This is a genomic window from Chitinophagales bacterium (genome assembly GCA_040877935.1).
In the GTDB taxonomy this organism is placed as follows: domain Bacteria; phylum Bacteroidota; class Bacteroidia; order Chitinophagales; family CAIOSU01; genus JBBDNB01.
Map to the genome: position 1 here is coordinate 1 of JBBDNB010000001.1, position 57,671 is coordinate 57,671.

At 38.3% G+C, this 57,671-nt stretch carries 49 protein-coding genes (1 of these 49 running past the window's edge); 25 read left to right on the forward strand and 24 right to left on the reverse strand.

The features are described 5' to 3' along the window. Positions 1 to 111 precede the first annotated feature (111 nt). Entirely contained in the window at positions 112 to 366 is a 255-nt protein-coding gene (locus WD048_00005) for a DUF433 domain-containing protein (GenBank protein MEX0810561.1), read from the forward strand. 37 nt (positions 367 to 403) lie between these two features. Here the strand turns inward: WD048_00005 and WD048_00010 are convergent, their stop codons facing one another. Continuing rightward, positions 404 to 790, reverse strand: coding sequence for a type II toxin-antitoxin system VapC family toxin (locus WD048_00010; protein ID MEX0810562.1), 387 nt, complete (start codon positions 788 to 790; stop codon positions 404 to 406). 7 nt (positions 791 to 797) lie between these two features. Then, on the reverse strand, positions 798 to 1,037 hold the full coding sequence (locus tag WD048_00015) for a hypothetical protein (protein MEX0810563.1): 240 nt from the start codon (positions 1,035 to 1,037) through the stop codon (positions 798 to 800). Between the two features lie 142 nt (positions 1,038 to 1,179). Between WD048_00015 and WD048_00020 the strand changes: the two genes are divergently transcribed. From WD048_00020 to WD048_00040, 5 genes are read left to right on the forward strand one after another with little or no spacing between them, the layout of a single operon-like run. Next, on the forward strand, positions 1,180 to 2,340 hold the full coding sequence (locus WD048_00020) for a cysteine desulfurase family protein (protein MEX0810564.1): 1,161 nt from the start codon (positions 1,180 to 1,182) through the stop codon (positions 2,338 to 2,340). Positions 2,341 to 2,342: 2 nt separating this feature from the next. Further along, on the forward strand, positions 2,343 to 3,221 hold the full coding sequence (locus tag WD048_00025; GenBank protein ID MEX0810565.1) for a DUF4007 family protein: 879 nt from the start codon (positions 2,343 to 2,345) through the stop codon (positions 3,219 to 3,221). After that, positions 3,205 to 6,453 (forward strand): hypothetical protein, encoded by a 3,249-nt coding sequence (locus WD048_00030; GenBank protein ID MEX0810566.1) that lies wholly within the window; start codon positions 3,205 to 3,207, stop codon positions 6,451 to 6,453. The genes WD048_00025 and WD048_00030 overlap by 17 nt, the downstream gene beginning before the upstream one ends. Further along, on the forward strand, positions 6,446 to 7,558 hold the full coding sequence (locus WD048_00035) for a phosphoadenosine phosphosulfate reductase family protein (protein MEX0810567.1): 1,113 nt from the start codon (positions 6,446 to 6,448) through the stop codon (positions 7,556 to 7,558). Before WD048_00030 ends, WD048_00035 begins: the two co-directional genes overlap by 8 nt. A gap of 17 nt (positions 7,559 to 7,575) precedes the next feature. Beyond that, complete coding sequence (locus tag WD048_00040) at positions 7,576 to 9,552, forward strand: hypothetical protein (protein MEX0810568.1); 1,977 nt, start codon at positions 7,576 to 7,578, stop codon at positions 9,550 to 9,552. 39 nt (positions 9,553 to 9,591) lie between these two features. Here WD048_00040 and WD048_00045 read toward each other — a convergent pair whose 3' ends face one another. The 3 genes from WD048_00045 to WD048_00055 form a co-directional block, all read right to left on the reverse strand. Beyond that, positions 9,592 to 12,474, reverse strand: a complete 2,883-nt coding sequence (locus WD048_00045; protein ID MEX0810569.1) for a tetratricopeptide repeat protein — start codon at positions 12,472 to 12,474, stop codon at positions 9,592 to 9,594. 110 nt (positions 12,475 to 12,584) lie between these two features. Further along, positions 12,585 to 15,041 (reverse strand): hypothetical protein, encoded by a 2,457-nt coding sequence (locus WD048_00050; GenBank protein ID MEX0810570.1) that lies wholly within the window; start codon positions 15,039 to 15,041, stop codon positions 12,585 to 12,587. A gap of 502 nt (positions 15,042 to 15,543) precedes the next feature. Then, the gene (locus WD048_00055; GenBank protein MEX0810571.1) at positions 15,544 to 16,347 is read right to left on the reverse strand and encodes a KilA-N domain-containing protein; all 804 of its coding nucleotides are present in this window, start codon (positions 16,345 to 16,347) and stop codon (positions 15,544 to 15,546) included. 80 nt (positions 16,348 to 16,427) lie between these two features. Here WD048_00055 and WD048_00060 point away from each other — a divergent pair, with 80 nt between their 5' ends. From WD048_00060 to WD048_00070, 3 genes are all read left to right on the forward strand, one after another. Further along, entirely contained in the window at positions 16,428 to 16,859 is a 432-nt protein-coding gene (locus WD048_00060; protein ID MEX0810572.1) for a hypothetical protein, read from the forward strand. A gap of 2 nt (positions 16,860 to 16,861) precedes the next feature. After that, positions 16,862 to 17,197, forward strand: coding sequence for a type II toxin-antitoxin system PemK/MazF family toxin (locus WD048_00065; GenBank protein MEX0810573.1), 336 nt, complete (start codon positions 16,862 to 16,864; stop codon positions 17,195 to 17,197). 138 nt (positions 17,198 to 17,335) lie between these two features. Continuing rightward, entirely contained in the window at positions 17,336 to 17,491 is a 156-nt protein-coding gene (locus tag WD048_00070) for an AAA family ATPase (GenBank protein MEX0810574.1), read from the forward strand. Positions 17,492 to 17,524: 33 nt separating this feature from the next. Here WD048_00070 and WD048_00075 read toward each other — a convergent pair whose 3' ends face one another. Continuing rightward, positions 17,525 to 18,952, reverse strand: a complete 1,428-nt coding sequence (locus tag WD048_00075) for a DASS family sodium-coupled anion symporter (protein MEX0810575.1) — start codon at positions 18,950 to 18,952, stop codon at positions 17,525 to 17,527. A gap of 219 nt (positions 18,953 to 19,171) precedes the next feature. Here WD048_00075 and WD048_00080 point away from each other — a divergent pair, with 219 nt between their 5' ends. The 8 genes from WD048_00080 (at position 19,172) to WD048_00115 (ending at position 28,393) form a co-directional block, all read left to right on the forward strand. Beyond that, the gene (locus WD048_00080) at positions 19,172 to 21,166 is read left to right on the forward strand and encodes a hypothetical protein (GenBank protein ID MEX0810576.1); all 1,995 of its coding nucleotides are present in this window, start codon (positions 19,172 to 19,174) and stop codon (positions 21,164 to 21,166) included. Between the two features lie 4 nt (positions 21,167 to 21,170). Continuing rightward, positions 21,171 to 21,989 carry a DUF2490 domain-containing protein gene (locus WD048_00085; GenBank protein ID MEX0810577.1) on the forward strand — a complete coding sequence of 273 codons (819 nt, stop codon included), beginning with the start codon at positions 21,171 to 21,173 and terminating at the stop codon, positions 21,987 to 21,989. A gap of 59 nt (positions 21,990 to 22,048) precedes the next feature. Continuing rightward, on the forward strand, positions 22,049 to 22,942 hold the full coding sequence (locus tag WD048_00090; protein ID MEX0810578.1) for a hypothetical protein: 894 nt from the start codon (positions 22,049 to 22,051) through the stop codon (positions 22,940 to 22,942). Positions 22,943 to 23,164: 222 nt separating this feature from the next. After that, the gene (locus WD048_00095; protein ID MEX0810579.1) at positions 23,165 to 25,165 is read left to right on the forward strand and encodes a cation:proton antiporter; all 2,001 of its coding nucleotides are present in this window, start codon (positions 23,165 to 23,167) and stop codon (positions 25,163 to 25,165) included. A gap of 176 nt (positions 25,166 to 25,341) precedes the next feature. Beyond that, entirely contained in the window at positions 25,342 to 25,704 is a 363-nt protein-coding gene (locus WD048_00100) for a diacylglycerol kinase family protein (protein ID MEX0810580.1), read from the forward strand. A gap of 20 nt (positions 25,705 to 25,724) precedes the next feature. Then, the gene (locus WD048_00105) at positions 25,725 to 26,453 is read left to right on the forward strand and encodes a hypothetical protein (protein ID MEX0810581.1); all 729 of its coding nucleotides are present in this window, start codon (positions 25,725 to 25,727) and stop codon (positions 26,451 to 26,453) included. A 24-nt stretch (positions 26,454 to 26,477) separates the two neighbouring features. Next, on the forward strand, positions 26,478 to 27,287 hold the full coding sequence (locus WD048_00110) for an alpha/beta hydrolase (protein ID MEX0810582.1): 810 nt from the start codon (positions 26,478 to 26,480) through the stop codon (positions 27,285 to 27,287). Then, a complete protein-coding gene (locus tag WD048_00115; GenBank protein ID MEX0810583.1) occupies positions 27,284 to 28,393 on the forward strand; it encodes a glycosyltransferase in 1,110 nt (369 codons plus the stop codon). Before WD048_00110 ends, WD048_00115 begins: the two co-directional genes overlap by 4 nt. Here WD048_00115 and WD048_00120 read toward each other — a convergent pair whose 3' ends face one another. Then, a complete protein-coding gene (locus tag WD048_00120; GenBank protein ID MEX0810584.1) occupies positions 28,394 to 29,176 on the reverse strand; it encodes a DUF547 domain-containing protein in 783 nt (260 codons plus the stop codon). Positions 29,177 to 29,186: 10 nt separating this feature from the next. Continuing rightward, positions 29,187 to 30,068, reverse strand: a complete 882-nt coding sequence (locus WD048_00125) for a DUF1295 domain-containing protein (GenBank protein MEX0810585.1) — start codon at positions 30,066 to 30,068, stop codon at positions 29,187 to 29,189. 69 nt (positions 30,069 to 30,137) lie between these two features. Between WD048_00125 and WD048_00130 the strand changes: the two genes are divergently transcribed. Beyond that, entirely contained in the window at positions 30,138 to 31,235 is a 1,098-nt protein-coding gene (locus WD048_00130; protein ID MEX0810586.1) for a Nif3-like dinuclear metal center hexameric protein, read from the forward strand. Next, complete coding sequence (locus tag WD048_00135) at positions 31,235 to 31,975, forward strand: C4-type zinc ribbon domain-containing protein (protein ID MEX0810587.1); 741 nt, start codon at positions 31,235 to 31,237, stop codon at positions 31,973 to 31,975. The genes WD048_00130 and WD048_00135 overlap by 1 nt, the downstream gene beginning before the upstream one ends. A 56-nt stretch (positions 31,976 to 32,031) precedes the next feature. Here the strand turns inward: WD048_00135 and WD048_00140 are convergent, their stop codons facing one another. From WD048_00140 to WD048_00155, 4 genes are all read right to left on the reverse strand, one after another. Continuing rightward, complete coding sequence (locus WD048_00140; protein ID MEX0810588.1) at positions 32,032 to 32,772, reverse strand: shikimate dehydrogenase; 741 nt, start codon at positions 32,770 to 32,772, stop codon at positions 32,032 to 32,034. Positions 32,773 to 32,819: 47 nt separating this feature from the next. Continuing rightward, positions 32,820 to 33,974 carry an ATP-binding protein gene (locus tag WD048_00145; protein MEX0810589.1) on the reverse strand — a complete coding sequence of 385 codons (1,155 nt, stop codon included), beginning with the start codon at positions 33,972 to 33,974 and terminating at the stop codon, positions 32,820 to 32,822. Positions 33,975 to 34,078: 104 nt separating this feature from the next. Beyond that, the gene (locus tag WD048_00150) at positions 34,079 to 35,047 is read right to left on the reverse strand and encodes a DUF368 domain-containing protein (protein MEX0810590.1); all 969 of its coding nucleotides are present in this window, start codon (positions 35,045 to 35,047) and stop codon (positions 34,079 to 34,081) included. An 89-nt stretch (positions 35,048 to 35,136) separates the two neighbouring features. After that, positions 35,137 to 36,552 (reverse strand): tetratricopeptide repeat protein, encoded by a 1,416-nt coding sequence (locus WD048_00155; protein MEX0810591.1) that lies wholly within the window; start codon positions 36,550 to 36,552, stop codon positions 35,137 to 35,139. A 105-nt stretch (positions 36,553 to 36,657) separates the two neighbouring features. Between WD048_00155 and WD048_00160 the strand changes: the two genes are divergently transcribed. The 3 genes from WD048_00160 to WD048_00170 all read left to right on the forward strand — a co-directional run bounded on the left by WD048_00160 (position 36,658) and on the right by WD048_00170 (position 41,831). Then, entirely contained in the window at positions 36,658 to 39,672 is a 3,015-nt protein-coding gene (locus tag WD048_00160; protein ID MEX0810592.1) for a M1 family metallopeptidase, read from the forward strand. 12 nt (positions 39,673 to 39,684) lie between these two features. Beyond that, positions 39,685 to 41,241, forward strand: coding sequence for an aldehyde dehydrogenase family protein (locus WD048_00165; protein MEX0810593.1), 1,557 nt, complete (start codon positions 39,685 to 39,687; stop codon positions 41,239 to 41,241). 167 nt (positions 41,242 to 41,408) lie between these two features. Beyond that, on the forward strand, positions 41,409 to 41,831 hold the full coding sequence (locus WD048_00170) for a hypothetical protein (GenBank protein MEX0810594.1): 423 nt from the start codon (positions 41,409 to 41,411) through the stop codon (positions 41,829 to 41,831). 14 nt (positions 41,832 to 41,845) lie between these two features. Here the strand turns inward: WD048_00170 and WD048_00175 are convergent, their stop codons facing one another. The 7 genes from WD048_00175 to WD048_00205 all read right to left on the reverse strand — a co-directional run bounded on the left by WD048_00175 (position 41,846) and on the right by WD048_00205 (position 49,079). Next, a complete protein-coding gene (locus WD048_00175) occupies positions 41,846 to 42,466 on the reverse strand; it encodes a hypothetical protein (GenBank protein MEX0810595.1) in 621 nt (206 codons plus the stop codon). Between the two features lie 73 nt (positions 42,467 to 42,539). After that, positions 42,540 to 44,435, reverse strand: a complete 1,896-nt coding sequence (locus WD048_00180; protein MEX0810596.1) for a CocE/NonD family hydrolase — start codon at positions 44,433 to 44,435, stop codon at positions 42,540 to 42,542. Positions 44,436 to 44,534: 99 nt separating this feature from the next. After that, positions 44,535 to 44,888, reverse strand: coding sequence for a HepT-like ribonuclease domain-containing protein (locus WD048_00185; GenBank protein ID MEX0810597.1), 354 nt, complete (start codon positions 44,886 to 44,888; stop codon positions 44,535 to 44,537). Further along, positions 44,878 to 45,180: a nucleotidyltransferase domain-containing protein gene (locus WD048_00190; protein ID MEX0810598.1), complete on the reverse strand. Its 303-nt coding sequence runs from the start codon at positions 45,178 to 45,180 to the stop codon at positions 44,878 to 44,880. The genes WD048_00185 and WD048_00190 overlap by 11 nt, the downstream gene beginning before the upstream one ends. A 71-nt stretch (positions 45,181 to 45,251) precedes the next feature. After that, entirely contained in the window at positions 45,252 to 46,274 is a 1,023-nt protein-coding gene (locus tag WD048_00195) for a zinc-binding dehydrogenase (GenBank protein MEX0810599.1), read from the reverse strand. Further along, positions 46,271 to 48,727, reverse strand: coding sequence for a protein-disulfide reductase DsbD domain-containing protein (locus WD048_00200; protein ID MEX0810600.1), 2,457 nt, complete (start codon positions 48,725 to 48,727; stop codon positions 46,271 to 46,273). The genes WD048_00195 and WD048_00200 overlap by 4 nt, the downstream gene beginning before the upstream one ends. Before the next feature lie 151 nt (positions 48,728 to 48,878). Then, positions 48,879 to 49,079 (reverse strand): hypothetical protein, encoded by a 201-nt coding sequence (locus WD048_00205; GenBank protein ID MEX0810601.1) that lies wholly within the window; start codon positions 49,077 to 49,079, stop codon positions 48,879 to 48,881. A 69-nt stretch (positions 49,080 to 49,148) separates the two neighbouring features. Between WD048_00205 and WD048_00210 the strand changes: the two genes are divergently transcribed. Then, complete coding sequence (locus tag WD048_00210) at positions 49,149 to 51,320, forward strand: tetratricopeptide repeat protein (GenBank protein ID MEX0810602.1); 2,172 nt, start codon at positions 49,149 to 49,151, stop codon at positions 51,318 to 51,320. A gap of 17 nt (positions 51,321 to 51,337) precedes the next feature. On the opposite strand, the gene WD048_00215 is transcribed toward WD048_00210, so the two are convergent. Further along, positions 51,338 to 52,480, reverse strand: coding sequence for a beta-ketoacyl-ACP synthase III (locus WD048_00215; GenBank protein ID MEX0810603.1), 1,143 nt, complete (start codon positions 52,478 to 52,480; stop codon positions 51,338 to 51,340). A gap of 268 nt (positions 52,481 to 52,748) precedes the next feature. Between WD048_00215 and WD048_00220 the strand changes: the two genes are divergently transcribed. Further along, positions 52,749 to 54,434 (forward strand): FAD-dependent monooxygenase, encoded by a 1,686-nt coding sequence (locus WD048_00220; GenBank protein MEX0810604.1) that lies wholly within the window; start codon positions 52,749 to 52,751, stop codon positions 54,432 to 54,434. Further along, entirely contained in the window at positions 54,431 to 55,276 is an 846-nt protein-coding gene (locus WD048_00225) for a DUF1702 family protein (protein MEX0810605.1), read from the forward strand. The genes WD048_00220 and WD048_00225 overlap by 4 nt, the downstream gene beginning before the upstream one ends. Positions 55,277 to 55,297: 21 nt before the next feature. Here the strand turns inward: WD048_00225 and WD048_00230 are convergent, their stop codons facing one another. The 4 genes from WD048_00230 to WD048_00245 form a co-directional block, all read right to left on the reverse strand. Beyond that, the gene (locus WD048_00230; protein MEX0810606.1) at positions 55,298 to 56,212 is read right to left on the reverse strand and encodes a hypothetical protein; all 915 of its coding nucleotides are present in this window, start codon (positions 56,210 to 56,212) and stop codon (positions 55,298 to 55,300) included. Between the two features lie 82 nt (positions 56,213 to 56,294). Next, the gene (locus WD048_00235; GenBank protein MEX0810607.1) at positions 56,295 to 56,456 is read right to left on the reverse strand and encodes a hypothetical protein; all 162 of its coding nucleotides are present in this window, start codon (positions 56,454 to 56,456) and stop codon (positions 56,295 to 56,297) included. Positions 56,457 to 56,458: 2 nt separating this feature from the next. After that, entirely contained in the window at positions 56,459 to 56,641 is a 183-nt protein-coding gene (locus tag WD048_00240) for a hypothetical protein (protein MEX0810608.1), read from the reverse strand. Between the two features lie 664 nt (positions 56,642 to 57,305). Beyond that, a protein-coding gene (locus tag WD048_00245) for an IS1595 family transposase (protein MEX0810609.1) crosses the window boundary here: on the reverse strand, positions 57,306 to 57,671 show its final stretch. 666 nt of this gene lie beyond the right edge of the window; the window shows 366 of its 1,032 coding nt (coding positions 667–1,032); its start codon lies beyond the right edge, outside the window; it ends in the stop codon at positions 57,306 to 57,308.

Below are 57,671 nucleotides of genomic sequence, written 5' to 3' on the forward strand. Positions count from 1 at the left end.
AACCACCATTACAGAAATAGTTTTAATGCGGCATTTTATAGTTAAAATGGTATAATGATTCATTGAACCAAAATTTTAGTATTTTGGGTTTAACAAGCACAATTAACAGTTATGGATAAGAAACTATTGTCGAGAATTACATTTGATGTCAATCAATGTGGTGGTAAGCCCTGTATCAGGGGGATGCGAATTCGTGTAGCCGATGTGTTGAGCTTGTTGGCCAACGGGTTGACTGCTGAACAAGTCATTCAGGAAATGCCCGATTTGACACCCGAAGATATTCAAGCATCATTACAGTATGCTGCATCAACAGAAAAATTAACCCTGAACGAATACCAACAAAAGCAGAGCAAGGTTGCATTATAAGGAATTAGCAAAGATATTGCAGCAAAAAATGCTGAATTCAATATTTCAGAAGCTTTAGGTCTTTAATAAAGCGAAAATCTTTTTGATTCTTTGTGAGCAGTGCTAAATCATACTCAATAGCTGTAGCGGCAATCAACATATCGGCAATTTGCACTCCATGACTTAATCTGTATTTTTCAAAAAGTTGCACTGATCTTTCTGAAACTGCATGGTTGATTAAAATAATATCAAAATTATTCAGGAATTTTTGAAGTGCTTTAAAATCAGCTTTGTTTTCACAACCTACCATTAATTCAAGTTGAGTAACTACACTCACAGAAAGTGTATGATCAACTTCAAATGTTTTGATTTTAGATTTCGCCTTTTCGATGCCCCGGCTAAAATCAATTAAAACATCTGTATCAATTAGCAGCGTATCGGTCATCTATGGTTTATTTGCCTGTCCATTGTGATTTTCTGACATTCCTGACCCACTTTACACTGTCATTCATTTCTTTTCGGTCTTTCCATCGGCCAAAGAATGCATTTTCTGAAATTCTTTCTCCTGGATCTGCGGAAGGTGTTTTTTTACTGGCATAACGCTCATAAAGGAAGTTTATAAAATCCCTTGCCTGATTCCTGGCCCTGGGCGGCAATTGCTCAAATTTTTCAAAAAGGAGAGAAATACTCATGATATGTACTTTGCTGACTAATGTAAATAAAATAACAGATTTATTGTAGTAAAATTCCAATCCCGGATTCAAATTCACTGTGCGATTCTTTGCATAGAAGAAAGCAGAAGTATTGCTTTAATTTGTACTTTTATCAATGGCTATGCAATATCCCATCTACTTAGACAATAATGCTACAACTAAAATCGATCCTCGGGTTTTGGAGGAAATGATGCCCTTTTTAAAAGATGATTATGGAAATGCTTCGAGTAATCATGAGTTTGGTGTAAATGCCAATAAAGCTGTTAAAAGAGCAAGAAATCAAATTGCAGATTTAATCCATTGCGACTCACATGAAATCATTTTTACTTCTGGAGCTACAGAAGCCATTAATCTCGCTATAAAAGGAGTGCTTGAAAAACACACAGAAAAAGGCAAGCATATTGTTACCGTTTCAACTGAACATCCTGCTGTAATAGATTGCTGTAAATATCTTGAAAGCAAAGGTTTTGAGGTGACTTATTTACCGGTGAATAATGATGGACTTTTAGACCTTGATTTAGTAAAGGAAAATATTAGGGCTGATACTATTTTAGTTGCAGTGATGTTGGTCAATAATGAAACAGGTGTGATTCAACCCATAAAAGAGATAGCAGAATTAGCTCATGAAAAGGGAGCTTTTTTTATGACTGATGCCACTCAGGTTTTAGGAAAAATGCATGTTGATGTTAATGAAATGGGCATTGATTTGATGGCTTTCTCGGGACATAAATTTTATGGGCCAAAAGGAGTGGGTGCTTTGTATGTGCGCAATAAACGACCTAGTCCGACAATATTAGAAGCTTTGATTCATGGCGGAGGACATGAAAGAGGAATGCGTAGTGGCACAATGAATGTACCGGGGATTGTTGGATTGGGAAAAGCTGCTGAAATTGCAAAAACTGAAATGAAAGCAGATGAAGAAAGGATAGGCGCCTTAAGAACCCAATTGGAAAATGTGCTTTTAGAATTGGATGATACTTTTGTGAATGGAAATAGAGCACAGCGGCTCTACAATGTGAGCAATATTTGTTTTAAAGGGGTGGATGCTGAAGATTTAATTCTACAGACAAGAATGAAAATGGCTGTTTCAACTGGTTCTGCTTGTTCCTCTGCCGCTATTGAACCTTCCCATGTTTTGATTTCGATGGGGTTGTCCAATGAATTGGCATATTCCTCAATTCGCTTTAGTTTAGGGAAGTTTAATACAATAAATGAATTAACAGAGGTGGAAAAAATTGTAAAGGAAGTAGTAAACAATATTCGTAAGTTACATGAAATTTGATCATGGATAAATTACATTTTTCAGGACACGATTCATTTATCTGTAAGCAATTCTGGCTTAAGAAAGGTTATGACTTTATATCGGAAAACAAGAGCTTTTCAGATGATACGGCAGTTATAGATTTGGGCGTAGGAAAAAACATGGTTGGCTCTATAAGATATTGGTTAAAGTCTTTTGGAATTGCAGATGAAAATGACAGCTTACAACATGTATCAGACTATTTATTTGCTGAAAATGGAAAAGACCCTTTTATAGAAGATATTGGGACCATTTGGTTATTGCATTATCATTTGGTTGCACAGGGTAAAGCTTCAATCTATAGTTTAGTTTTCAATCAGTTTAGAAAAGAACGCTTCGACTTTACGAAGTCTCACTTGCATAATTTCATTAAAAGGGCATGTCTTGAAACAGAATCCAATTACAATGAGAATACTGTAAATACTGATATAAATGTTTTTCTGAAAAACTATACCAAGCCCAAGACAGGAAAAATAAGTGTAGAGGATGATTTTATTGGATTGTTACAGGATTTGGATTTATTGAAGCAATATAAGCTTACGAATGTTGAGGCTAAAGAATTCAGCAATTGGTATAAGATTGACAATGAGAAAAGGGAAGACTTGCCTTTTCAAATTGTTTTATACGCCATCTTAAATAAACTAAAAGACCAGGAAAATTCTATCTCATTTAAAGAAATGCAAATTGGCTTTAATGCTCCAGGTTTGGTCTTTGCGCTAAATGCTGAAGGGCTTTTCAATAAAATTAAAGCAATAACAGAGTACTATCCTGAAATAATTTTTTCTGAAACTGCGGGCAACCAAGTGCTACAGTTCAAGAGCAAACCTGAAAAATTCGAGGTGTTAAATGACTATTACCAATAATCAAAAAGATTACTCTCGCTCGGTAAATATTATTCGGGACAAGGATAAAAACCTGAATTATATTCCCACGCCCAACGCAAAGGTGGTTTTCAATCAGTTGGCTAAGGATTATCATCTTGGAGTGCGTTCATTCAATATTGTTGGTGCTTATGGCACGGGTAAGTCTGCATTTGTATGGGCACTAAAAAAGAACCTGAACAAGGAACACAACTATTTTTCTGATTTAGAAAAAAGTCAGTTTAAGAATATCAAAGGATTTGAATTCTTTCAGGTTATTGGTGAGTTTGATTCATTAATGGATGCGTTTGCCAATGCTTTCGGATTCAAAGCTAAAGATGATGTTAAGGCACAAGATATCATTCATGAAATTGACAATTTTTATGAAAAGCTTAAAATTGAGAAAAAAGGACTTGTAATAGTTGTAGATGAGTTCGGTAAATTTTTAGAATTTGCTGCTAAAAACAAACCCGATATCGAGCTATACTTTATTCAGCAATTGGCAGAATATGTAAACAATACTGAAAGGGATATTTTGCTGCTCACTACCCTACACCAAGATTTCAATGCGTATGCACTTGAGCTGACAAAAGCACAAAGACATGAATGGGACAAAGTGAAAGGCAGGTTAAAAGAACTTACTTTTAACGAACCCGTTGAACAGTTGCTCTATTTAGCAGCCGAACAACTTTCCAATAAAGAACTTACGCAAAAATCAAGCACTCATTTTCCCGAATTATTCAAAGCAATTAAAGAGGCAAAAGTCTTTCCGCTGAGAGATTACTTTAATGAAGATTTTGCTCAAAAGCTTTTGCCTTTTGATATTTTGTCTGCTTCCGTTTTAACATTGGCATTGCAGCGCTACGGCCAAAATGAAAGATCGCTTTTCTCCTTTATTGAGTCAAATGATCATTTGGGCATTCAGGATTTTGATGGAAAAGAAACCTATTATAATATCAGCAATGTGTACGATTATTTATTGCACAATTATCATTCACTGCTAAGCACTAAATTCAATCCGCATTACACACAATGGGCGGCAATTCGTGCATCTATAGAAAGATCGGAATCACTAATGGAATCTGATTTTAATGAGGCAGCAAAATTGCTTAAAACAATTGGACTGCTCAATATCTTTGGAAGCGAGGCTGCTGTAATCGATAAAGATTTTCTTTCTAAATACGCCCGGTTTAGTTTAGGTATAAAATCTGCTGAAAAACTCATTGATCAGCTTGAAAAGCTCAAGCTCATTCGGTTTACCAAACACTTACGTAAGTACAATATTTTTGAAGGTACCGACTTGGATATAGACCTTGCTATTGATGCAGCCGGAAATTTGGTTGAGCAAATTTCCGATGTTGTTTATCATTTAAAAGAGCATTTTGAATTTCCTTATATCCCTGCCAAAGCTGTTTATTACCAGAAAGGCACACCGCGATTTTTTGAATTTGTATTAAGCGAGGCCCCGATTAATGAAGTTCCTGAAGGAGAAATCGATGGTTTTATCAATTTGATTTTCTCTGAAAACCTTTCATCTGATGAACTTAAAAAACATGCTCAAGAAAGCAATGAGGCTATACTTTTTGGCTGGTATAAAAACACATCTGAGATTAGGAATTTGATTTATGAGATTGAAAAAATCAAAAAAGTACGAGAGCAAAACTTAGATGATAAAATAGCCAAACGTGAATTGGATTCCATCATTCAGCACCAGGCCAGATTGCTCAACCACTATGTTATGGGTAGCCTGCACAACGCTTCTGCTCCTGTGGATTGGTACTTTCAGGGAAAGAAAATCAAGCTCAAAGACAAAAAATCCTTTAACAGGCAGCTTTCTGAAATATGCGACAAGGTATATAGCCATACGCCTGTTTTTAAAAATGAATTACTGAATAAAACCAATGTTTCAGGAGCTATATCTACTGCTCGGAAAAGCCTTATCGAAAACCTGATCAATAACTGGCAGGAAATAGATTTAAGCTTTCCATCGGATAAGTTTCCTCCTGAAAAAACCATTTATCTCAGCTTGCTGAAAGCAACTGAAATACATAAAAAAACCAAAGAAGGTTTTGTGCTACAAAAGCCAAGTGAGGAATCTTTTAAAGCACTGTGGGCTGCAAGCATTGAATTTTTGGATTCTGCAAAATCCAATAAAAGAAATCTAAAAGATTTAAGTGATGTCCTGTCCAAACGACCTTTCAAACTGAAAAAAGGATTTATAGATTTTTGGTTGCCCATTTTCCTTTTTATCAAAAGGGATGATTATGCACTATTTGGCGAAAGCGGTTACATTCCTGAGCTCAGTGCAGATTCACTGAACTTGATTGTTAGAAAGCCTAAAGATTACACCATTAAGTCATTCGATGTAGATGGTCCCAAGCTCAATCTTTTCAACAAATACCGAACTCTGCTTGAGCAAAACACAAAGCAGAAAGTTTCAAACAAAAGCTTTATTGAAACCATACGCCCGTTCTTTATCTTTTATAAAGACTTGCCCGATTATGCAAAAAACACCATGCGGCTTTCAAAAGAAACAATCGCTTTGAGATCGGCTATTGTTCAGTCCAAAGAGCCTGAAAAAACCTTTTTTGAAGACTTCCCCTCTGCACTTGGTTATTCTATGGTTCAGCTTCAAAAAAATGAAAAGCAACTTGAAGTATATGTCAAAGAATTGCAAAACCATATTCGTGAATTAAGAAGTTGCTATGATGAACTGATCAATCGTTTTGAAGCTTTTATTCAGGAAAATATTCTTTCTGAAAACCTGGCATTTCCAGGTTATAAAGAAAGATTACAAAACAGGTTTAAGCAAATCAAACCACACTTATTATTGCCGCAGCAAAAAGTGTTCTATCAAAGATTAAACTCTGCTTTAGACGATCGTAAATTATGGTTGAGTTCTATGGGGCAGGCCATAGTAGGGAAATCTTTAGACCATATCAGCGATGATGATGAACAAAAATTATACGAAGGTTTTAATGATATAGTTATTGCGCTTGACAATCTTTCAGAGATCAGCAGTGCAGATATTGACGCTGAAAAAGAAGATGTTTTTAAGATTGAGATTACTGATTTTGTAAAAGGATTGCGTAAAAATCTCGTTCGGGTACCAAAAGGAAAAACCAAAAACACTGCGGCCTTAGAAAACAAAATTAAAAGCAGCTTAGACAAGGATCGTCAGGTAAATATTCATATATTAGTAAAACTATTAAAAGAACAATTGCAAAATGACTAAAGTACGACACGTTCTCGGAATATCAGGAGGTAAGGACAGCGCTGCACTTGCCATTTACCTGAACCAGAAATATCCTGAATTGGATATTGAATATTATTTCTGTGATACGGGAAAAGAGCTGGAAGAAACCTATAATTTGATTAAAAATCTTGAAAGCTATCTCGGCAAAAAAGTCATTAAGCTGGAAGCAGCAAAAGACAGCCATGAAGATCCTTTTGACCATTACTACAAGATATTTGGCGGTTATCTACCCTCTTCAAATGCGCGTTGGTGCACAAAAAAACTAAAATTAGATCCTTTTGAAAAATATGTAGGCGATGATCCTGTAATATCCTATGTAGGAATTAGAGGGGATGAAAACAGGGAAGGCTACATCTCCAAAAAATCCAATATCCAATCCATTTTTCCTTTTCGGAAAAATATTTGGAGCGAAGATGTAGTTCGCAAAGTCTTGAAAAACGAGCAGATAGATCAGTTGACACAACGCTATGAGAAATATGCAGATGCCAATAAACTAAACCGTATTTACGAAATCGTAAAAGAGCCTGTTTCGCCTGATTTTGATCAAAAGCAAAAGCTCAATGCATTGCTCGACCTGGGCATTCAAACTTTCAACCAGGTGGTTTATGATTATTTGAAAGAAACAGAGTATCCGCTTGCAGATACACCTGATTTCCCATTGATTGACAATGAGGATATTTTAGTGCGCGATGATATTTTCCGCACCTTGAGGGAAAGTGGAGTGGGCGTACCAAAATATTATGAGAAGGTCACTTTTGAGGTGAATGGAGAAAAAGGCGAATACGCGCGCAGCCGCTCCGGCTGCTTTTTCTGTTTTTTCCAGCAAAAAATAGAATGGGTCTGGCTCTATGAGCAACACCCCGAGCGTTTTAAACTGGCCATGGAATATGAAAAAGAAGGCTATACCTGGATGCAAGATGAAAGATTGGAAGAATTGATAAAACCAGAGCGCATTCACAAGATTAAAGAAGATGCTTTGGCTCGTTCTAAAAAAGCAAAAGACAAAAAGGAAAACAATTCTCCTTATTTAATGGACAAATTAGCTGAGGCTGAAGGCGAAGGCTGTGCAGCTTGTTTTATATAAATATATAATGATATAAAATGCAATACGAAAGTCTAAACTCTTTAAATGAAGATAGTTCACAAATAATTGTTGTGAACCGTATAAAAAGAATTATTGAAAAATACTCTGATGTCTGGAGAGTCTTTCATGAGCCAATTCAGAACTCAATAGATGCTATTCAAAAACGCAATGACATTAGGGAAGGAGCGATTCAAGTTACAGTGAAATTAAAATCCAATATAGTTACAGTGCAAGACGAAGGAAGTGGTTTTCCTCAAAACTTCCAGTTATTACTTCCTGATGGAACTGACAAGATAGATCAATCTGATACAATGGGATATCAGGGTGTGGGGTTGAAAAGTGTGATTTATTCTTCAAACAGATTTCATCTAAAATCTAAGTTAAGTGACGGAAGCATGTGGGACGTGGAAATTTCCAATGCGGCTAAGTACCTTGAAACTGAAGGTGCTGATGATGCCCCCATATCTATTGGAAACGGAGGTTTAGATGAACAAGGTACTTTAATTGAAATTGAATTTGATAATAACCTTGTAATATCTGCATTAGAGGAAATTTTAGACATTATTCTATACTCGGAGAGTAACTTTAGGTGGAAATGGCCTGAGGTGCAACAACAAAATTTTCATTTAAAAGATAAGAGTAAAGCAGATATGCTCTTGTACCTACTTAGGTACTATTTTACTACCCATACATATATTGGTTCAGTGCATAAATTGATGAACACAAGGCTCAGAAGTAATGAAGACGTATATGCTAAGAAAATTAATATTGAAATCAAACTTGACTTTGAAGAACTTGAGACTAGCGATGTTAATGATGAGTTTTTAAAAGAGGTTATTTCCGAACTATCTGAGGAAGAAAGAGTACTTAAATTAGAACTGAAGAATAAATTTATAGACTTTAACAATATCATTGATTCTGTGCGTTCAGAGAATCCTAGAGTTGTCCCTTTCAATATTCATGAATTTGATATCCCACCGGGAGGTAGAGTTGGAAATCCTGTATTAAAGAGTCAGGTGTATTTGAAAACATTTACACCAGACTATTCAAAAAATGAAGATGATTATGAAGCTAGATATAAAGAGTTTTTAACCCTTATAAACCCAGGCTCAATTGATCGTTACGATCGTAACAAGCGCAGGTTTAAAAACTTTTTACCAAATATCATGGGTATTTATATTTTAATTGGCAGAATGGATTACTATGAGCAATTCTTGGGTAATAATTACGGTATTAAGCTAATCGCTGCTAATGGAATTCCAACACAACATGAATTGACCGCACGTAGTTCGAATCAATCATTTTATTTCAATCCTATAACATTCATATTAAATGTTGATGGAAAACTCAATGAAGGTAAGACTGAGCTCATAAACACAGGGCTTCGCAGAAAATCTGTAGAGTTTTTTAGAGAAGCTTTTGAATGCACACTTAATCGTTTGACTAAAGAGTTTGTAAATAAAACCCCAAATACTAGCAAAATTGAGGACTCCAACTTTGTCCAACAAGATGATATTGATATACCGGGTGTTGATATAAAAAAAATTCCTACTGATGAAAATACACTCATCGCTTTATTTTATCAGTTATTGAAGGTAAGAGAACAAGAACTGCCGACATATGGATTGTTAAGCCAGGGTGTTTTTGATGGAAAGTTTGTTTATGAAGATGGTAATGTGAGATCTGAAAATGATCTTTTATCACTTGAATTCAAGGTAAATTGTTCTAATCTAGTAGATGATTTTGACAACCCTAACAACCCTAAAGTTCTTATTAACTGTGATTTACTTATTACATGGAATGACAGGTTAACAACAACACAACAACAAGATTGGAGGATTGTAAATAGAACCTCTGTACAAACGAATGATCTTGTCCAATCAAGATGTCCTGATTGGATTACTACTCTTATCAGAGACAAAGACCATAATTATAAACCAATAATCATAGTTAAAGACTGGGTAGATGAATTGAACCAAGCAAACTCTGATTAACTATCTTCATCATTACACAATATTACTTGAGTATCGCAGTTACTCCTCAAAACTATCCCAAGCTGCCTGTAACAAGACTTCTGCTGATGCGTTTTTGTCAAATTTAGTATGCCTCATCCAAGCGGCAAGCCAATAAAAAATGAAAGTCTGACTCTTTAGATCGGGACCTCCATTGAGAATGAGCACTCCTTGTAATAAGTATTTCATAACTCTATCCTTTTCGGTAGCATGGGGAAGACTATACACCACACCACCAATAAGGTGGGCAACATTCAAAAAAGCAGAGAAGTAAGAGAGTTTTAAGTTTGGATCAATCTTATTCCTAAAGCCCTCTGCCCAATCAAATAATAAATAAGCATGGTCAGTAAAGCTTATCAACTTCATTATCAAAATTGCCTTTCCTGATAAATCAAAAGGGATTTGATCTAAGGGATTTGGGTTATTTGGATGGCGGCTCAAGAATTCATTCACCTGATAACTTAAGCTGTGCAATACCAAGGAAAAAGCTTCTTCATTCAATAAATCATGCTGAGCAAGCTCAGGCCTTTCCAGCACAAATCGACCAAGTTCAGAAAAGGAATTACCTAAATATTCCAGTTGCCCTGTCCTTTTAAACCCTTCAATCGCCTTAAAATAATACTCTAAGCCGCTCATATCCCCCTTCTGGATTAAGCAATTTGCTAACTGATGATAACAGCTGTACAAGTTGGTATCATCATTTATCTTTTTCTGATTCTCAATCGCCAGAGTATAATATGTTATGGCATCTTGAAAATTACCATTATCAGCAAAAGCATGAGCAATCTCCGAATCTAAAAGAGCAAGATTGCCCAAGCTACTCACGCTAACAATTTCCTGATCCATTTCTTTATTTCCTCGTTCATTCTCGTACTTTTGGAGCAATAAAGATTTTGCCTCCTTAAAAAATTTTATCGCAGCTTCTATTTCACCCTTATCCCGTGCCACTCTACCTTTCATCCAGTGACAGTCCCTTATAGCACTTGTCTCATTTGAGCTCTTGGCTAATTGACATAGTTCTTCACATGTATTTTCAAATGCCTCAAGATCATATTGCCTGAGTTGCAGTTGGGCGAGATAAACATATTGCGTGCTTGCTGAACTTATCTCACCCAGTTCAATATTTGCCCTAATTCCTTCTTTCGCTATTTTTATTCCATGCCTAAAGTACCCCCGAATAAAGCAGAATTTACCTAAAGCTCCTGCTATACCCGCCACCACTCTGAAATAATCCTCTTTAAATTCTTCCTCTTTCCTTTCCTCTACTAATTCAATCATCTTCGTTGCAATCCAAAATGCTCTCAGAATGTTGGGGAACTCTGACTCCATTCGGATTACACCGAGTTCCGTAGGGCCTTTTAGTGCAGATTCAATATAATGATGAGCAATCACATTAGCTTCAATCATTATATTGATTAACTGTTCTCGCTGTAGCTTGACTCCTTTATCTTCAGTTTCCACGCTAGCCTTGTCAAATAAGAACTTTTCAACCGGATTGGCTATAAATAAGCGTTCAAAATCCGTGGCATCTGTCTTTCTCCGTGCAAAAAAGAATTGCTCCAGTACCGCCACATCTTCATATAAAGAGTCACGGCTTTCTTCCAAATATCGCAGTTTAACTCCTCCGGGGTAGAATTTAGCAATATGCAAAAGACCACGCTGATCTGAGGTTAGACTTTCGTAAGCCAAACTGAGACATATGGAAAGAGCTGTTTTCTTATTGTGTTTTTGACGCATTGGTTGCTTGAGCGAATCATTCCTCTGAAGTTGCTTCATGACTCGTTTTGCAGATTTGTAGAAGCGCAAAAGTCCTGAAATGATTTTTAGACTTAGCGGGTGTCCCCCTGAGAATTTAACAAACCACTCAATCTCGCCCGCTGTTAAAGCTATTTCCTCCGGTGACAACTCCTGTAGGATCAATTGGCTTGCTTCTGGCTCAATTCCCTCCAGTTTCAAGACGGTTTTCTCAACATCCATTAGTGATATATCTACCTGAGTAGTAATCAGCAGTTGAACCTTTTCAGTTTGATTCATTAAAGCGGAAATAAAGTCCTCGGCTTTATCCCGATAGCTAATTAGGAGTTTCTCAAAACTATCCAAGGCGATGGTGATATGCAAATCTCTTAAGGCATTAACCAATGAATCGGTCACCACTTGACCCGTAAGCTCAGTAATAGCATTGGACATTTGAAGTATTAGGTCGTCCAACGTTTCTAAGGATTCAATATCAATCCATACCAGCGGAACATGATATTTTACATTATCAAGTGTCTGAAGTAATAATTGAGTTTTCCCTATACCTCCAATACCTTCAATCACCACCACACGTTCAAATTCCATGATGTGCGTGAGTTCAATTAGTGCTTGTTCACGACCAACAAAAAAAGGATGTGGTTTTGGAGGTAAGAAAGAAGCTCTGTAGCTATCTTTTTCCTGACGTAGGCGTTGCCTCAGAATTTCAATTAACTGATTCTTTCTTTTGTGAAGCTCTTCAATGGACACCGTCCCTCCATCAATTTCTCCATGGATTCCTTTGTAAATTCTGATGAGGTTATGATGATGATGGTTCCTGCATTCCGCATAGGGAGTTATGTGAGCATTTTCCAGCGGATATCCCTTCCCTGTAATAGTGCACTCTCCATTGCTTTCGGTGTGCAGATATTCCTGAATATAAGAAGGAATTGCAGGACGCGGCTCATTGGACTGTGCCCAAGGTTCTTTTAGATAATTATTAAATTCATCCAGCTCATTCTCCTTAAAATAATTGATTCCATCCTTTACAATCGTATTTAACTTTTTCCCGTCAACTTTTGGAGAATTGCGTACATAAGCCATTAACAGAGCTTTGGTGATGCCCAGGTGGATAGCGGCTTGAGTAACATTGAGAAGAGTAGTTGATGACATTTTTAATCACTTACAAATTTTATCAGCTGTTTCGTTATAAAATTCAAACCTCCATTGGTATAATTTTCAGTATGTTTTTTTACCTCTTAACTTACAGACCAACCATTAAATCAATCTCCTAAACTACTCATCAACTGTTCCATCCCAAAATTCAAGATAAACTCGGAGTAATAATTATCAAACACATCCTGAAGATAATCATCAAGACTTACAGGTTTATCCTCTTGTCCTTGTACCGCTTGCAAAACCCGGTAGCCGCGTTTACGGGTGATTGTATATAGAAACAAGGTGTGAAAGTAAACTGAAGTGATGTATTTTTTATGGGCAGTATTTATTTGCTCCTCATTAATGTTTTTGATTTTGCTTTTGTAATTTTTAAGCACTCTACTATCCATGTTGATGAATATTTTTTCAAGCTTTTCTCCACTCATCTGGGGATACATCACATTTGGAAAGTCAAATTCGATTCCTTGTTCTGAAAGTTTTTCCCAGGTAGTACCACCTTTATCTTCTTCATTTTCTTGCTCATATACTAAAACATAATCTGGAAGGCCAATATTCGGTACTTTGTCATCTTCGTCTTTTTTAGACTTCTGTTTTGGTTTTTCAGGATCTGCAATTTTAACCCAAAAAGTTTCTTCAAACTCTTCACCTGTACCGTCTAATGTGACTTTGAGCTGAATCATTTCACCAACCTTTCTTTCTTTTTTAGGCCCCATAGTGACTTTAATAATTCCATCTAGTGGACTGCTTACATCAACATTTAGAATGTCTTCTGGATCCTTGGGTTTTCCAGGACTATCACCACCTTCACTTTCATTAGAACTGAAATTTAATAATCCAATTTTGAATTTACCTGGTTCTTCCACCCGGTCAAAATATTGGTTTTCTACATCTGTCTCAAACTTTAGTGTTTTTTCTCCTCCCTTTGGCAATGCAGCAACAGGTGTCTTGCCATCATTTTTAGCTTTTAATTTGAGATAGCTTGGAAATCGCTCAGGCTGAAATGGCTCTTCTTTATTCCTTTTCTTGGATTCTTTTTTGTCTTGTTTCTTTTTTTTGCTTTGATCAGAAAAGTCAAGTTTAAATGTATCATCCAACAACTTAAAAAGCTCACTATCTTTTGGTATTTCTTTTGAGAAGTCTTTCAACAATTCTTTGGTATCACCTCCATCAACTGAAATAGAATTTTTTCGTTTTTTTTCAATTTCTGCCAATCGACTTTTACTCAACTTATCAGATAGAAATTTTCTGAGAATTTGTGTTTCTTCGCCATGTTTTAACCTGTCTCGAGAAGCCATAAAAAGCTCTTTACGAAACCCATAATTCATGTTAGTACAATCCACATGTATTAAAACATGGTTTTTTAAAAGATTCATTTTTAATGAGCGAGAAATAAACTCATAAGTATAATGACCATGGACCTGCCCATTCAAAGAAAACAGTACTGACATGTTATTTTTAAAAAAACGTTTTTGAATATTTTCTCTTGTTTTTTTAACGCTATTATCCTTTGTACGGGCTTTAAAAACATAACAAGTTACTTTTGTTTTTCCTATACGCTCATGACTATAGTTTTCAGAAAATGATTCTTCTACATAATCATTTTCAGTTTGTTCAAGCCTTCTTTTTAATCCAAAAAGGTCTAATTCCAAGACTTTATTATTAGGGTACCTTTCTTTTTTGTCAACTGTCAAAATTGGTAAAGCTGGCTGAAACATGAACTCATTGATGCTTTGGTTTAAGTCTTGTGCAAATCCAGAGTATCCAGAAGGGAATTGATAAGAATAAAGCTTTACAATGGTTCCAGTTTTAAAGCTTCGATTGTGCAATTTCAAATCAAGTTCATCTATTGGGAAAGAAGGTATTACTTCATCAATTACTAAATATTCATACCACGTATTCTTTTTGGTTTCTTGTTCTTCGAGTGAAAATGGATGTTCTCTCACTAAGGTAAACCCAAATTCACCATTGGAATTCCACTTTTTTGAAGCAACTAATTGATATCCTTTTTTACCACAAAAAACTATAGCACCACTACCTCCCATATTGTATTTACCCTGTACAAAATGGATTTCATTTTTATTCCCTCTTAATAAAGACAGGAATGTATCTTCAAAATCTTCAGGGTTTTGACCTTCACCATTATCATAAATTATTACAGATGATTCCCTTGGCGGGCCATCAGCTACTATTTGTATTTCTTCTGCTTGCTTTCTTCTTTGTGAGGCAATATCCCAGTATTCTGAACTTTCAAAAAAATTATTGACTGCTTCGTCCATACTTTTTGGAGCAGTAGGACTTTTAGGATCAATTCCTTTTTCATAACACTTACGCATTAATGTTGCGTCAATACTGTTAGTGATTTTTTCAATTAACGAAGCAATTGGTGATGCTTGCTGATTTTCAATAACCCCAAAATTATTTTCATTCCCTCCTAATGGTCTCCAATTTTCTGGATTATTAAATATTGTGGGATATTTTTCTAAAACTATATCCAATTCAGGCTCTGTACCTGCAGAATATAGTTCATTGAAAAGCAGCTCTAATTCCTTTTTAGTATTCAAATTGATTCGGTTTTAAATGTGCAAGGTAAAAAGCTCTGTATCATATTCTATCTTCTGACCACGCTACTTTATTCAGCATTTATAAAAATTAGTCAAAATGATAAAAAACATTCTGCTATAATAGAGAATATGAAACACTAATAAAAGAATTTCCCATTTTAAGCGCAAAAATATATCTTGAGAAAAATTGAGTGAATGGTTTTACGCGCTTTAATAAACCATAAATATTCCTCTCAACCCATGACCAAACCAAAAAAAAATCAACCCTGAACGAATACCACCAAAAGCGGAGCAAGCTTGCAATAAAGGAAGTAGCAAAGATGTTGAAGCATCCAAGCTCGTATGAAGAAGTGAAATCACAGATTCAACAGCGCCTGAAAGGGTAGGGAAGGAAAAGGGCTTTTTGTTCTTTCCGTAATTGATAAGCTAAGCCAAATGTATCTTCTTTAGGCTTTCCAATCCATTCGCAAGGCATTTCCGTTTGGCCTACAAAAGGTCACTATCATTTCAATTTTCTGGTTTTGTTTTTGTGATTCAGTAAGGACTTCAATTGGGTAATGGCCATTTGGTTTAGCTGCTCTAGGCGTTCGGGCTGTTCTATTCCCTGATGGATCAACAAAGCATTAGTGCTTTCCATATTGGATAATACGACCAATTGTTCGAGAGACGCATAGTCTCTAATATTCCCTTTTTCATCAGGGTTTTCTTCACGCCATTGTTTAGCTGTTTTGCCAAACAAAGCCATATTCAAGACATCTGCTTCATTGGCATAGATGAAAGAAACTTGTTGTTTTGAGAGTTTTTCAGGTATCAGTTTCTCCTGAATAGCATCTGTGTGGATGTGATAATTAACTTTGGCCAGTGTGCGCTGGAAATTCCATTCAAGTTGCTTTGTACCTGTTTCTTGTTTTTTAAGGCGCTGAAATTCTACAACCAAATACAATTTGAATTCGGCACTTATCCAAGAAGCAAACTCATACGCTATATCACGATGAGCATAAGTTCCTCCATATCTACCTGCCTTTGATACAATGCCGACTGACTTGGTTGAATCAATCCAGCGCTTAGGTGTCATACTAAAGCTGTTTGATCCTGCCATATTTTTAAACCCATCGAATTCGATGGAATTAAAATCAGGATTATTTAATTGTTCCCAGAGCCCAAGAAATTCGATTGTGCTTCGGTTACGCATCCAATTTTGAAGAATATAGTCGCTTCTTTCTTTATCCCTGTGTCTGGCAATATCAGTGAGAGAGATGTAATCATCATCTTTAATTCCACTGACATTCACAGATAAACCTTTCACTTGTATTTGCCTGTTTTTTGCCTAAATTCCATGCAGTAGCTTAAGAAACTTTACTGTCATTAAAAACGTATCTTTGTAATATGGTACATCAATTGAATTATTCCAGGGATATTCTTGAAACATTTGGAGTACTTTCTTCTTTTAATTTGGCAGAAGCCTTTTGGGAAAATTACGAAAGCTTTGCTGTTCAAAAGATCAAAAATGCCAACCTCAAATTAAGAGGGGCATTATTCTATATCAAAGGTCTTTCACATAAGCAGGCTGAAAAAGAATTGCAAACACTATCGCAAATCATGCCTGTAATAGAAAAAGTAAGAAATATGCTCGAACCTGTTAAGGGTAAAGAGTTTAAGAATTTCAAAGATGCAAGCGAGGAGTTTTTTGAAACCGTAGATGTGCTTTACGAAAGTCTTATTGAAATTGCAGATGTGCACAGTTCCTATAAAAGTAGCATTCCGGTACTAAAAGCAGATTGGGACAGCGATGCTGATGCGCATTGGGATAATTATTGACCATGAAATACAATCAAGGCGATATTGTGCTTATTCCTTATCCATTCACTGATCTTTCCAAGACAAAACAACGCCCGGTTGTCATTATTTCCAAAAATTCGATCAACAAAGAGCATTTTATTGTAGCTAAAATTACTTCCGTTATCAGAAACGATCGGTTTAGTTATCAAATAAAGCAGGATTTTATTGATAGACCCTTAAGAAAGAAAAGTGAAGTAAGAACCAATGAATTGTTCACCGTTCATAAATCTTTAATCCTTAAGAAATTCGCTTCTTTTGATAAAACATCTTTCTTAAAATTATCAGAGTGCATTAAGGAAAACATTTCTGTAGTTTAGCCTCAAATATTCGCAGTGCCTATGCTTTAAATCAAATTACTTTCAGCTTAAAAATAAGCTCAATAGTTTTCATGATGCGATTTGATTCCAAAACAAGGTATTTATTTTAAATAAGCAATTTAGAATAAATAGGTAGATATGTTTAGAAACAAACTTAAGGATTTGATCCAATGGAAGGATAAAAAGCACAGAAAGCCTTTGATACTAAACGGAGCAAGGCAAGTGGGCAAGTCTTGGCTGGTGAAAGAATTTGGAGCAGCACATTTTGAAAATATTGCAATACTTAACCTATAAACCTGAGTTCGGAAATTATTTATTGCTCAGCTCTTAAATATAAAACCAAGCCCAGGCCATTACAAAGGCAAAAGCTACAATTGGTGCTACAATAATTAGGAAAATCCCGCCCGGATAATAATCTTTTTGTTCGATCAATCCCGTTGCGTAGGAAATGGCATTGGAAGGCGTGGAAACCGGCAACAAAAGCGCACTGGAGCAGCAAATGGCCACAATTACCGGAGTAGCAATTCCAAAACTGGCGGGCAAAGCCACACTCAATGGCACTAAAATAGAAGAGGCTGCTGTATTGCTCATCACGTTGGAGGTCAGTACGCCAATAAGGCTAAATATCACCACGATAATAGCAATGGGCAATGGCCAGCCCAAAACAAATCCCATAATGATTTCTGCCAATCCCACATCTACAATGGCAATGCCCATTGCCAATCCTCCTGCAACCAACATTAAGGTGTCCCAAGGCAATGTGCGCACACTTTCTGCACTTACTACCTGGGTGAGGGTCAGCAGCACAATCGGTACTGCGGAAGTTGCGGCAATTGGCACTCCGTGCAAGGGTTCGCTAAGCCAGAGTAAAACCGTAACAACAAGCGTAATCAATACCGCCATGCGCTTTTTGGGATTTACATCATTTTCGATTTTTGTCAAACTGCTCGTATCAATTTCAATATCCGAAAGCTTAAAGCGCTTGGTCAGAAATTTCCAAAACAGAAAAACCAATAAAATTGCAGTAGGAAAACCCACGGCCATCCACTCAATGAATGTAATATTGATGCCGATTTCCTGCAAAGCCCCAATGGCAATGGCATTTGGTGTACTCCCAATAATAGTCCCTACACCGCCCACAGATGCTGCTGCGGGAATGCCCGTGAGCAGGGCAATGGAATAGGGAGAGGATTTTCCAAGATTTTTCACCAATGGCACAATGGACGAAATCATCATGGCAGTAGTGGCCGTATTGCTCATCACCATGCTGGCAAATGCCGTGGTGTACATCAGTCCCAGCAATAATTTTTCAGGATTTCCGCCAAATCGCTTTACCGTAAATCGAAACAATTCCCTGTCCAAACCCACCAAGCTCATTCCTTTTGCAAGAAAAAACCCACCGAGCAGCAACCAAATTACGCTACTGGTCCAGGTGCCGATGTATTTATCTACAGGACTGCTTTCTGTCAATAAAAAATCTGTACCAAAGCCAAAGGCGAGCATGGCAATGAGGAAAATACCAACGGCAAAAGGCGGAATAGATTCGGTAATCCATAGCCCTATCGCCAAAATGGTGAGGAAAAAAACATAATCCACCGCATCGCCATAGCCAAGCGAGCGGAAAAAATAGGCGATGATTAACGCAATGATAAAATTACCCGTGAAAGTAGAGGTGTTGAAAACCAAATCTAATTTCAGTCGCTTGTAAATTTTGATTGCGGCATTGCGCGAATCATTTATAAATGGATATTGCATGTTTTAAGATTAAGTGGCCATAAATTTACCCATAGCTATGTTTTTAACAATCTTTGGCTATCATAAAATTAAAGTGCTAGTTTTTTTTCATTTTTTTGTCGGCTAAAGATAGGCCAACTCTGAATTTGTAAAAGTTTTTTTGAAAAATTAAACACTTGCTTATTCTTTTCTTCCGATATAATTTTAACATTGGAATTACTTTAGCAAATAAATTTTCACTTGGTATTACTCAAAAACCATATCATTTTATTGAGCATTGCTTTTTTGGCACTATTCCAAATTCAAGATGCCAATGCGCAGAATACTGAACGCTTCCAAGGAAAGTACACGCTACAAAGTGGAATTGAAGGACAGGTGGATTTTCAATTTTTTATTGCAGACGATGATACCGTAAAGCAAGGTGATTTTCAATTTCAAAGCAATCCGCAATTGCAGGAAAATGACAGCCTAAGGGAAAGCAAGCGTATTTCTGGCCAATATAGCAAGGGAATGAAAAATGGCCAATGGACTTACAGCTCTAAACTTTTAAAGACAGATGCCCAATCAACTTTTGATGGATATAATGTGGTTTACAAAACCAATGGCAGGGAATATTTTGTAAGTGGGCAATTTAAAGATGGGAAAGCGGAGGGCAAATGGCAATTTCTGCTTCAGAAAATAATAGACTCCCAGCCAGCGGATACTTTGTTTTTTGCCCAAACGAATTTTAAGGCAGGAGCCATTTCTGGCAATTTCAATGCTTTTAATGACTCAATGCGCATTATCGGTCAAATAGACGACAAAGGCCTGGTGGACGGAACATGGGTATTTTCACACAGCAATGATTTAGCAGAACACAGGGTTTACGAGCATGGGGTTTTCACAAAGCATTATTTTATATTGGACAAAGACACCCTGCCCATGGAGCATGTGGGGCTAGATACTTCCTTGGGAAATTCCAATGAAAAATGGGAAGAACTTCAGGTGAGCGCCACGTATTTTCAAATTATATACCACACCAATTTTGGAGTAAAAAATTCAGACAGTAAAGTATTGGAATCTGAAAAAGCGCTGACTTATATAGAAAATGCCAATGGGTTTTTGAAAGATGCGCTGTTTGCATTTTCAGATCATGGGGATTTGAAAATATGGGAAATGCTTTCGGGTAGCGAAGCGCTTCAAAATGCAAGGCTAAAAATCAGGAAATTTCCATTTAGCGCAAAAGAAAAAAGCACGCTGAAAGACTTGGCACATCTACTAGAAAGCACCAGGGATATGCTTGATAGCTATTTTGAAGATGCACAAATAGATGTGAGTAAAAACTCCTATGAGGAAATAGCTTTTTATTTTGAAATCATGCGGATATACGCTGCGCAAATTGATAAAATCCATCCTTTTGTAAAGCAAATTTCACGACCCGAATTTGAGTACATCAATCGCGATGAAATTTTAAGCGAATTAGCTCCAGAAATAAAATACCCAGATGAAGTGAGCTATTTGTTCAAGAACAAGAGCAACTCAAAAAACCATGATTTTCCAGAGGACTTAAAAAAGGAAAACAACGCACCTAATGCCTTGGTCGGCCATTTAAAATTCATAAGAAAGGATCTGGTAGAAATTGATAAGGAAACAGCCAAGATTTTAGGCAAATACAAAAAGGAAAGTTTGCTTTCTGAAAAGGAACAATACTTGGTAGAAAAGAAAGACAGCCTTTTGGATTTGTATGGAAAAACAGAAACGGATGAAAGTTTCAATATTTATCACAAATTAATTGCTGGCAAAGTGAAAGCATATGTTCAAAAAGAATTTGAGACCTATGCCAGCTTAGAATTGGAACAGAAAATCGACACCATTTCAGATATTACCGATTGTTTTAGCCAAATGATATCAAGCTATTTCTCGATAGAGCAATTTCCCTCTAAACTAGAGGCCCTGGATGAAGCCTATACCCGTGTAGTATGGAATCCATACACATATACGGATATGGAAGAGCGGATGAAGGAAAGGCTGTACAAAGCTTTTGAGAATGATCTGTTTCCCTATTTTTTGGAAGAACTTTCAGCTTCGATCAATTGTGCGAAAATCAACGAAAAAATAGAGTTTTTTGATTTGTTGCATGACAGAATGCTGGAGCTGAGGGAGCAAGACACAAAAACCATAGAAAGACAGCTAAGAAGAACAGGTTCGATAGAAGAAATAATGCAGATTTTATCCATTAAAAACAGGAAGGATTAAAAGTATGCCCAAATATAAATTCACATATACGGCATTGCTTTTGATATTATTGGGCTTTTGCCAAGAAATAAATGCGCAAAGGCCTGATAGGTCGCAAACCCAAAAGGCCAGTACTGCACTTTGGCTGGGTTCTTATGCCAATTTTAGATTGTCTAAAAAACTCTTTTGGGCAGGTGAATTGCACTACAGAAGGCAAGAGCACAACAATATTCCTTTTTTGGGTAGGGATGGCCAAATTTACAATAGGCACGGTATAAAATATTTATTCAATTCAAACCTAAGTACTACAGTAGGTGGTGTGCTGCGCTTGAATTTTACACCAGAACCGGGAAATGAAAATCTAAGGACCTTAGTATTAGAACCGAGAATTTGGTATGAGTTTGTTTTTGCCATGCCTGCCATTAATCGTTTTAGGATTTATCACCGGATTAGGATAGAGCACCGCTGGAACAGGTCTAACAAGATTGGGGCGGATTTTACATTTAGAAATAGGTTTCGCTATAAGTTTTATATGAAAATCCCCATCAACAATCCTAAGTTGATACCAGGAACATTTTATTTCAGCCCAGATGTCGAGTTGATTATGCAGAGCGGAAAAACCGTTGTTGATAGTCCGCTTGAGGATTTACGCTTGTTCCCTCATGTTGGCTATATTGCCAGCCCAAAACTGGCCTATTCCCTTGGGATAATGTACACAACTGGTCAAACCCTTGATGCCGGCTATGAATATAGGGCAAGATGGATAATTAGAGCAAATGTCTATATTTCCTTGGATTTTAGAAAGTTCAAGGAAAAAATACCGGAGATCAATATTATGGACTAAGCTATTTCGATGCTATTTTAGCTTTCTAATTGCACAATACTTTTAATCACTAATAATATATGTCTCTCAATAATTACAGATTTTCCTCAGCAATAATTTTTATAGGCTTGTTGCTGCTATTGCTCGCCCTGTTTTTTTGGGCATTTTTTAATGGAAAGAAACACAAAAAAGAGTTGAAGGAATTGAAATCCGATGTCAGCGCCATTGAATCGGAGAAAGATATTCTGGCCAAAATAATTGCCATTGATGGGAAATTGATATTGGAAGAAAACTATGAGTCCGCCCAGAAAGAATACCAAGATTTGTTAGCAGATGTATCAAGCAATGAATTATCTCAAAAATTGGAAAGCAGAATAGAAAAATCCAAAAAGAATATTTCCATTGCCAAGGAAATGGATGCCAATTCCGAGAATACGATTCCACAATCGGTGCTGCGTGTAAAAAATGAGCGGATCAACTCCCTGGAAGCAGACTTGGAAAAACTCAAAAACCAATACAATAGCAAAACGGATTCTTTTAAATCTGCACTTTCAAGCGCAAAAGCATCACTCAAGCAAAAGGAAAAAGCACTGAACCGCAAGGAAAAAATTCAGGTTTTGACCTTTCAAAGCATCAAGGGAACTACCGTTAACTATTTGGGCGAGGTAAGCAATGGAAAAGCCAATGGTGGCGGTGTGGGAATATGGACCACGGGAAGCATCTATCGCGGAGATTGGGAAGACAATTTAAGGCATGGACAAGGTACCTTTGAATGGGCCGATGGTGAGAAATACGAAGGCGAGTACAAAAAGGGAAAACGGGATGGCGAAGGCACTTATCACTGGCCCAGCGGTGAGCGCTACGAAGGTGCTTGGGAAGACGACCGTAGAAATGGCTTTGGAAAACTCTTTGACAAAAACGGGAACATCCGCTACGAAGGCCAATGGAAAGACGATAAGCCGGTGGATAAATAGTGCTAATGCAGATAGCCCAAAACATGAAATTTGTAGATCGTACTCTACATATTTTATGGTAATTTGTAGAATACATTCTACTTTTTTAATAAAAATAGCATCTTCCGTTAAGCTTAAATGGCTTGTATATATACCCATATTATGGATTGGAGTCATGTTGTGAATGCACCTCAATAAAATACTCTGAACATTCAAAGCCCAAGTTTTGTATTTTAGCAAAATATGGAAATACCTATACTCAAAGAAATTGTAATTATACTGTCGCTGTCAGTATTGCTGATATTAATATTTCAGCGTCTTAAACTACCTTCTATTTTGGGGCTTTTATTGGCTGGAATGGTAGCCGGTCCATATGGTCTGAGCCTTGTAAAAGCATCACATGAAGTAGAAATGCTTTCTGAAATTGGCGTGATTTTCCTGCTTTTTGTTATTGGTATTGAGTTCTCGCTCAAAGGCCTTATGGCCATAAAAAAAACGGTGCTGCTCGGTGGCTTTGTGCAGGTATTTGGTACTATAGCAGCCGTATTTGGAATAGCTTCTGCATTGGGCCTTTCCTGGAACGAAGCTTTGTTCCTCGGCTTTTTGCTTTCGCTTAGTAGTACCGCCATTGTTTTGAAACTCCTGCAAAGCAAAGGAGAGCTCACTACACCAAATGGACGGATTGCAATTGGTATTCTGATCTTTCAGGATGTAATTGTAGTGCCTATGATGCTGGTGGCCCCAATGCTCACAGACCAATCGGGCAATGTTGCAATGGAGTTAATAATGATGGCTGTAAAAGTAATTGTGGTTATCGCAATTGTGGTTTTAATGGCGCGATATGTGGTTCCTAAAACCCTGGAAATGGTAGTAAAAACCCGCAGCCAGGAATTGTTTATTCTCACTATAATCGTACTTTGTTTTGCCACAGCCTGGCTCACTTCAGTTGCCGGATTGTCACTGGCACTTGGTGCATTTTTTGCCGGGCTGGTTATTTCCGAATCGGATTACAGCCATCAGGCCACAGCCAATATTTTGCCTTTCCGTGAAATATTTATCAGCTTCTTTTTTGTATCGATAGGCATGTTGCTGAATATTGGATTTTTTCTCGAAAACATCCACTGGATTGTCCTGCTAACATTGGCTGTAATACTACTTAAATCTATCATTGTAGGCCTGGCAGCCTTTGTTTTGCGCTACGATGCCAAGACCATTCTGATATCTGCATTTACCCTGTTTCAGGTCGGTGAATTTGCCTTTTTGCTTTCTACAACTGGTTTAAAATATAATTTGATTACCGATGACCTGTACCAATATTTTTTGGCCACTTCTATTTTGTCAATGGCCATAACGCCCTTTGTTTACAATAAATCATCCGAACTGGCAGCATGGTTTTTGCGCGCGCCTTTAACCTCAAAAATCGGCCAAAAATTAGGCAATAGTGATAAAATAAAAGCTTCTGAAGAATTTGAACCAGAAACATTAAAAGATCACTTGATTATTATCGGCTATGGTTTGAATGGAAAAAATCTATCTCGTGCTGCAAACAGTGCAAATATTCCCTATGTGATCATTGAGCTCAATCCTGAAACTACTCAGGAAATGAAAATAAAAGGGGAGCCTATCGTTTATGGGGATGCTCGCCAACATGCTATTTTACATCATGTTCATGCGCATGAAGCACGGGTTGCCGTAGTGGCTATTTCAGACCCGGAGGCCACAAAAGCAGTTGTGGGTCAATTGCGGCTTTTGAGCAAAAGTATTTATATCATTGTCCGAACGCGCTACATCAAGGAAATGGAAGAATTGACACGACTCGGTGCGAATGAAGTAATCCCCGAAGAATTTGAAACTTCCATAGAGATTTTCTCAAGAGTGCTGAAAAAATACCTGGTTACCGAGCATAAAGTCCGGGCTTTTGTAGATCACATCCGCTCACAGAACTACGACCTGCTGATCAATCAGGATCAAAGCAAGGCCACACCCGAAAGCCTGTTTTTTGATATTCCAAAAATTGATATTGCCAGTTTAAGGGTAGAGCAAGAGAACAACAAGATTGTAGGCAAATCCTTTATTGAATCAAATTTGCGCAGAAATTTTGGAATTACAGTTTTAGCCATTAAGCGGGGTAATGACTATATTCCGCAACCCGAACCGGATGAAAAAGTAAAACAGGATGATGTTTTATTTGTGTTTGGCAAAACAGAGGACATTCACAAATTTGACGAATATTTGAAAATATAGTGCGTTTGAAGCTTTAACCTGAGTTCGATAAGTATTTAAGAGCTCAAATTTTTAGCATTTGATTCGTACAACTTTTAAAAACCATGTATTTTGAGCAGGTATTTAAACCCGCTTTATGCATTTGAATAGCGATTGCATGATTTGACGAATGAAAATCATCACTTTATATTTAAACAGTGAATATCAGCAAATTAATAAAAAGTTTTGGCTATGCTTCAAAAGGCATTTATGCTGCGCTGAGTCAACAAAATATGCGGGGACATGTCTTGGCTGTAATTGTCGTTGTTGTAGTGGGTTGGCATTTTAGTATCAGTAAAACAGAATGGCTGATTATCGTTTTAATTTGTACATTGGTAATAAGCTTAGAAATGATCAATTCTGCATTGGAAACATTGGCAGATGCTTTTCACCCGGATCAAAACCCATTAGTGGGTAAGGCAAAGGATATAGCGGCAGGTGCAGTTTTACTGGCAGCAATTGCAGCTTTAATTATTGCTGGCATTATATTTGGAAATAGAATTCCTGAATTTTTTTATTAGCTAAAAATAAAAACCACCCCATGAAAACCTACTTTATTTTAATCTTGACAATCTTCTATTTTGCTTTTCCAAGCATAGCAGCAGAAACATTTGAAGGAAAACTAACCCTTAGCGGAAAAACTACCGGTAAAAATGCCGGTGAATATTCCTTTCCCCTTTTAATTCAGGGAGATAAACTGCTGTTTCAGGCCGATGAAAAAATGAAGGTCGTAATAAATTCGAAAAGCGGTGATATGCATATACTTACCGAGAATCAGGGCAATAAAATGGCTATAAAACTTAACCTTAAATACCTGGAAAGTGCAGGAGGTTTGAAAACTTTTATGGGCAGCTCTGCTCCTTTCGATATGTCAACTATTGAAAGAATGGATGATGAGCAGACTATGAAGAAAACAAGTGAAACAAAAAATATCAACGGACAACAATGCAGAAAGTATTTGGTAGATGATGAGGCATGGTCAGGCCATATTTGGGTTAGTGAAAATCCTCCCTATGATTTTTCTGGCTTGTACAGTGTTTTAGATATAAAAAGTGTAACAGGACTCCCATTGAGCGGAAGTCTGAAAAGCAAAAAAGACGACAGCACCCAGGATTTCGATATGAAATTTGAAAAAATGAGCCTTAATTCAGAGCAGTTTTCAATTGGCTCTAATGTGCAAATTATCGATGTATCCATGATGTTGCAAAACCAGGATCCAAAACAAGTAGAGGAAATGATCAAACAAATGTTGCCGCCCGAGGCGAAGTGATTCACACCCGTTTTTTTATTTCATATGTCAGAGCATTTCTTCCACCAAAATTTCAACAGCTGGCATTATTATAAATTCGGTTATGGCAGCAAGGGACTTTTGGCCTTTCACGGCTATGGCCAGACCGGCAAAATGTTTGAACCACTGCTGCCTGCCCTTGAATCGACTTATACCATTTACGCTTTTGATTTTATTGCACATGGAAAAACGGAATGGAACAGCAAAAGTGCCTGCACGGATGCCGATTGGGCAAAGATGGTCGATGATTTTGCAAAGGAGCAAGGGCTGGAGTCCATCAGTCTGATGGGCTTTAGCATGGGTGGAAAAATGGTCTTGCACGGCTTGACTAAAATCCAAACACCCATCGAACGAATTTTTCTTATTGCCATGGATGGCGTTAAACTCAATAAAATCAACCACCCCGCACTGAACAAGCCCCGCATAAAGAAAATTGTCCGGGCAATGCTATACAATGCCAAACCTTTGCTCAAAATTTTACCCCTTTTTAAAAAAATCGGACTGCTCAATACCCAACAGATTGAGTTTATGCATTATTATCTTGCCAGTGAAAGACGCAGAAAACGCTCTTTTATGACCTGGAAAAGCATGTTGTATTTTTGGCAGCCATTGGATGAAGTCATTGAATTCATCGAAAACCACAAGATCAAAACACATATTCTATTTGGGCGCAGGGATAAAATCTTGTCTCCAAAACTGGCCAAACAACTCAATAAGCTAATCCCTGGCTCCACTTTAAATTGGGCAGATGGCGGGCATTTTATAGTCGATGAATCGCTAAATCCGATAATTCAACATATTTTAGCTGAGCAATGATCTATTTGATGCTGGCATTTGCAATTGTTTATGCACTGTTGTGTGTGTTTATCTTCCTGGGCTGGAAAACCCTTGCCCCGGATTGGGTGCGCAAAAGTTTTGTTCCGCAAACTAAAGTCAGCATTGTTATTGCTTTCAGGAATGAAGCGGAAAATCTACCCGCGTTACTAAAGGATATCTCAGCTCAAAAATATCCAGAGAAATTATTCGAAATCATCCTGGTTGATGATCATTCGCAAGACAATGGCAGCGAACTGATCAAATCCGTGGAAACAAATAATATTCGTTTATTGTCACTCAATGATGATGAAAGCGGAAAAAAAGTAGCCTTGCAAAAAGGCATTCAGACTTCTGATGCCGAATTGATTGTCACTACTGATGCCGATTGCCGACTTCCTGAGCTTTGGCTGCGTACTATTATCAATAAATTTGAAAAAGACAATGCTAAATTAATTGCTGGCCCTGTAGTTTTTGAACGAAATCTAAAAGTATTTCAATTATTCCAAAGCCTTGATTTTATTGGTCTTCAAGTACTTACCGGAGGCAGCTTTGCATTGGGCAAACCGGTGATGTGCAATGGCGCCAATCTCGCATTTGAGCGCAAAGCCTATTTGGAACACAGCCTGCAAAAACAAAAAAACGGATTGGCCAGCGGTGATGATGTTTTTACTTTGTTTGCACTTCAAGAAAAATTTCCTGACAAAGTGTTCTTTCTGAAAAACGCCAATGCAATTGTCAGCACTGTATCTGCAAAAGATTTTTCAAGTTTTTGGCAACAAAGATTGCGCTGGGCCTCCAAATCGGCAAAGTTTGGCAAGTGGTGGATTACGGCAATTATGGCTTTAGTATTTTTTTTCAACCTAATCCTGCTGGGAACCTTGATTTGGGGAATATTTGATTATGCAGTCTTAAAGGTGTTTTTGTTGGGCTTCACCATCAAATTTCTATCTGATGCACTTATTCTCAACAGCGGTTGCAGCTTTTTCGGGCGCAAAACACTGATGCGCTTCTCCCCTATTTTCCAAATACCGCACATGCTTTACACGGTTTGTGTGGGCGCGGCTTCACAATTTTCCAAATATAGGTGGAAAGGCAGAAAGTATTGATTACTCATTCAACCCCCAATCATATTCCAGGTATTCAATTTCAGCATTCGCATTGATTTTCATTTTAGCATAACGGTTTAGAAAATCAATTAAAGTGCCTTTACTGGTGAAATCAGCCTTGTACCAGGAAAATATTTTCGACAGGGATACTTTGTTTTTGTTCAGCTTGTTTTTTCCGGAATTATTCAGAAAATAGCTTGCCTGCTTTTCGAGCTGTTCATCTAGCTTATCTGCTTTATAGGATTCATTCAGCAATTTAGGACAGGAAACAGCGGCACAATTCACAGCAAAATGTATGCGCGGTTCATCAAATTCCTTGCGCAGGATTTCATGCTCTATTTTATCCAGGTTAAAAGACTTCCCACCTATCTCAAAAAAATTCATAGTCCATGGACTGCTGATTTTGGGTATATTCAAAGCGGTAATGTCCTTGATACTTTGCAGCGGATAATGATCAATAATCAATTTTACGGTAAATGCATTATAGGCATTGATCCAAAAGGCAAGTTGCTCTTCACGTGTCCATTTTTCTGGATCAGGGGCATTGTTGCTAAGCAAGTCCAGATAGCGGTAAAAAAGTGCGGTATCTTTTTTAAAAGCAAGGTAATCTACTTCTCCCTCCTTACTTACATACTTTTCCAAAAGCGTATTCCACATGTCGTGGCTTATTGCTCTTTCGCTGTATGTTGTGGGTTGTGAGTTGCATGATATAAAAATCAAAAAGCTGAACAAGCATAATAGAGCTTTTCGGAAATTTGAGTAATCTACTTTGGATTTAAGCATGTGGGCAAAATTAGGGATTAATTAACTTCGGTTTCCACGGGAAAAGCGCATTCACTTTCTCCATATGCGCTCTGTAGGCAGGCCTGCGTTTTACCATGCGCTCGTCCATCATTGGAATACTGATGAATTTAAAGAGCAGTGTAATGGACAGTGGCCCGATAAAGCACCACCAATATTCCAAACCTGCTGCAAGGACAAAAACGTACAAGGCCCACCAAAAAAGGATTTCACCAAAATAATTGGGATGTCTGGAATATTGCCACAATCCCGATTTAAATACCTTTGATTTATCCGGTTTTGACTTTACATAATCGTGCAATTGCTGATCGCTGATGGTTTCAATGGCAATGGCTGAAAAGCCTACGAAAGTACCTATCCAATCGAATACATTGGTAGCATTTTCTCCAAAACACAGTGCTGGAAAAAGCGACAAGCAGCCCAGAAAAACCAAAATGGTAGGAAAAAAATGAATGCCTGAAAAACTCACCGGCCAATACCATTTTCCGTTTTTCTCCTGCAAATCATCATAGCGCCAATCCTGTTTGTGAATACCCGGCCAGCCGCGATAAAAATTATAGGTCAGTCGAGCACCCCACACAAAAACCAACAATGCCACTAACATTTGCCGCACCTGCGGAATGGATTCGGGCGCAATATGTATCAGCCAGGCCATTATAAAAATTGGCGCCACGCTCCAGTATGGATCGTAAAAACTGGAGTTTTTGAAGAAAAAAGAAAAGAGAAAAATCACAATGGTGCCAATGGCATCGGCTATAAAAATATTGAGATAAATATTTCCGGCATCAATATTTTCGATGCTCCACCATGCAGCTAATACAGCCAGCAAGTAAGCTATAAATGTCCACAAGAGTCCTTTGCCAAAATTTCCCATCTTTTATTTTTATGCAAAATTGCTGAATTCATTACATTCGTTAGAATAATTTTAAAATCAGATCTGCATATGAAACTCAAAGATATCATCAAAACTTTAGAAACATTTGCTCCGCCTACATACCAGGAAAGCTATGACAATGCAGGGCTGATTACCGGGAATAAAGATTGGGAATTTAAAGGTGCAGTTTTATGCCTGGATGCTATAGAGACCGTCATTGATGAAGCCATTGCTAAAAAATGCAATTTGGTCATCGCCCATCACCCTATTGTTTTTGTGGGGCTTAAAAAACTTACCGGATCCAATTATATTGAACGAGTAATCATAAAGGCCATCAAAAATGATATTGCCATTTATGCCATACATACCAATCTGGACAATGTCGCCAGTGGAGTAAACGCCATGATTTGCAATAAACTCGGATTGAAAAACACAAGGATATTGTCGCCAATGAAAAATCCACTGAAAAAATTAATCACCTTTTGCCCGGAAGAAGCAGTGGAAGAAGTACGGCAGGCACTATCAGAAGCAGGAGCGGGTGTTATAGGCCATTATAGTGAATGCAGTTATAATGTAAAGGGGTTTGGCACTTTCAAAGGAGATGAAACGACCAATCCCACAATTGGCACGAAAAACCAACTGGAAAAAGTGGATGAGATCAAATTGGAAATGATTTTCCCCGCAGCAGTTAAGTCCAAGGTGATAAATGCTTTAATAAATACACATCCATACGAGGAAGTGGCCTATGATATTATTGTGCTGGAAAACAGCGATGCTTCTCTCGGAGCCGGAATGATAGGTGATCTGCCTGAAGCCATCCCGGTAGAATTATTCTTAAAACAATTAAAAAAGAAAATGAACTGCAAAGTTATTCGTCACACAGAACCTGTAAAGGCATCTGTTAAGAAAATTGCCCTGTGTGGCGGTGCGGGTTCTTTTCTTCTGAATCATGCTGTTGGAAAAAATGCCGATGTTTTTATCACAGGAGATTTCAAATACCACCAGTTTTTTGATGCTGACGGGAAAATCCTGATTGCCGACATCGGACACTATGAAAGTGAGCAATTTACCCCGCAATTACTCATTGAGATATTAGGTGAAAAATTTAGTAACTTTGCACTTCATTTAAGCGAAGTAAATACTAACCCAATAAAATATTATTACTAATGGTTGCTGTAAAAGAAGCTTCTGTAGAAGAAAAACTTAAGGCTCTGCACGAGTTGCAGACAATAGATTGCCAGATTGATGAGATCAATACACTGAGGGGAGAGTTGCCCATTGAGGTCAATGATCTTGAAGATGAAATTGCTGGATTGGAAACGCGATATTCAAAAATAGAAAGCGAAATCGCCAGCCTTGAAGAAGAAATTGCAGTGCGAAAAAATGCAATTAAGGATTCTGAAAAACTAATTGCCCGCTACAAAGAGCATCAGGACAATGTGAAAAACAGTCGTGAATTTGATGCTTTGAGCAAAGAAGTAGAAATGCAGACCCTGGAAATGCAATTGAGCGAAAAAAAGATCAGGGAAGCACAAAGTGCTATTGATTCTAAATCGGAATTTAAAGAAGAATCCCTTGCCCGTTTGGAGGATAAGAAAAAAGATTTAGAAGTCAAGAAAAAAGAGCTGGAGAAAATCACCAAAGAGACTGAAAAAGAAGAGAAATCGCTGCAGAAAAAATCTGATAAGGCAAAAAAAGCAATTGAAGATCGTCTGTCAACCGCTTACGCTCGCATCCGTGATAATTACAAAAACGGAATGGCTGTAGTGAAAGTAGAACGCGATTCTTGTGGCGGCTGTTTCAGTAAAATACCTCCTCAGAAACAAATGGAAATTCGCCAGCGCAAAAAGATTATTGTTTGCGAAAACTGTGGCCGAATTTTGGTTGATGATGCCATTGATGAATAAGCAATAACACAAACTCAACAATTATAAAAGGAAATGTCTCTGTGGCATTTCCTTTTTTATTTATTCCAAATACTCCAGGCTGCCAGTGCCTGCAGTTCAAGCATCTCCAGTCCGTTTTTTATTTGTGCACCTTGTGCTTGACCTTTTTTTAAAAAAAGTGTTTCTGCCGGATTGTAAATCAAATCATAAAGCAAATGTTCTGTTCCAATAGCCTCGTAAGGTATTTTGGGTGCTTCATCCACATTTGGTAACATTCCCAATGGCGTAGAATTGATGATTAATTTGTGTTCTAAAATCGATTCCTTTGTCAAATCCCCATAGAAAATGGCATTCTTTGAAGCCTTTCGTGAAACAAATTGATAGTCAATTTTCAATTTTCCCAAAACATAGGCTACTGCCCTGGCAGCACCTCCCGTTCCCAATACCAATGCTTTTTGGTGTTTATCATCCAGTAAAGGTTTGATTGATTTTTCAAAACCAATAACATCTGTATTGTGTCCGATCAATTGACCGAATTTAAACTGAATTGTATTGACTGCCCCTATTTCCTTCGCAGCAGAACTGACATGGTTTAAATAGGGAATAATCGCCTCTTTATAGGGAATGGTAACATTTAGGCCTTTTAGCCCAGGATTGTTTGAAATCAGTTTTTCAAATTCTGCTATGGTTTCCAATTCAAAATTCAGATATCTGGCAGCTCTATTTTCACCTTTAAATTTTTTCAAAAAAAAAGATTGTGAAAAAGAATGGGAAAGCTTTTTGCCGATTAGGCCATAGGTATCTTTTTGCTTGGTCATAATTTTTGCTGTATCCCTTTAAACATTTTGCAAATTTTGCAGCCTGGCTAAATATTGTAGGGCAATTTCATTTTCATAAAAAATCTTTTAAACCACAGCGCAAAAGCAGGATCGTCCAACTCTATTTCTCCCGTAAATGTATCAATTACCTGTTTGTCCTCTAATGCCTTTTTGGCTTTGTTTACATTTGCGGAGGTTCCTAAGTTGTAGTTTTTAATAGTGTCTTTAGAATACAAATGCTTTTCATTTTTACAAATGGCCTTCAAAAGCTGAATCTGAACGGCAGACAAATCCTCTACAATTCTCTGGTACAGTATGGCATTGTGGTACAGCATGTTTTCCAATCCTTTTTCAAATTCCCTGTCATCTACCTCCTTTGCAGTAATCACCCAAATATTATGGGAAAGCTGCTGTACGTAATAGGGATGGTTTTCCATTAACCTGGCAATTTCCATAGCCTTTTCTTTGCCAATCTTCTTTCCTGTTTTCTTAAATGCAGAAACAATAAATTTCAACCAATGCTTTTCCTCTATTTTTTCCAAAAACATCAATTCACCAAACCTATAAAACGGCATGGATTGTTTATTGAAAAATTCTGACATCAAATTCCTCTTGCTGCCATAAAGGCAAAAGCTGGTTTTTTCAAATTGTTGCCAGTTTGCCCTAAGTTTTTTTTGAAAATTTTTGTGATCATCAAACTCGCTTATGTTTTGAAATTCATCAATGCATACAAGGATTTTGATCTTTTTTTGTACTGCTATTTTTTCGGGCAGACTTAAAATATCATCTGGGTTTATTTTTTCGCTCCAATCAAATCCTATACTGAAATCGTCCATTTGGTTTGGGCTAAAGGATATTTTCGGGGAAATTTTACCCAGAAAATCCTTAACCGTACGCATCCAACCTTCTATATTGTTTTCAGTGGATTTTATTACCTCAGAGGCAAATTTTCCATAAAACTCCTCTCTGCTACTTATACCAAAAAGGTCAATATACACTACCTTAAAATTTTTGTCTTCTTTTTTTAGTTTTTCCCCCGCCTTAGCCACCAAAGAACTTTTGCCCCACCTTCTGGGAGATATAAGCGTAACGCTAATACTGCTTCTAAAACTCAGCAAAAGGCGTTCAATTTCCTCTTCACGGTTTACAAAAGCAAATCTGCGGGCGATATTGCCAAACTTAAAAGGTGAGTTTTCTTCCACGCCTCTAATATAGCAATTAAAAACAACTTACCAAAGAGTAACTTACTAAAGAGTAACTTACTAAGAAGTAACTTGATAATGCTTTTGGTAATTAAGCAAGAAGTTTATTTATCTTCTATCTTCTTAGCCACTCCTTCAATCAAAAACACAATGCCAAAGCCAAATACCATCAGTACAATAGCAGGAAGCAATTGCGAAGGTGTATTGTACATTTGCTCATAGGCAGCGGGTAAGATATTCTGCTCCAAAAAAGGCACTTCCTCTCCTTTACTATTGACTCTGAATTCTAATGTTTCTTTCCATGGCCATACTTTATTTAGGGAACCGATCATAAAACCGGTGAGTATGGCCAAAGTCAAATTTTTATGTGCAGCAAAGAGCCAGCTAAGCAATCGGGCAAAGCTCATTAGACCAATTACACAGCCCAGGATAAAAATCAAAATGAGAGTCATTCCTGAAACGATCAAATCCCAGTCACTGGCTTTAATCGCGCTCAATGTATCGCTAACAGTGCCCAGCACAATAGGGTAAGAACCCAATAACAGTAATATAAAGCTGCCGGAAATTCCGGGCAAAATCATGGCGCAAATGGCAATAAAGCCCGAAAGAAAAATAAACCAAAGTGCCTCGGGCCCCTGAGTAGGCGTGGCCAGCGTAATATAGAAGGCAACTAATGCAGCTACAAGCAAAGCAAACACATTCCTAATGTTCCACTTTGGAATATCCTTTCCAATATAAATGGCAGAAGCAATGATCAGCCCAAAGAAAAAGGACCAGATCAATACAGGATGCTCATTGAGCAAATACGTAATGCCTTTGGCAAGTGAAATCACACTGAAAATAATACCGGTAAAAAGTGCCAGTAAAAATGTACCGTTGATCTTTTCCCAAAAAGCCTTTGGGCCGGATTTAAAAAGCAATTTAAGGGCTTCTAGATCCACTGATTTAATGGAGCGCAAAAGCTCCTCGTAAATACCGGTAATGAAAGCAATGGTTCCTCCTGATACTCCTGGAACAACATCAGCAGCACCCATGGCCATGCCCCTGAAAAACAATCCAACAATTTTTTTCATTGGGCAAAAATAAGAAAGAAAACAAGGGATTACAGGAAAGTTTCCTTTTGCGCTTTCCTAGGCGGAACACTTAATTTAATAAAAGGAAATTAAAGCTCAACATCATATTCATCAAGCAAATCAATAATTTTCACATCATCAAGCAGTGGTGGATAAAGTGCTATTGCCATCGAAATGGTCATTTTGTTGCTTTCCAGCAAATCTTCTATAAGCGCAAAAGCTGCCAGTTTTTTTCCATTGATATAAAGGGCAACAAATTTGGCTACATTCAGCTCTTCGGGTGTATCAGGAAAACGACTTTCACCATCTTCAATAATAGCGAGCGCATCGCTGAAATCTCCGGCAGCAATCTTTGACATGGCCCATTTAACCCAGATTTCTTCTGAAACCTGTTCCTCAGCAATCAGTGCTTTTTCAAAATATTTGTCTGCCTGCTCAAAAGCTTCGGCCTCTTTATATGCCTCGGCCAAATCAGTAAGGTAAATAGCACTATTAGGGAGCAGTTCACAGGATTTCTCAAACAGCGGAATAGCAATCTGAGGACGTCCTTCTAAAAGATAAGTGTGTGCCAGTTTATTATAGGCAGAATCGAAATAAGGATCAATATTAGATGCTTTGCGATAATAAAAACGCGCTTTCTGATAATCTTCTTTTATTTCAAAACACTCTCCAAGCTTAATATACAGTTCTTTATAGGGTTTAGAGCGTTTAAGCGCTTCTGAGTAGTATTCTATAGCTTTATTATAATTGCCCGTAAGCATCAGAACATCTGCGCAATCTTTATAGGCGTATTCATAATTTTCATTAATCGCCATTACAAATTCAAAAGCATCTATGGCCTCTTCATGCACTCCAATGCCCACATATGCATGGGCTAGATTGAACCAGCCCAGGTAACTGTAAGGATTTTCATCTATAAAAGCTTTGTGAAAAGTGATACTTTCATTAAAACATTCTGAAAGCTCTACACAAAACCAAAGGCGGTTGAGTGCTTCATCATTTTCAGGATCATGATGCAGCGTTGCGGTCAATGCTTCAAAAACTTTATCGTATTTTTCCCATTCCTCGTAAATATCTGCCAGCTCAAGATACAAATCGGGCAATTCTTCTCTCTCATCTATAACTTCAATGGCATCGAGAATGGTATCAACTGCTTTTTGAAAATGCCCGAGCCAAACCTGGATATCTGACTGTAGCAAATAGATTTGAATATCATGCGAATCGAGCACCAGTGCTTTGTCTAAAAGATCAAGTGCTTGGTCAAACTGCTTCAGATCGAAAAATATCTGAGCCTTTTTAACCATAAAAACAGAAGAAAATGGATGCTGATTGATTGCATCATCCGCAGCATTGAGGGCTTTCTCTAATTCATTGTTGTCCTCGTAAAAATCTATGATTTGCTCCAATGAATCCTCGTCAAATAGTCCAGAAGCATTATTTTCGTAATTTTTCACCAGTCTGGTGAGCGCTTTATAATGCTTTTCATCAAAATTTCTTTCAAACATAGGCTTGCTTAAATCTGATTTCAAAAGTAATTTAAGAAAAGAACAAAATCAATTTTAATTTTAGGGAAATTAGTTAATAACACTTTGTAGTGGAAAACAGTAAAAATGTTGTTTAAAAAGGCTTTCCCGGTAATTTTTCTCTTCTTCTTAACTGTTGTTGCTATCGCTAAACCTGCTTTCTGGCAACAGCATATTGTGTATGATATTGATGTGCGCTTAAATGATAACAATAGTACATTGAGTGGTTTTGTTCAAATGGAATACCACAACAATTCACCCGATACGCTTCACGAGCTATTAATCCATCTTTGGCCCAACGCCTACAAAGATCGTTATACTCCTTTTGCAAAGCAACAGATCAAATTGCAGCAAACGGATTTTCACTATGCAGATGAATCTGAAAGAGGGTATATCAATCAATTGAATTTTATTGTGGATAACAAAGCTGCTGAATGGCATATTGATAGCAGCAATATGGAATTGGCTATTGTGCAGCTTCAGCAGGAATTGCTTCCCGGTGAAAAAGTAATAGTCGGAACACCATTTAAGGTGAAAATCCCCGCTCCTTTTTCAAGAATGGGCCATAAGAATCAGCAATATCAAATTACCCAATGGTATCCAAAACCTGCAGTTTATGATGAAGAAGGCTGGCATCCAATGTCCTATCTCGATCAGGGAGAATTTTTTTCTGAATTTGCCGATTACAATGTCCGTATTACACTTCCGGCCAATTATGTGGTAGCAGCCTCCGGCCAATTGACTACTGAAAGTGAGAGAGACTGGCTGGAAAAAAGAGGCCAATGGTCGTCCAACCTTTCAAATACTGATGAGTGGCATCGCGAAGTGCCCAAATCAGACAGCACTAATAAAACATTAAACTACGAATTGAAAAATGCCCATGATTTTGCCTGGTTTGCCGATAAAAGGTATTTGACAGCACAACGAAAAATTAAATTAAAAGGACGTGAGGATTCTGTATTGATTCAAAGCTTTTATTTGCCCGAAGAACGCAAACTTTGGCATAAAGCCCTGGATTTTTGTGAACAGGGTTTGCATTTTTACAATGATAAAGTTGGCACTTATGCATATCCTGAATTTAGTGCAGTAAGTGGGGCACTTGGTGCGGGCAGTGGAATGGAATATCCCGGAATCACAGTCATTGGTGAAGTGGGCAGTTTAAATGCACTGGAAACGGTGTTGGTGCATGAAATTGGGCACAATTGGTTTTACGGAATGTTGGCGAATAATGAAAGGGCAGCTCCCTGGTTGGACGAGAGCATCAACAGCTATTATGAAAAACGCTATATCCTGGAACAGCATCCCGACTGGAAGCTGGTAAATGAATTTCCCAAATTGGCTGATTTTTTTGGACTGAGAGATTTTGAGCACAATTATCAAAACAATTTGTTTTATCTTTTTTCAGCAAGGCGCAATGAAAGTCAGCCCGTAGGATTGCATTCAGAGGAATTCAGCAGCTTAAATTACGGGGCAATGCTCTATGCCAAAGGTGCAATGGCTTTTGACTACCTCAGTCAGTATTTGGGACAAGATCGCTTTGATAAAATCATGCAAGCTTACTTCCAAGAGTACCGGTTTAGACATCATCATCCGGATGATTTCAGAAATTTCTTTGAAAATGCCACCGGAAAAGACCTGTCCTGGTTTTTTGAAGAGTTGATCGAAAAAGACCAACGCATTGATTACTCAATAGAAAAAGTACGAGGAAATAATAAGTTGTATGAGCTTAAAATAAAGAACAAAACAAATTTTTCCGGCCCTTTTCCCATAGAGCAATACCATAAAGATTCCTTATTGTCTGAAACTTGGATAGCAGGATTTGAAGGCAAAGCCGGGGTTTTGGTCAAAAAACAAAAAGCTACCCATTTGTATATAGACCGCAAACGAAGGCTGCCCGAATTCAATACACAAAACAACAATTACCGCATGGCAGGTTCTGCCAACAGGTTAGAGAAAATCCGCTTTCAATTCCTGGGCAGTATTGATCATCCCGAAAAATCCGAATTGTATTTCTTTCCCGTGTTTGCCTGGAACAATTACGACAAAAGCTTGTTGGGGGTGGCTCTTTACAACCACACATTGCTGAACAAAAAGTTGCAGTTTGAACTGTTGCCCATGTATTCTACAGCCACTTATAATTTTAGTGGAACCGGAAATATCAATTACAATTGGTGGCCACAATCCGGTAAGGTAAAAGAGTGGAAACTGGGCATGTCTGCTTCGCGATTTTCTTATCTTTTATTTCCGGAAATTCAGCGTTTTCACAAAGCCAATCCTTATTTAAAAATTGCCTTTAAAAAAGCAGATGTGCTTTCACCAATAGCAGTAAGCTTAAACCTGAGAAGTGTAAACATCTGGCAGGATTACCTCATTCCAAAGACCAGGAATTATCATTTTTATGTAAATGAAGCGGCACTGAACATCAACAACAGCAATCCACTGCTGCCCTGGAATTTTGAAACTTCATTCCGGCAGGGAGAAACTTTCGGAACTGCCCAGGCTACATTTAATTTTGATATTCCCTATCGCAAAGGCAAAGAAGCTGTGAAGGTGCGTCTTTTTGCGGGAGGATTTCTCTGGAACAACAGGGCACCTGGCACTATCAGCCCGGCTGTCCCTCGCTTGCAGCTAAGTGGCTCAACAGGCAGTGGAAGTGCAGCGCTTATTCCTGTACAGGGCGATTATCTTTTTGACCACAATTTTCTCGACCGAAATGGCTTTGATCCGGTTTTTGGGCAACAAATTGTCACCAAAGATGGAGGTTTTAAATCCAGAACAATTGTGGGTGATACAGACAGGTTTTTAAGCTCTGTATTGGTCGAAAGTACTTTTCCCGGTAAAATTCCGCTTAAACCTTATGTAGGCTTTTCTGCTTTTATCGACAGAAAGGATGAATTTGATATTGCAGCAGAATTTGGGATTAGCCTTGTTATACTTCCAGAAATTTTTGAAATTCACTTTCCTATTGTTACAACTAATAATATCAAAGAAAATCAGGAAAGCGGTTCTTTGGGTTTGGAAAAATACTATCAAAAAATTACGTTTACTTTGAACATTAATAAGGCCAACCCTTTTCAGCAAATAAAAAATATTTCATTTTAAAAAAGAAAAATCATGAACAGCAATACAATACTTGAAAAAACAGACTTGGGTTTTATCAAATCACTTGGGATCAATCAAATCAATCATGGTGCTGGCACAGGGCGTACATGGCTTGAAAATGACCACAAAAAAATCGAAAGCTTTTCCCCTGTTGATGGGAAGGAAATTGCAGCTGTATATCTTGCTACTGCTGACAATTACGAGCAAATTGTACATACCGCAGAGGCGGCTTTTAAAAGCTGGCGTATGGTTCCTGCGCCACAGCGCGGACAGGTGGTGCGCCAAATTGGCGAAGCTCTCAGAAAATACAAAGAACCACTCGGTAAACTTGTTTCCTGGGAAATGGGAAAATCGCTGCAGGAAGGCCTGGGCGAAGTACAGGAGATGATCGATATCTGTGATTTTGCAGTTGGGCTGTCAAGGCAATTGCACGGATTCACAATGCATTCTGAACGCCCGCAACACCGCATGTACGAACAATATCATCCCCTGGGGATTGTGGGTATTATTTCAGCTTTTAATTTTCCCGTAGCAGTTTGGTCATGGAATGCGATGATTGCCTGGGTTTGTGGCGATGTTTGTATTTGGAAGCCTTCTGAAAAAGCCCCGCTTTGTGCCATTGCCTGTCAAAATATTGTTGCAGAGGTTTTTACCCAAAATGATGTGCCGGAAGGAGTAAGCAACTTAATAATAGGAGAACAAGAGGCCGGAAAATGGTTATCGAACGATGAGCGTATTCCGCTTGTATCTGCAACCGGGTCTATTGGAATGGGTAAAAAGGTAGGCACTGCTGTAGCAAAACGACTGGGTAGATCTTTGCTGGAATTAGGAGGCAACAATGCCGTTATTATTACTCCCGATGCCGATTTGAAAACGGTGATTCCGGCAGTGGTTTTTGGCGCTGTTGGCACTTGCGGACAACGTTGTACCAGCACGCGCAGACTGATTGTACACGAAAGTATTTTTGATTTGCTTAAAGAGAAAATCAGCAATGCTTATGAACAAATAAAAATCGGTAATCCACTGGATGAAAAAAACCATGTTGGTCCGCTGATTGATAAGGATGCAGTAAAAAATTATCTAAATGCCCTGGCAGCAATTAAAGAACAGGGAGGGGAATTACTTGTAGAAGGTGGTGTTTTGGAAGGTGAAGGCTACGAAAGTGAATGCTACGTAAAACCTGCTTTGGCAGCAGTAAAAAATGAAATGGCTATTGTTCAGGAAGAGACCTTTGCGCCCATTTTATACCTGATACCCTATAAAACGCTTAGTGAAGCCATTCAGCTTCAGAATGGGGTAAAACAAGGGCTCTCATCAGCAATAATGACCGGTAAATTAAAAGATGCCGAACAATTCCTTTCTCATGCCGGCTCAGATTGTGGCATTGCGAATGTGAATATCGGAACAAGCGGAGCTGAAATTGGCGGGGCATTTGGCGGAGAAAAAGAAACAGGCGGAGGCCGTGAATCAGGTTCAGATGCTTGGAAAGTGTATATGAGAAGGCAAACCAATACCATTAATTATGGCGATGATTTGCCATTGGCTCAGGGAATTAAATTCGAATTGTGATAAAGTGCTTGTTGTGAAGTAAAGCTGCTGTTTTTTCAATTATATTTGAATGGCTAAAAACCAAAATTCATGAAACGAGCATCACAAAAAAATTTGACACACATGAGAACGATCAAATTTTTTTGTTTTGTGAGTTCCATGTGACCTTATAAAATCAATTTAAACACATGAAAAAGACTGGTCTGATTTTTTTAATCGTAATAATTGTTGCTGCCATAGCGGTAGGCGCTTTTTACTATTTTGGCTCATACAGCGAAGGTACTCGTGCCGGAACGGTGGTAAAGGTGAGCAAAAGAGGAACGCTTTTCAAAACCTATGAAGGTCAATTGAATATGGAGAGTTTCGGGGCTGTGGATAATAAAAAACAGCTCAATGAAATTTTTGAATTTTCCATTGACCGCAACAATGATTCTATTTACAATCTTTTACAGGAAGTTGCCCTATCGGGAGAACGGGTTAATTTGCGTTACAAGGAAATGTTCTTGGCCGTTCCATGGCGCGGAGATACCAAGTATTTTGTAAATGGTGTTGACAGATTAGACAGATCGGAAAAATCTAAAGATAAGGTGAAAGAACGTCTCTTTGATTGATGCTTAAAATTGGCTTAAGCAGAATGGCGCATTCTAAGAAATTTCTGTTCAACAGGTGAAGCTACTTCATTTCCATTGACTCTGCTGCGAAACACGGCATGCTTTTGAAAAATTTTCTGATACATACGCGCAATGGCATTGGAGTGTAAGTATTCAGGAAGATGAAAGTAATTGCCTTCGAATACCTGGGTTGATTTTTCACTTTGGGGAAGCTTGTCAACAAACAATATGTTTAGGTAAGGATACTGTCTTTGCATGACATCAATAAACAGATCCGGGTACATTATGTGTTGTTCAACATTGAGTATGATTAAATCGTATTCCCTTTGTTCAATTTCTATCAATGCCTGAGCCATATTTTCCGCTTCATATATATGCACATCAGGATAATGGTTTATAAGCACCCGTGAAGCTTTTTTAAGAAGAATGCTATCATCAATCATTATTATTACCCGGGGTTGTCGTGTGCTCTTAACGGAATGCCTTTCATTAATGTCAACCTTGTGTAAAAAAGGTTGATCCTGGGGCGTGTTGATATTTGAATTGAGTTGATTTCTCAATTTTCTCTCCCGCAATAGAATTTTCTCAAAACGATCTTCTGAAGAAATACTTAAATGGTGCTTCCTTGATTTCATAGCCTTTTTAAAATAGAATTCACATAAGGACTATACGTAAAGGCAGGCAAAAAGATACAAATGAAAAAAACTGCTATTCTACAGGTATTTGAATATGGGACCGCAAATCGTTACTTCGGTGAATTTTCCATTCTGCAATGGCTTTATGCATCACGGCAAAATGAGACTTATCCGCAGCGGCAAGTGACACAGCCAGGCGGTGACCTTTTGGAACCCGATATGAAATAGGCAGCAGATCTATCACCAGTTTTTCAGGTGAATTGATTTCCATTGGTGAAGCGTTTTCCTGCAAGTAGGTATGGCAGGGAACAGCATCTTTATATGGGCAGTCGTCAGCCGGGGAAACTTTTCTGTGTATGCCCCGAATCAACCCCTCGGTGATATAGCGCACTTTTCCATCAGGAGCTATTTCTTCAAGGTAAACATGAAAATTCCCATCGGGTTGATCTGAGCTGATCAAAAGATTTGCAATGGGATGGCCAGAAATTGTCAAATCCTCATCAAGTGGTTCAGAATGGTAGATCATCAGTTTTTCTTGCTGTTCTTTTCTGTCGGGATAAACATGCGGAGTTTTCAGCATGCCGATCATGGATTTCCAACGAGAATCATCTCCTGTGAGTGCCGTTGTGTCGGCTACATAAACATCAAATGCTTCCTCGGATTCCGGAGCTGATTCAGAAAGTTTTTGCTCCTCATTGAAATACAATTTGATTTCCTCTTTAGTTTTGGGCGGCCAGCTTTCGCTTGATTTCCATTTTTCTTCCCCTACGGTATAATAATGGATTTTGGGTTCATCGTACAATCCATTTTCCATTCCCTTTAAATGATAATCGAAGAATTTCAGAAATTCTGCTGTGTGATTGAAGCCGGCCTCTGATGGTGCATAGGGACTGCAATTGTATTTGCCACCGTGTTCCCAGGGACCCAAAGTCAATTTGTTTTCAGGATTGCTCAGGGTCAGGTGTCTTTTGATGCAGGAGTGCTGATAATCACCGTCCATCCAGCCACTGTAGGAATACACAGCAGCACCTGAAGCATCCACTTTATCTGCATAGTGGTGCGGACTGAAAACATCAGAACTGGAAACTACTCCACTTGTTGGGGCCTGATCGCGATATTCTACGCCTTCTGAAGTTTCACTGACCTGCAGGTTTTCCTTGTGGTCTTCAAGCGCATTTCTAAAAGTTTTGCGCTTGTTGTCAGTTTTAACCCTTGCCACTCCCTTTACCAGCAATTTTGCTATAAAACCACCTCTTGGCAATTTGCTCTGGTCTAATTTGGCATTGAAAGCGCCCCAATTTTTCACAAAAAATTCATGGAAAATACCTCCCGGAAAAGCAATGTCCTCATACACATCAAAGAGGGAATACAGCAAAATTACAGCTTCCACTGCCGGATGCTGGTTAATGGTCAAAAACTCGGCTGTAGTACCACTATAAGAAGCGCCAATAGCCCCTACTTTTCCGCTTGACCATTCCTGCTCAATGATCCAATCTACTATTTCCGCTCCGTCTTTGATCTCATCCATTGTCCAGGGATAAGCACGGTTTCCAAAAGATGCGCCCGAACCACGCGAGTCAACATTGACAACTGCATAACCCTGGGCTACAATGTCCTTGATGATTTTTCCCTGTCGCCCGATCAGGCCTTTGGTAAACATACTGAAGGGCCACCTAAGTTGTGGTCTACGCCAGTAGCGTGTTTGGTGCATAATGGCCGGTATCTTCTTATCAGCTTCCAGTTTTTTTGGCAAATAAAGGTCAACAGCAATTTTCACACTGTCACGCATGGTGATGTAATAAGTGTGGTAATCAATTCCCTTGTATTCAGCCTTATGTTCATAGGGGTAGGGAGTCAAAGTGCCTGAGGCAGTGTCGGTGGCTGTGGCTTTTTTGCCGGGAACAGCATTTGCAATAAAAAATTGGAATAGTAATACTAATGCCAAAAGGCTGGAATAGTTGGGGTTCATTGATTGGTTTTTTTTGACTTTCTACCTTGAAAAATATTTCAGTAACCTAATGTGTTTTAGGAAAGGGCAAATATTATAAGGCAAACATTCGAAATTAATTTATTTATCATTGTTTGAATCGAGCAATATAGACACTTCTTCCTTTAGCTTAGACAGATCATTAATTACAATACTCCAAACCAGATTGTCAGAAATTTTGTCATAACCGTGTATTATCCTGTTGCGGGTTCCAACAATTTTACGGGCATTTTTCAGATTGAAATTTTTGTCTTTCTTTAATATTCTATTGGTTGCCTCGCCTATGATTTCTATATTTCTTTCTATTGCTCTTTTGGTTTTGATATCAGACAGATACTCTTCAAATTTTCTGGGTCTATTTTCATAATAGCTTTCAATCTCTTTAATAGACTGAAATATATCATAAAGCCAGGTTTTGATCTCATTATCCACCATAGATAAGTCGTTTTGATGCGTCAATAGATTCTCGCAGGTATGGGTTTTTAATAGCCTTATTTTCCAAAAGGTCAACCTGTCTTTTCAGCAACTTTTCAAGTGCATCTTTTAAATCAAAATAGTTGTCGGCATAGTCATACAAGTCTATATTTGAAAAATCCACTAAAAAATCCACATCACTGGATTTTTTGAATTTTTCAGTCAACACTGAGCCAAAGACAAACATCTTATCTACTTTATGTTTCTTACATAAGACCCTTATCTTATCTATATTTTTATCAATAACACTCATTGAAGAGCTGAAATTTTTAAACTTAAAGACTCATTCACTGATTCAAAATTAGCAAAAAAACAGTTATGCTTTCAATCCTCCCAATGCACCACAAGTTTCCCAATAGATTGTCTTGACTCGAGATATTCATGGGCTTTGGCCAATTCACTGGCCTTAAATTCTCCACCAACAGTTGGATTCAGCTCTCCCTTTTGGGAAAGTTCTACCACTTGTTGCATACAATGTTGCAACAACTCAGGTTTGTCGTCACCTATATGAAGCATATTCACACCGATCAAAGAAATAGAGCGCATCAGCAAAACAATGGGCGACCACAGGCCAAATCCGGCAGCAACTTTTAATTTGTGTAGCGGACTTTTTGAATCGGTCATGCTACTGCCACCATACATGATCATGCTTCCTCCTGAGTTGAGTAAATTGACTCCCTTGCGAACGGATATACCTCCAACCGGATCAAACACAGCATCCAGTTTTCCCGCCCAGCCCTCTTTTTTCAGAACCTTTTCAAAATCCTGGTTTCGATAATCGATACACAGGTCAACACCCTGCTGTTTAAGATATTCATGCTTGTGGGGACTGGCAGTACCGGCAATGATACAGCCTCTTCTTTTGGCCAATTGTACCAGGGCTGTACCCACTCCTCCGGCAGCTGCATGGATTAAAATCCGATCGCCTTTGTGTAATTTTTTGCATTCCTCAAAAGCATACCAGGCCGTGCTATACTGTGTGGCCAAAGCGACTGCTTTTCCTGTGGGCAAATCCTCATTAATGGGCACAACAGCAATTTCAGGCGACAGGATATGACTGGCATAGGCACCAAATCGGGTAAAAGTAAGTACCCTGTCACCGGGCTTCACTGTTGTTACATTTTTTCCAACTGCTTCAACATGCCCCACGGCTTCATAACCAATGACAGTTGGCAGTGGTGGGCAATCGCGATATAAACCCAAACGCGCCATCACATCGGCATAATTCAGCCCAAAGGCTTCGGTTTTTATCAGTACCTGCTCATCTTCCGGAGCAGGTAAATTGTAATCGCGCAGTTCAAATGCGCTGTCTGCTTTGCCATTTTTTACAAGATAAAAGGCTTTCATGGTGTTGGATTTTGAAATGCGTTCAAACCACAATTCAAGAATGCAGCATATTCCGATGCATCGGGCATATAACCCACAGGCGTATTAAGCAACTGCTCATCTGGGCTGAGCAAAGCATAATAGGGTTGTGAATTGTTGTTGAAATTAAGCGTCTGGAAATAGCTCCATTTGTTGCCTATGGTTTTGAGTTGTCGCTGCCGGTTTTTTTGCTGCACATAAATTTGCTCTTCTTCAGGCAGTTCCGTCCGGTCATCCACATAAAGCGAAATCAATACAAATTCTTCACTTAAAATTTTATATACTGCCGGATCTACCCATACATTTTCCTCCATTCTGCGGCAATTCACACAGGCCCAACCTGTGAAATCGAGCATTACGGGTTTATTTTCAGCGCGTGCTACAGCCATGCCTTCTTCATAATCTTTGTAGCAGGGTAGGTTCAATGGACATTGTGATTCCTGCTCATAAAGACTATAAAACATAGGTGGTGGAAATCCGCTGAGCAATTGTAAATTGGCATATTTGGTATTGGTCAAACCGGGAATTAAATAAAGTACAAAAGCCACGGTAATCGCACCAAGCGCTACTCTGCCCATACTTAGTTTTTTAATGGGGCTGTCGTGCGGAAATTTCAATTTGCCAAAAAGATACAAAGCCATTAATACGCCAATAACAATCCAAATACCAAAGAAAATTTCTCTTTTGAGAATGCCCCAATGTGAAACCAAATCAGCATTTGAAAGAAATTTCACAGCCAGCCCCAGCTCTAAAAATCCCAGCACAACTTTTACGGAATTTAACCAGCCACCACTTTTGGGCAAGGTATTCAACCAGCCGGGAAATGCAGCAAACAAAGCAAATGGCAAAGCCAAAGCCAGTCCGAATCCGCCCATTCCGGCAGACAATTGCATGGCACCTCCATCAGAGGACAATGCCCCTGCCAGCAAGGATCCCAAAATAGGGCCGGTGCAGGAAAATGAAACCAATGCGAGGGTAACGGCCATAAAGAATATCCCAACGATTCCGCCCACATCAGAAGCGGAATCCATTTTATTGGTCAATGCGCTGGGCAAAGTAAGTTCGTAATAGCCGAAAAATGACCCAGCAAAAAAGATAAAAATCAGGAAGAAGGCTACATTCAAATACACATTGGTCGATATTTCATTTAAAATATCGGGATTGATGGAATCGAGAAAATGAAAGGGCAGGCTTAGGATCAAATAAATGCCAAAAATGAAAAATCCGTAAATGGTGGCATTGACAATACCCTTTTTTTTGTCTTCGCTACCCTTGGTAAAAAAACTGACCGTAAGCGGAATCATGGGAAAAACACACGGGGTCAGCAGTGCTACTAAACCGCCCAGAAATCCGAGAAAAAACAGATTGAGCAGGCCTTTTTTTTTATCCTGATCTTTGGGATCTACCTCTCCTTCTATGCCACATTGTTTAGCAGGATTGTCTAAATCCAATCCTTCAATGCGCAATGCAGCAGCATCTGACAACAGTGATGCGTCAATTTCATTGCCAATATCATCGCCCAGTGCAGTGTAATTTTTTGCAGGAATGGCCTCGAAATCTATGGATTGGGGTGGAAGACAGCGGGTATCATCGCAGGTCATATATTCCAAAAACCCGCTGATTTTTTCATCGGCATTGCTGACTTTTATTTTTTGGGTGAATTCAGCAGATTTTCCAAATTTCAAAAGCTCCATTTGAAAAATCTCATCAAAGCCCTTTTTACTTTCTGGAGAAAGCTCTGTGGTATTTTCAATCAAGCTAAAATGAGCAGCCGTATCAAAATTAAAAGAAGTTGGAACAGGCCCACCTTCATCTATAAACTGTGAGTACAAATACCAATTTTCATCCATTTCGGCCCGGAAAATCAATTCGTATATTTCAGGTTGTCCCGTTTTTTTGAGCTCAATATTCCACTTTACCGGTTCCAGGAAACCACTTTCATTGCCCTCTTCCGATGCTCCCGATTTGCTTTTGCTCAGGTCAAATTCAAAACCAACAAGCTGTGGTGGCAAGCAGCGGGTGTCATCACAGGTCATGTATTCCAGTTCACCGCTGATTTTCTTTGCTTTTTTGCCCACAACTACTTTTTGGGAAAAGCGGGCAGTTTTGCCAAATTTTTTCAGGTCAATGCCAAATATTTCGTCAAAGCCTTCTTTTTCAATTTCCCCACTTTCGCTGGCCTTGCCGATCAATTGCACATGCTTGTTTTCAGAAAAACTAAAAGTAGTCGGGACCGGTCCTTCATCGCTAATGAATTGCCCATAAACATACCAGCCCTCGTCCAATTTTACGTCAAAATGAAGCAGAAAGGTATCGGCTGATATTTGCTCCGTTTCAAAACTCCATTTAGCAGGTTCTAAAACTTGTGCTGAAGCAGCAGAGAAGCAGAAAATCATTAACAACCCAATAAGGGTATAATGCGCAAATTTTCTCATTACAATATTATTTTGAGTCGAAATTAGCGAAAAGCAAAGTAATAATCTGTTAATCGCTGTTAACCCGAATTTCTGAGCGTATGTTTGAGCAAAAAAAAGAATGGGAATAATGAATTTTGATCGATAGTATATTGTCTTAATTGAATAAATCTCACATCCACTTATAATATCTCGCTCCTTTTAGCACTTCATTTTCAGGGCTTAAAATACTGTGCTTCAGTTCTTTTTTGTGTAATCCCTCGTATGTATCAAAGTCTAAAGCAGCGCTTTGTTCTAATACAGCAAACAATTCAACAGGTTCAATTACTGATTTCCAATCCTTTTCAACAGCAACTTCAAATACTAAAGCCAAAAACAGCTTGTTTGTAGCGAAAAATAAAAGGATTTTATATTTTGTGCCCTGTAAGTATTAACTAAAATCATGGGTAAAAAGCATTCCAAAAAGAAAGCTTCAAATAAAAAAGCAGAAAGCAACGCTGAGGAAAAGCTGAATTCTGGAGTTGACAAAGCAAAGAAAAGTGGGTTTTTAACGCCATTCAGGCAGCAGGCAATGTTTCTGTTTATTGTCAGTTTTCTGCTTTTTGCCAATACCATTCCCCACGAATATGCTGTAGATGATACGCTTGTAATTACTAAAAACAAGTTGACCCAGCAGGGTTTTGATGGTATAGGAAAAATCATGACCACCGATGCCTTTTACGGTTTTTTTGGAGAAGGCTATAAACTTGTTGCCGGAGGGCGTTATCGACCACTTTCTATTGTGACTTTTGCTATTGAAAAAGAGTTTTTTGGCAACAACCCGCACATCAGCCACTTTATCAATGTTTTACTATATAGCTTGACAGTAGTTTTACTCTTTTATTTGCTCAGCCTTTTATTTAAACCTAAAATTCAAAACATAAAGGAACTCAACATTCCATTTCTGGCTGCATTGCTTTTTGCCGCACATCCAATCCACACAGAGGTAGTGGCCAATATAAAGGGTAGGGATGAGATCATGGGACTACTTGGGGCGCTTGGTATGCTTACATTGGTTTGGAAATATGTTCAAAGCCAAAAAATTCATTTTCTAATTGCAGGCATTCTGGTTTATGTTTTGGCTTTATTGTCAAAAGAAAATGCCATTACCTTCCTTGCTGTTGTTCCCCTTACTTTGTTTTTCTTTTCAAAAGCTAAAATAAAAGATTACCTGATTACAGGCCTTCCGCTCTTGATTGCAGCAGGTGTTTATGTGTATTTGCGGCAGGAATTCAGTGGAGTATCACTCGGAAAAGAGAGCAGTGAAATCTTAAACAATCCGTTTGTAAATGCTACCCTTGCAGAACGCCTGGCTACGGTATCCTATACTTTTGGCCAGTATTTTAAACTGCTCATTATCCCACATCCGCTCACGCATGATTATTATTACAACCAGGTTCCGATACTCGATTGGAGCAGTCCCAAAGCTATTATTTCCTTATTAATTACATTGGCTGTATTGCTTTATGGATTGGTCAAAATCAAATCAAAAAGCCTGTTTTCATTTAGTATTCTTTATTTTTTCATTACCATTTCTGTAGTCTCAAATGTATTGTTCTCAGTAGGTATAGCTATGAACGAACGCTTTGTTTATATCCCTTCAGTAGGTTTTTGTCTGCTGCTTGCAGGCTTAATCAGCGGAATAGGGCATTATGCTGTAAATCGCAGTTTTAAAATCCAGACAGTAGAAAATTCAAAAGCTTATAAAGTGTCGGGGCTAATTGTATTGCTCATACTTGTAGGGTATTCAGCCAAAACCATTACAAGAAATATGGACTGGAAAAATGATTTCACGCTCTTTGCTGCTGATTATAAAAATTCCCCAAACAGTGCTAAAATTAAAAATGCCTATGGTGGAGAACTAGCTACCCAGGCAGAAAAAATAAAAGGCACAGCAAAGGAAAAAGAATATTTACGCAAAGCAGAAAAAGTGTTGACAGAAGCATTGGAAATTTACCCCAATTATATGAATGCCCATTTGATACTTGGGAATGTGAAGTATAAGCTACATGATGACAAAGAAACTGCCATAAAGCTTTATCAACGTACCATACAAATGCGCCCAGATTATTACGAAGGCAATTTTAACCTGGCATGTGTACTATTGGAAGACGATAAACCCGAAAAAGCGATTCCATATTTTAAAACGGCTGTAAAATCAAAGCCTGATAAAATGGAAGCCTGGTACAATCTGGCCGAATCATATTACAAGCTCAATAATGGTGACAGTGCAGTTTATTACTACAAAAAAGCGTTGCAATTGGCTCCTCAACATGCTCTGATTCATTATAAAATCGGGGTAACTTATGGCAAGGTAATGAATCAATTGGATGAATCAATTAAGTGGTTGAACAGAGCAATTGAATTGAAACCTGAAAACACAACTTACTATGAAGATTTAGGCGTGGCCTATGGTTTTAAACAAGAATATCAAAAAGCCATTTCAGTTTTCGAAAAAGGATTGAAAATCAACCCTGAAAACAAGCAGCTGCTGCGCAATTTAGGAGTTACTTATCAGCAGTTGGGACAGGAAAAAAAGGCCACTGAATATTTTCAAAGGGCAGGGCTTCAATAATTTTGATCAAGCTTCTATTAGTGCTTCTCAGCAGTGAGTAAAGCGTAGGAATAGGAAAAGCGCGCGCTTTCCGGCACCATCAATAAAATACGGTCACCTGCTTTAATTTTATCTTCTCTGAGCAATTCTTCCAACATCAGGTATATAGATGCAGAACCAACATTGCCCACTCGGGTGAGATTGGTAAACCATTTTTCTTCGGGAATACAAACGTCATAATCTTTCATACTTTGAACCGCTTTGTCCCAAAAGAACATAGAGGACAAATGGGGTAAAAAGAAATCAATATCATTTACATTGAAATTGCGTTTATAGCAAATCTCTTTTAGAAATTTAGCCCCTAAATCCGTAATGTTTTTCCCCAGCAATTTCACATCCTGTTTCATAGCAAACACAGAATGATCCAGCCATTCCTGCGCATTCATAAATTTCCAGCTTTTCAGGGAAGTATCTTTTTCCTTTGTGGAAGCAGCATACATACATGTTTCAAACTCATGTGCATAGGAAGTGCCCTCAATCCATTCTATTTTCAAATTCAGTCCTTTGGCAGGTTTAGATTGTAGGAGTGCAGCACCTGCACCATCTGAAAGCATCCAGCGCAAGAAATCTTTATCAAAAGCGATTATGGGCAATTGGTCGAGCTTGTTGAGCTTTCCGGTCTCTTCTTCAAAATTTTTCGCCAACATCATAGGAGAGATCAATTCCGACCCACAGCAAACCGCATTATCGGATTGTTCGCTCAAAACAGACATGTAACCGTATTTCATAGCATGCATTCCTGAACAGCAAGCCCCTGAGGGAGAAAATAATTCTATGGGAGCAGACCCTAATTCGCCATGCACCATAGAGGTATGTGAGGGCAAGGATTGATCGGGAGCAGATGTGCCACATGCAAGGACTTCTATATCCTTTAAGTCAAAATCTTTACTTTGAAGTTGGCGGATGGCTTCTGCTGTGAGTTGTGCATTGTTGTGGGAAAAATTACCTTCTTTATCAACAACATAATGCCTTGTTTTTATTCCATTGTTTCTGAGAATAATCCTGCGCGCACGCGATGCCTTACCATCTATCTTGCCTAGATGATCTTCTATTTCGTCATTTCCAACCGGTGAATTGGGTAGAAATTTGGATATTTTAGTTATGAATACCTGCTTTGTCAAACTGCACTTTTTTTCGGAAAACTTTGCAAAGATAGAACTTGAAGCTCAAACTTTAAATTTATTGTAACAATGCGAGTAATTTGCATAGGTAATAAATAAAAAAGGAATGCTTGATGCCTCTAAGCTAAAGTTTTAAAACAATTTTTTCTTACAACATTAAGCTACAACAAATGTTTTAATCTACTTCGATAAGGCTATTTATATGAAGTGCTATTTCTTATGGGATGCGTATTTTTGTTTAAATTTCCATACCTAAAAATAAAATTTAATGAACAAGGACTACGATGTTGTGATTTTGGGCGGTGGCTTGGCAGGACTTACACTTTCGCTTCAATTGAAGCAATCCAAACCCGATATTTCAATTTTAGTATTGGAAAAACGCAAAGCCAATGCCGCCAATGCTGCGCATAAAGTTGGAGAGTCAACTGTAGAGCTGGGAACCTATTATCTGAGAGAAGTACTGGATTTGAAAGATTACATGGACAAATTCCAATTGCCCAAGCACGGCCTGCGTTTTTTCTTTTCCCCCAAACACAAAGAGAACATTGAAGAACGTGTAGAATTGGGTCCAAGGGAGTTTCTGCCTGTTCCCAGTCACCAGATAGACCGCGGTGTTTTTGAAAATGACCTGGTGGATATTTCTCGCGAAAACGGCAATGAAGTGTTTTTAAACGCAAGGGTTAAAACAGTTGATTTTGGGGATACTTCACATGAAGTAAGTTTTTCGCACAATGGAGCGGATGAAAAAATAACTTGCCGTTGGGTGGTGGATGCAACAGGGCGCAATGCTTTTCTCAAAAGAAAACTGAATTTCACCCAGGATATAAGCCATGATGTTAATGCTGTGTGGTTTCGGCTCAATACGAAAATTGATATTGAAGATTGGTCAGATGACAAAGAATGGCTGGGCAAAGTAAAACCCGGTTTGCGCTATCTCAGTACGGTACATTTAATGGACAAAGGCTACTGGGTATGGATAATTCCCCTGGTTACAGGATGCACCAGCATTGGTATTGTAGCTGATCCTGCCTTTCATCCTTTTGATAAGATCAGCCGCTTTGACAAAGCAATGGAGTGGTTGGCTGAGCATGAACCTCAATGTCACAAAATGCTCGAAGTCCACAAGGATAAATTGCTTGATTTTAAATTTCTGAAACACTATGCACATGGTTGCGGACAGGTCTATTCTGAAAATCGCTGGGGTGTAACCGGTGAGGCTGGCTTTTTTCTCGACCCGCTTTATTCGCCTGGAACGGATTTTATTGCCATTAACAATTCCTGGTTGAATGATCTGATCATTCGCGATTTAAGCGGTGAAAGCATTGGCCTCCATGTAAAAGTTTATGAAGAAACCCATCGTTCTTTGTTTCAAAACTGGCTGCCATTATATACCCATCAATATGCACTGATGGGGCATACACAGGTCATGGTGATAAAAATATTCTGGGACTGGGCTATTTACTGGTCAGTAACAGCATTGATATTTTCCAATAAAGGCTTTACAAATATTGGTTTGTTGAAAAAACTTGCTTCAAAACCGGGTACCGTACTTCGCAGGTTTGAAGAACTGAATACACGCATGCAAAAGCTTTTCCAGGATTGGATACCTTATGATACAGCAGACATTACGCATAAATATATCGACCCTTTTGACATTGAATATTTAAAAGCATTTCACAAGGATATAGAAACGCAATATGATACCAGGGCACTGCTCGGAAAGCTTGAACACAATATGACAACACTTGAAAAAATAGCAAGTGAAGTGTTTCGCCTGGTGAGCGCACAGGTACATGGTACTTCCCGGGATTTGAAACTCGACCCCTATACTTTTTCGCTGGAAAACAACGAACAATTGGAAAGCATCAACAGTGTGTTTCATGAGCCCGATCCTGAAATTGCTGCCGATGTGGCAACCATGTGGTTTTATGAAAAATCTACTTTGCGTGTATGAGTTCGGCTGCCAAGAATATTGCGCAAAATATAGAAAATGTAATTGCTGCTTTTCACAAGGGCAGGGAATTGTCCCGGGAAATAAAAGAGCACGATTTTTTAAACCAGTCGGATAAAAAATTTATTTCAGTGGCTTTTGAAGGTGCTTCTTCAGGCATTGCAAAAAAGGCCTTAGAAAATGAAAACCCTGATTTAAATAATTGGTTAACTTATGCAGAAAAAGCAGGGGACATGCATGCTTCTCAAATATATGTGGGCATGGGTTGGGCCATAGCTGAAAAAGGATTGGACATCAATGTTTTTTTGGGGAAATTCAGCCCCCTGATGCAAGGCAGGGTATTGGATGGTTTTGGTTATTATCATGGATTGTTAAGGCGTAGAAGGTTTATAAAAGGCCTTGCACTTCCCGATTCTATTAGCGCAGAACAATTGCTGGCTTTTGACCAGGGAATAGGCAGAAGCCTTTGGTACACGGCTAAAGGTGATCTTGATCTGCTGATAAAAATGCAGCAAAACTTTCCTGAAGAGAGGCAGAAAGCCATTTGGCGGGGCATTGGCCTGGCCGCAGCTTATGTAGGTGGCTTGGATAAAAACTTATCGGAAAAACTTTTGAAAATTGCTGGCAAATATAAAATTCAACTGGCTACTGGAGCAGTGCTGGCGGCCAATTCAAGAAAGGCTTCAAAAACCACAACTACCGATACTGAACTTACATGTGAAATTTGGGCGGCTGTTTCGATAGATGAGGCAGTTGAAATATGTAAAAAGACCGAACAGGATCAAGTTGGCTATATTCAGTGGTTGGAAAAATTGGAAGCATTACTTATATCCACTGGGTTATGAACCAGAACAACCAAACGTGATTTATAGCTTATTTTGTTTGTGATAGGCTATTTCCTTTTCAATTTCTTTGCGTTTGATCAGACTTACCAAATAGGTCATAATAGTGGTAATAGGCGATAAAACAAAGGCGCCTACCGGAATACTGTAGGAAAGCATTTTCACTCGTGTTTTGCGGGCAGGATCTTTGTATCCGCCTTTTTTGGCAATAAAATCAGCGTATTTTTTGAAAAGTTTAGTGGCTCTTTTTTCTAAAACCAAAAGATTGGGTTGAATTTCGGTTGCGCCAAGTGCATTAAGTTCTTTTTGTAAATCTTCTTCCCTGGTTTTTTCCTCAAGATAACTCAGAATGCTATTGCCAAAACGCTGGCTGTTAATAATATCTTGCTGTGCAATGCCAGCCGGTGGAAAAAACAGAAAAGCATCTTTCTTTCCATAAAACATCCAGCGAATGACGGTAACAATACTGGTCAGGTTTTTGGCCCGGTCCACCAGGGCAATGTTCCCAATTAACCTGGCATTCAAGTCCTTCAAAAAGCCTTTGACCTTTTGCTGGCAAAGTACCCACATATTCCTTGCGCCAATAAGTGTCACTACTTTTTTGCCATCAAATAGTTTTTTGGCATGTGCACTTTTTAAAAATGAATTGATGGGAATTGATGGGTTCATGTACCAAACGGTATAAGCCAAAACGATTAAATCATAATCGGTGGCGGTATTTTCCAAAGGCTCTAATTCAAAGGGGGTATTGTAAACCGTTTCGGGAAAAACACCAAAAAATTCTTGTGCTGTCCAGGGAAAGGGGAATTTTTCCCTGGTTTGAATATTGAGGTAATCTACCTGTATATTTTCGGCATTGAGCAAAGGTTTAACACAATGCTCTGCCAGTTCTTTCAATTGCCCGGTTTGGGAATAATAAATGACCAGTACTTTTTTCATTCGATTGTTTGTTGGCAGTGGATTATATGTTCAGTATAAAAAGTAGGTGCATTCTGTCTTTTCATAGCCATTAATTTAGCCCTTACTGTTTTAATATTCTTCTGAATTCAGCAGTATCAATTACTCTTACTTTTGGAAAATCAATATTTTGCTTTTTAACAAGGCTTTTGAAAACAAAGTGGAGTTTAGATTTTTCAGAGATGCTTACCAATAAAACATTGGTGTCGAGAATTACTTTCATCAAACTTAATCCTTTGATTTTCTCATTTTTGTATTGAGTATTTTATCGACATATTTATCAGTAAAACCTTTTTTATCCCAGGCTTTATTGGCAAAATATCTTGCAATAACATCTTTGAAATTTTTTAGCTCTTCTTCATCCAAATCAAAAGAAAAGGCTTTTAAAATCTCCAATTGGACATTGAACATTGGATAGTGGTTGATTTATTTTATTCATTTCTTTTTATTTTGGGACTGATATACTTGTGTAACCAATAAAAATTATAAGATATGAAAGAAGTAGAAAAAATACTTGAAATACTACAAGGTAAATCTCAAAGAGAGGTAAATGAGGTTCTTGAAGATTTAGATAGAGAGCTTAAAGCTGCTCTAAAAGTTTCTTGATGTCATCATATGAATCCTTAACAACTAATCTTGTTTTTTCTGGTTTCATACATTCAATATTTAACTGTCCATTATTTTCATATAATTTGTGGATAGTGTCAGTATTTAATATGATCGATATAGTATCGTCTGGCCTATTGCTTAATATCTGTTTCAATTCAATAAATTTTCCCATTGCTGTTTGTTTTGGTTTAGATACAAATATCTGAAAATAAACCATGTAAACAAACCGAAAAAACTTTATAAAAAGTTTGGTTAATAAAGAATATTTTCTTAAATTTATACTATAATAATTGAACGAAAAGGAAACAATATGTGTAGTGTAAAGGAAATTAGAGATTTTGACAGCTTCTATGAACTCATTGAATACTTTAATACAGAAGATAAATGTGTTGCCTATCTTGCTAAACTAAGATGGAACGGAGTACCTACATGTGTACATTGCGGACATGATACTTGCTACGAACGGCTAAGTTCTAATTAACACAGCATTTTGTTTGTAGAGCAGGAAAAGGTTGTAGGCCATGTCCGATGCCAGTATGGTACAGAACCATTGCTTGAGCTGGTTTAGGGTATCGTTCATCTTCCCGCCATAAGCGTACCAGTTCAGGTAGTTCTGCAGGTATTTGCTGCTGACACCGTTGAACCTCGAAAGAAAGTCCCTTAACTGTTTGTGCGCATTGTTTACCCTCTGCACATGGACGCTCCTGTCAGACGGGTTCACGTGATCCTTGGAGTTCACGGTCTTGTGCGTAATCCCCGCACGTGTACCAGCGAATTTTTTAAAGGAAGGGTGCTCATCAGTTATCAGCGTGGACTTCAGGCTCAGTTTTTT

What these genes read in the sequence shown, in the direction of transcription:
- WD048_00240 (MEX0810608.1), bottom strand. Translation starts at nt 56,641, where the DNA reads ATGTTCAATGTCCAATTGGAGATTTTAAAAGCCTTTTCTTTTGATTTG.
- WD048_00015 (MEX0810563.1), bottom strand. Translation starts at nt 1,037, where the DNA reads ATGAGTATTTCTCTCCTTTTTGAAAAATTTGAGCAATTGCCGCCCAGG.
- WD048_00040 (MEX0810568.1), top strand. Translation starts at nt 7,576, where the DNA reads ATGCAATACGAAAGTCTAAACTCTTTAAATGAAGATAGTTCACAAATA.
- WD048_00125 (MEX0810585.1), bottom strand. Translation starts at nt 30,068, where the DNA reads ATGGGAAATTTTGGCAAAGGACTCTTGTGGACATTTATAGCTTACTTG.
- WD048_00170 (MEX0810594.1), top strand. Translation starts at nt 41,409, where the DNA reads ATGAAAAAGACTGGTCTGATTTTTTTAATCGTAATAATTGTTGCTGCC.
- WD048_00185 (MEX0810597.1), bottom strand. Translation starts at nt 44,888, where the DNA reads ATGGTGGATAATGAGATCAAAACCTGGCTTTATGATATATTTCAGTCT.
- WD048_00180 (MEX0810596.1), bottom strand. Translation starts at nt 44,435, where the DNA reads ATGAACCCCAACTATTCCAGCCTTTTGGCATTAGTATTACTATTCCAA.
- WD048_00165 (MEX0810593.1), top strand. Translation starts at nt 39,685, where the DNA reads ATGAACAGCAATACAATACTTGAAAAAACAGACTTGGGTTTTATCAAA.
- WD048_00120 (MEX0810584.1), bottom strand. Translation starts at nt 29,176, where the DNA reads ATGCTTAAATCCAAAGTAGATTACTCAAATTTCCGAAAAGCTCTATTA.
- WD048_00090 (MEX0810578.1), top strand. Translation starts at nt 22,049, where the DNA reads ATGTCTCTCAATAATTACAGATTTTCCTCAGCAATAATTTTTATAGGC.
- WD048_00075 (MEX0810575.1), bottom strand. Translation starts at nt 18,952, where the DNA reads ATGCAATATCCATTTATAAATGATTCGCGCAATGCCGCAATCAAAATT.
- WD048_00035 (MEX0810567.1), top strand. Translation starts at nt 6,446, where the DNA reads ATGACTAAAGTACGACACGTTCTCGGAATATCAGGAGGTAAGGACAGC.
- WD048_00095 (MEX0810579.1), top strand. Translation starts at nt 23,165, where the DNA reads ATGGAAATACCTATACTCAAAGAAATTGTAATTATACTGTCGCTGTCA.
- WD048_00220 (MEX0810604.1), top strand. Translation starts at nt 52,749, where the DNA reads ATGAACAAGGACTACGATGTTGTGATTTTGGGCGGTGGCTTGGCAGGA.
- WD048_00105 (MEX0810581.1), top strand. Translation starts at nt 25,725, where the DNA reads ATGAAAACCTACTTTATTTTAATCTTGACAATCTTCTATTTTGCTTTT.
- WD048_00005 (MEX0810561.1), top strand. Translation starts at nt 112, where the DNA reads ATGGATAAGAAACTATTGTCGAGAATTACATTTGATGTCAATCAATGT.
- WD048_00030 (MEX0810566.1), top strand. Translation starts at nt 3,205, where the DNA reads ATGACTATTACCAATAATCAAAAAGATTACTCTCGCTCGGTAAATATT.
- WD048_00045 (MEX0810569.1), bottom strand. Translation starts at nt 12,474, where the DNA reads ATGTCATCAACTACTCTTCTCAATGTTACTCAAGCCGCTATCCACCTG.
- WD048_00210 (MEX0810602.1), top strand. Translation starts at nt 49,149, where the DNA reads ATGGGTAAAAAGCATTCCAAAAAGAAAGCTTCAAATAAAAAAGCAGAA.
- WD048_00070 (MEX0810574.1), top strand. Translation starts at nt 17,336, where the DNA reads ATGTTTAGAAACAAACTTAAGGATTTGATCCAATGGAAGGATAAAAAG.
- WD048_00225 (MEX0810605.1), top strand. Translation starts at nt 54,431, where the DNA reads ATGAGTTCGGCTGCCAAGAATATTGCGCAAAATATAGAAAATGTAATT.
- WD048_00110 (MEX0810582.1), top strand. Translation starts at nt 26,478, where the DNA reads ATGTCAGAGCATTTCTTCCACCAAAATTTCAACAGCTGGCATTATTAT.
- WD048_00060 (MEX0810572.1), top strand. Translation starts at nt 16,428, where the DNA reads ATGGTACATCAATTGAATTATTCCAGGGATATTCTTGAAACATTTGGA.
- WD048_00020 (MEX0810564.1), top strand. Translation starts at nt 1,180, where the DNA reads ATGCAATATCCCATCTACTTAGACAATAATGCTACAACTAAAATCGAT.
- WD048_00065 (MEX0810573.1), top strand. Translation starts at nt 16,862, where the DNA reads ATGAAATACAATCAAGGCGATATTGTGCTTATTCCTTATCCATTCACT.
- WD048_00085 (MEX0810577.1), top strand. Translation starts at nt 21,171, where the DNA reads ATGCCCAAATATAAATTCACATATACGGCATTGCTTTTGATATTATTG.
- WD048_00230 (MEX0810606.1), bottom strand. Translation starts at nt 56,212, where the DNA reads ATGAAAAAAGTACTGGTCATTTATTATTCCCAAACCGGGCAATTGAAA.
- WD048_00010 (MEX0810562.1), bottom strand. Translation starts at nt 790, where the DNA reads ATGACCGATACGCTGCTAATTGATACAGATGTTTTAATTGATTTTAGC.
- WD048_00115 (MEX0810583.1), top strand. Translation starts at nt 27,284, where the DNA reads ATGATCTATTTGATGCTGGCATTTGCAATTGTTTATGCACTGTTGTGT.
- WD048_00135 (MEX0810587.1), top strand. Translation starts at nt 31,235, where the DNA reads ATGGTTGCTGTAAAAGAAGCTTCTGTAGAAGAAAAACTTAAGGCTCTG.
- WD048_00140 (MEX0810588.1), bottom strand. Translation starts at nt 32,772, where the DNA reads ATGACCAAGCAAAAAGATACCTATGGCCTAATCGGCAAAAAGCTTTCC.
- WD048_00150 (MEX0810590.1), bottom strand. Translation starts at nt 35,047, where the DNA reads ATGAAAAAAATTGTTGGATTGTTTTTCAGGGGCATGGCCATGGGTGCT.
- WD048_00190 (MEX0810598.1), bottom strand. Translation starts at nt 45,180, where the DNA reads ATGAGTGTTATTGATAAAAATATAGATAAGATAAGGGTCTTATGTAAG.
- WD048_00025 (MEX0810565.1), top strand. Translation starts at nt 2,343, where the DNA reads ATGGATAAATTACATTTTTCAGGACACGATTCATTTATCTGTAAGCAA.
- WD048_00155 (MEX0810591.1), bottom strand. Translation starts at nt 36,552, where the DNA reads ATGTTTGAAAGAAATTTTGATGAAAAGCATTATAAAGCGCTCACCAGA.
- WD048_00200 (MEX0810600.1), bottom strand. Translation starts at nt 48,727, where the DNA reads ATGAGAAAATTTGCGCATTATACCCTTATTGGGTTGTTAATGATTTTC.
- WD048_00175 (MEX0810595.1), bottom strand. Translation starts at nt 42,466, where the DNA reads ATGAAATCAAGGAAGCACCATTTAAGTATTTCTTCAGAAGATCGTTTT.
- WD048_00195 (MEX0810599.1), bottom strand. Translation starts at nt 46,274, where the DNA reads ATGAAAGCCTTTTATCTTGTAAAAAATGGCAAAGCAGACAGCGCATTT.
- WD048_00160 (MEX0810592.1), top strand. Translation starts at nt 36,658, where the DNA reads ATGTTGTTTAAAAAGGCTTTCCCGGTAATTTTTCTCTTCTTCTTAACT.
- WD048_00130 (MEX0810586.1), top strand. Translation starts at nt 30,138, where the DNA reads ATGAAACTCAAAGATATCATCAAAACTTTAGAAACATTTGCTCCGCCT.